Below are 56,632 nucleotides of genomic sequence, written 5' to 3' on the forward strand. Positions count from 1 at the left end.
CACTTCACGGCCGCGGGCACGTTCGAGCACCGGATCGTCGAGCTTGTCGCGCGACACCTTGGCGTTGTACGGAACGATTTCGGCCAGGACCTTTTCCACGTCGATGATCTCGACCAGTTGATCGTCGACCTTGCTGATCGCCGTCAGGTAATGCTGGCGCCCGGCACTGGTCGGCGGTGGCAGGATGGCTTCCCAGTTCATGTTGACGATGCGGTCGACGCCCCCCACCAGGAAGGCCTGCACCGAGCGGTTGTACTCGGTGACGATGATGGTGCTGTTGGGACCTGGCACCAGTGGCCGCATGCCGATCGCCTGGGACAGGTCGATGACCGGCAGCGTCTGCCCCCGCAGGTTGACCACGCCACAGACGAACGGATGGCGCTGGGGCATCAGCGTCAGCTTCGGCAATTGCAGGACTTCCTGCACCTTGAACACGTTGATCGCGAACAACTGTCGCCCGGCCAGACGGAACATGAGGATTTCCAGGCGATTCTCACCCACCAGTTGTGTGCGTTGATCTACCGTGTCGAGAATGCCGGCCATGTAATGACTCCTGGGCTTGTTCTGATGAATTCACTAACGCTGGTTATCGGCGCAATTCGCCGAATCTTGACCCGCATACAAAATGCCATGCAAAGGCATTGATGTCACATTAACATCATGCTTTACTGGCTTCGCGATTTCACCCACTCAACTTCCCCGCCGCGACCTCTATTTCAGCGCTTGGTTCCCCTCTATAAGGGAATCCCCTATCGGCAATCAGGACCAACCTGATATTCGCAATATCCAATAGCCATTAATGTGACGCCATTCTCATTGCATGAATGGAGTCAGGCTTTTGTTTGTGATCGCAGGAAGATGGGCTGGTACCCCTTCGAGCCCCCCCGCCTCCGCTGTCCAAGCGCGGCCGACACACCGTGCTCGGCAGTCTGTCGCCTGCAGACTAAACACCAGCACAGCGTCTTCGTCCATTGAGAACCAATCAGATTCGTCCTATATCCCACGGCATAACCAACGTAATACCTTACAGCCGCTCACAAAACGGACCATTCCATCATCTGACGTGGCGTCGTGGAGACAAGCATGCTGATCGACGATAAAGAGTGGCACCAGTCACCCGACTTTCTGCTTGAGGCAGAAGCACTATTGGCCAAGTCTGTTGAATGCCTGAACCATCTCAACCTGATCAGGAACGATCAGGACGCCATCGATTGCATGTTGTCCACCCTGCTCAAACTGGCCGAGAAAACCGACGCGCTGGCGCTGCGCAGCACCGCCGAGTTCTCGCGCCAGGTTCATGCGTTGCTGGATCACTCCCATCCTCATCCGGACATGAACAAGCAGATCCTCGACACCCTCGAGGAATGCTTCAGCCTGATGGCCTGGCAGCTTGAACTCGTCGATCCGGTGACTGGGCAGTTGAACCTCGATGGCAACGAACAGGCCACCCTCATCGAATCCCTCGCCGTGCAAATCGACCCTCTGCCCGCCCCCCTGTCCTGCCACCAAAATTCGTTCAAAGTTTTTTCGATCGCCAAGAGAAACGCATAGACCCTGTCGTTAATACCTAACTTCAGTCGTTAGATATGTCGTGACATTGACCAGCATCATGTCGTTATCCAATATTTCATGCCTGTTAACGACAGAACCAACTAACACAACTAAATAAAACCAATCCCGAGACTTCAAGTGTTCTGAATCTCGCCTACCCGTTCGCCAAGGCCAGATACAGTCACTGTTTGAGCGGAGCCAGTTAAAACAAGCGAATCGGAACATACGTCCCAAAAGGCAATATTCCTGACCCGCTGGACATATATAGAGGCGCGACCAACGGTAGCTAAGCTGATACTATGCCAGCCACTAAACGATATCCTTAATGGCACTGTGATTTCAGATTGATCTTGTTACACACCTGATCAGTGCAAGGCTTGCTCCCAACGAATAGACCGCGTTAATTGAAGCCGCATACTCAAATAATACCGTTTTCCAAACCGGGGCCCGTCAGTCGACTTGACCGGTCTCCCCGCAGCGAACATTCATTGGCTCCATCCGCTATGTACGCCAGCCTCAAGTCAACTGCCACCAGGCTTCTCTCTCGAATAAACCTGCGCTGGCTCAACCTGTTGCTGTGCTCATGCTCGGCACTTGGAAGTCTGGCCGTCTATTGCCTGTCGACGACCTTTCCCCTCAGCCTGCTGATCCTGAATCTGGCGGCCCTGGCCAGTGTCTGGGCCTATTACGGCGATTCGCGCAAATCGATCAAGTTCCAGCCTCAGGAACTGGCGGATCGCTTGCTGGAAGTCCAGGAAAACGAGCGCCATCGCCTCAGTCGCGAATTACATGATGACATTGGTCAGCTGTTGACTGCCGCCAAGCTGCAAAGCGAATGGCTCAAGCGCCGCCTGCCCGAAGACCTGCAACAGCACTGCACGACGCTTCAAAGCACATTGGAAGAAACCCTGGCCAAGGTGCGCGATGTATCGGCCATTCTTAATCCCCGGCAATTGGCCAGCCTGGGCCTGGAAGCCAGCCTGCGGGCACACTTGCTGAAGACCCTGGAAAACACTTCCGTGCACTGGAGCCTGGAATGCAAGCAACGCCTGGCAGGCATCCCCGAGGAGATGGCGGTGGCCGCCTTTCGCATCACTCAGGAAGCCGTCACCAACATGCTGCGTCACGCCCAGGCGGATAACCTGCTGGTACGCCTGCAACGCCTGCCCGAGGGCCTTTCGCTGTTTATCAGCGATGATGGCTGTGGCTTTTCCCCAGCGGCCAATCCTGGCGCGCAAGGACAACGCGGCATGGCGGGCATGTCGGAAAGAATCGCGCAACTGGGTGGCACCCTGAAGGTTTCCAGCCAGCCCGACCAGGGCACACAAATCGAAGCACTCTTCCCCTGGGCGCCTCGCGCACTCGAACGGGCCAGTACGAATAAGGTTTTACATTGACCTGCAATTTACTTCTGGTGGATGACCACTCGCTCATCAGGGCTGGCGTGCGTGCCCTGGTCATGGACATTCCTGGCTATGCCGTGATCGGCGAAGCCAACGATGGCGCACAAGTACTGGAAATGGTCGAGAGGCTGTCGCCGGACATTATCCTGCTGGATATTTCCATGAAGGATATCGGCGGCCTCGAAGCCCTGAAGAGACTCAAGGTGGTGCATCCGCAGAGCAAAGTACTGATTCTCTCGATGCACACCGATCCGGCGCTGATCATGCAGGCCCTAGAATCCGGCGCTCATGGTTATCTGCTCAAGGACACCACCGCCAACGAGCTCGAGCACGCGCTCGACGCCTTGCGCAACAACGAGCGTTATCTCAGCCCGGCCATTGCCCACACGGTGATCAACCAGGCGCTGATCCGCGTGCAGAAGCCCCATCCGGAACCCGTTGAAACCCATAACCTGACCGCACGCCAGCTGGAGATCCTGCGCCTGATCGTTCGCGGCAAATCGACCCGCGAAATCGCTCATGGGCTTGGCCTGAGCATCAAGACCGTGGAAACCCACCGCTCACAGATCATGAAACGCCTGCAGATCTATGATGTGGCCGGCCTGGTCCTGTTTGCCGTCCGCGAACAGATCATCAGCCTCGACGATTAAGACGCCGAAGCCGCCAACAGCGGGGAGTCTTCCGGCAAATGCACCCGCAATGCCCCTGGGAGCGCTCGAAAACGCAGGTTTTCGCCTTGCAGGGGCTCACCGTCGAGATTGATATCCAGCCCCTCGGACACCTTGATTTCAACCCAGGGCAGGCGCGTGCGCACAAACAGGTTGTCGATCCCCCAGCCGCCGGCCAGCAGGTCCTTCAAGGTGCCCACCAACTCCTGGGGGGCCGGCAGGATACTGACATCCAGCAATCCGTCATCGGCCATCGCCTCTGGGCACAGCAGATGACCACCACCGGCCTGGCGCCCGTTGCCGATCCCCAGGGCCAGCAACTCGCCGCGCCAATGGAAGTCTGGCCCCTGCAGTTCACCGTATGCTGCATGCAGTTCGTTGAAACGAGACAAACCAGTGAACAGATAGGCCGCGCCCCCCAGAATCTTTTTCAGGTCCTCGGAGGTATTGGCCGTCACCTGGCTGCCGAACCCGCCCGTGGCCATGTTGAGAAATACCTGGCCACCGACCTCGCCGAGGTCGATCGCCCGTGCCGGAGCGTCGAGCAGGTTCAATGCCTCATGGGGCAGCAACGACACGCCAGCCGCCCGCGCGAAATCATTGGCCGTCCCCAGCGGCAGCAACACCAGGCTGGCATCGTTGGCCTGCGCCGCCATGGCCTCGGCGATATCACGCAAGGTGCCATCACCGCCTCCCGCGATCAGGCGGGTGTAACCGGCCACGAGGGCTTCATCCACCAGGCGCTGGGCGTCGCCCGCTTCCCAGGTCAGTCGGACCGCCAGCTCCCAACCCTCTTCACGCTTGCACTCGACAGCCTCGCGAACCTCTTCGTTGAGGGCCTGCTTGCCGTGCAGTATCAGCATCGCCTTGCGTTCGCTCATCGCTCATCACTCCTGTCATTCGAGGGCCATTGAAGGATGTTGACCCTCGGTCCATGAGAAAAAGTCCGACCGGGTTGTAATCAACTTGTCCCCATCAGACCGTCTGCTGGCTGACCGGTAACTTTTCTGACCGCAGATTGAGAATCACCTGAATTGACCCGAAACAGACAATCGGAGAATGTTCATGGCAGGCGAACGACGCCTCAAACAGGGAAGCGAAACACATGGATGACAAGAAATGCTTTGAACGCTCGAACTCCGCGCTCACTCGGCTGGAAGGGAGCATCCTGCTCAGTACAGGCAAACACCCGGAACTGAGTGTCCATCAAGTACATACCCGTGACCCCGAGCATAAGCCCGACAGCAAGCTTCATGCCTTGCTCAAGAAGCTCGCGTGGGTGTTGGCCTATGCCGGATTTATATCGGCACTGCTGTCCTGGGGACTTAACAGCCGTTTTGGCTTGCTGATCCTTTTACTCCTGCGTTGATAGGCAGGGCTCTGGAGGATGGACCCGGCGCTGCCGACCAGGTCCGCCTCCCCTGGAGTCAGCCCAGGACTTCACTCAATGGGATGAAGTTGACCCAATCGCCCTCAACCAGCGTTCGCTCTTCCAGTACCTCGACCAGCCCCTCGGCCCAGGCGGCACTGCGCAAGACCCCGGAACTCTGGTTCCGGTAGATGATTGCCCTGCCCTGCTCCAGACGCCCACGCAGATACTCTCGTCGACTCCCCGGTTTCGACCAGGCAAACCCGGCTGGAACCTGGAACTGCAAGGGCTGCAGCTCCTTCACTCCCTGGCGCCGCAAAATATAGGGGCGAGCCAGCAAGGCAAAGGTCACCAGTGTCGAGGCCGGGTTACCCGGCAGGCCGATCACCGGCACGCCGCGGAAATGCCCGAAGGTCAACGGCTTGCCCGGCTTGATCGCCAGCTTCCAGAGCGCAAGCTCGCCCTCTTCTCTTAAGGCGATGCCCAGGAAATCCGCCTCGCCCACCGATACACCACCGGTGGACAGGATCAGGTCCACATCCGCCAGTTCGGCAAGGCGCCGCCGGGTCGTGGGCAGATCGTCGGGCAGGATCCCGCCGTCGACCACTTCACAGCCCAACCGCTGCAACCAACTACACAGCAGGACACGGTTGCTGTTATAGATCTGCCCGGGACCCAGCACTTGCCCGGGTTCTACCAGCTCGTCGCCGGTGGAGAGCACGGCGACCCGCACTCGACGCACCACCTCCAGCTCCGCGCCCCCCAAGGAAGCAGCGAGCCCCAGCTCGATCGGCCCCAGCTGCGTTCCGGCCACCAATACACACTCGCCGACCGTGGTTTCCTGGCCTTGGGGACGAATGTTCTGCCCGGCGCTGAGCGGCTCGGTAAAGGACACCCGCCCATCGGCCTGAACCTCGGCGTTCTCCTGCATTTCCACGCAGTCGGCCCCCGCCGGGACCGGCGCCCCGGTGAAGATGCGTGCGCAGGTACCAGGCGCCAAAGGCTCGGGCGCCTGGCCGGCGAAAATGCGCTGGCTGACCACAAGGGCCTCACCGCTCCAATCCGCGGCACGCAAGGCATAACCGTCCATGGCGCTGTTGGGCCAGGGCGGAAGATCCAGGGTGGAAATCAAATCGTCGGCCAAGACCCGGCCTTGAGCTGCCGCCAGCGGCAGCCGCTCGCGCTCGAGAATGGGAGTAGCCTCGGCCATCTCCAGCAAACGGGCCAATGCGGCCTCGACCGGCATCAAGGCACCGGTCTTGCCCGGCTTACCCACGGGATTCACAAGGCGCCGCCTGTTTCAGGTGCGTGACGAAATTGCACGGCCGGTGCCGCGAGTCCAACTGCTCGGCCAGTATGCCGTCCCAACCGGTACGCACCGCGTTGGTCGAGCCCGGCAGGCAGCACACCAGCGTGCCGTTGGCCAGCCCGGCCAAGGCCCGGGACTGCACGGTGGAAGTGCCGATGTCGGCCACCGAGATCTGACGGAACAACTCGCCAAAACCGTCGACCTGTTTGTCGAGCAGGCAAGACACGGCTTCCGGGGTGCTGTCGCGGCCGGTAAAACCGGTGCCGCCAGTGATCAGCACCACCTGGACCAGGTCGTCGGCGATCCAGGTCGCCACTTGTGCGCGAATCTTGTAGAGATCGTCCTTGAGCAGGACGCGCGCGGCCAGGTTATGGCCTGCAGCGCTCAGACGATCGACGAAGACCTGGCCGGAGGTATCGGTCTCCAGGGTCCGGGTATCACTGACAGTCAGCACCGCGATATTCAAGGGTGCAAAAGGTACATCAGCCTTGGCTTTCATAGGCTCGATCCAGTTGTAGGAGAAACAGCCCGGTGTTATATCACAGCGCTCTCTTTGACCGCCCCTGTGGAGAAGTGCCATGACCCCGCGCACAGATTTGCCACCCTGCTCCATTCTGCTCCTGGCCGGTGGACGCGGCCAACGCATGGGCGGAAGGGACAAGGGGCTGATCGAGTGGCAGGGCCGGCCATTGATCGCCCATTTGCATCGACTGACCCGCGGCCTGAGCGATGACCTGATCATTTCCTGCAACCGCAATCGCCGGCAGTACGCGCCTTATGCCGACCAACTGGTGCAGGACGAAAGCAATGACTTCCCGGGGCCGTTGGCAGGTATTCGTGCCGGATTGGCCGTCGCCCGGCATGCCCGACTGCTGGTGTTGCCTTGCGACGTGCCGCGCATCGATGCGCAACTGATCGACGCCATGCGGCAAAGCGCCGCCCTGCATCCGGACAAACCACTGATGCTGCGCCATGGCGAGCACTGGGAACCCTTGCTGTGTATCATTCCGCGCACGCTGCTCGGCACCTTCGACGGAGCCTGGCAGAACGGTGAGCGCAGCCCCGGACGTATCATGCGCGGGCTGGATGCTCAGGCCCTGCAATGTCCCGCAAACGATCCCCGATTGGCTAATCTGAATACACCAGAGCTGTTAAGCCAGCAGCACGGCGTGTCAGAATGCCCTTAACTCAAGGAACTTGCAGGCGTTGTATACGTCTCAAGCACAGCAACTAAAAGTATTCATCTCGGAGACACATAATGATTCAGCGGACTCTCGCCACTCTCATGCTCGCACTGGGCCTTGCCACTCTCGCCGGTTGCGCATCGCCTACTGTGATCACCCTGAATGACGGTCGCGAAATCCAGGCCGTCGATACGCCGAAATACGATGAGGATTCCGGTTTCTACGAGTTCGAACAACTGGACGGCAAACAAACCCGCATCAACAAGGATCAGGTTCGTACGGTAAAAGAGCTGTAATCCATACCGTTACGCCAGAAACGATAAAGCCCGCTTTCGCGGGCTTTATCGTTTCTGGCAGCAGCAAGCAGTTGCCTGGATTACCACTGCAAGGTGATCCGACTCTCAAACTCGCGCTCCTCCCCTGTCAGCGGGTCGGTAAAACGCAGGCCCTGGGCCAGCAGTTTGAGCGGCTTGGCGTAATCGTCCTCCACATCCTTGAGCGCATCGGGATAAAACGGGTCGTTGCAGATCGCCGCCCCCAGCGCACTCATGTGCACCCGCAACTGGTGCTTTTTGCCGGTCACCGGATACAGCCCATAACGCCAGAGGTCACCGTTCTTTTCCCGGACCTCCAGTGCCGTTTCCGTATTAGGCGTACCAGGCCCTTCCTGCATCCGGAAAAAGGGCTCGCCATCGATCAGGCGGCTTTTATGCACCCGTGGAAACTCAAGACCGGGCAAGGCCGGTGCGATGGCCTCGTAGCGCTTGTCGATCCTGCGCGTCGGGAACAGCGACTGATAGGCCGAGCGGCTTTGCGGATTGGCCGAAAACAACACCAGGCCCGCCGTATGCCGGTCGATGCGATGCAGAGGCACCAGGTGGGGATTGTCCAGGCTGCGGATCAAGCGGCGCAGCAAGGTTTGCTCGACATATTCCCCCGCCGGGGTGACCGGCAGGAAATGCGGCTTGTCCGCCACCACCAGGTGCTCATCGACGTAAAGAATCGACTCCTGCACCGGGATGACCTTTTCGTCGGGCACTTCGCGAAAATAATGAATGCGCAGGCCTTCGCGGTATGCCAGGTCGACACCGATCGGTAGTCCCTGTCCATCGAGCACCCGGCCGCGGGCGATCCGGCTCAGCCACTGCTCACGGCTGATGGTGCTGAAATGGTCACACAGGCAATCCAGTACGGTTGGCCATGAACCGGGGGGCAGGTACAGGGTGCTGGCCTGATGCTGTGCGGCAAAAAAAGGTACGGAAGACATACAAAAGCTCGAGCGGACAATGCAGAGCGACATTATCCAACATGGGTCCCGGGGAGCCTAGGAGAGTTTCCCCCTCCGGAACCTGCGACTAAGCCCGGGCCACGCCGGCTTGCGCGGCGGCATCGGTGAACTCCTTCAGCCAGCGCAGCACATCGACCGCCTCCCAGCGGGCCGGGTCATACAGCGCATACAACAACCCCTGATACCCCACCACGTCCAGTTGCCGGTGATAACCCGCACGCTGGAACAGAGCTTCGATTTCGGCAAAGCAGGTATTGAAATGCAGCTTGTTGAACGGTGTCTTGCCTTCCGTGACCAGGCCGTCCAGGCGCAGTTCGAGTACCGCTTCGCGCACCACATCGGCGGACATGCGGTTCACACTGCTCTTCAATTGTTCGACATTGACCATCATCAGTCCTTCTACCCTCTCATTCATCCACTGAGCACACGCCCTGCGCATCGATATCAGCCACGGCCGACATAACTGACCACCCACAACACCACGCCCCAGATTTGCGCCGAGTCCCGATCGTCCAGGGGGATCGGTGCAATCGAAGGTCGCGCCGCCTTGAGCAGCAGCCCACCCTTGGGATCGGGCGCCAGCAGGCGCACGCCATAGGCGTCTTCGCCATCGAGATGGGCCACCACGTACTGATCCACCGCCGGGGCCGCCGAACGATCGACGATCAGCCGGTCGCCGGGATAGATCCCGAAGCCCAGCAGGCTGTCGTCATCCACCAGCACCGCGCGGATCTGCGGCGCTCCGAGCCCCACGGTACGATCCAGGGAAAAACCGCCTTCGAACGTGAGCCCGGCGGCAAACCCGTCGTGCCCTGCATGCTCGGGCGACAGGTGTTGCAAACGCTCGGCGCGGGCGAGGATTGTGAGAGACATGACGAACCATCCCGATAACTGTACGCATATACAGTAACCGAATAATCGGGATCCCGCCAAGGGATTGCAGCGCAGGCGACAAACGGAAAGGGTCGTGCCAGCGACAGGCCGGCTCAGCGCAGGAAGGCCACCACCTGCTCGGCATCGAACGGCCAGCCCAGCTCGGCGCCGTTGTCCACGCGGCGCAGGACCGGGATACGCAGGCCATACGCCTCGAACAGGGTTTCGTCTTCCGCGATATCCACCAGCTCGACCATCAGCCCGTGCTCCACCAGCGGCATCAACTCCGCCTCGGCGAGTTCGCACAGGTGGCAGCCCAGGGTGCCGAACAGCTGACATTCAGGAGGCATGACATACAGACCGAAAAGAGACAGGCGCTTATTCTAGGCCGGCGGAAAAAAGCCGTCGACCGATGAACGCAGCATCCTGCGGTCAGCAGCAATCATCGACAAGCATTCTGCCAAACAGCTGATGCAGGTCAGCGCCGCCAACTTGCGGTTGAGTGACCCTCGCGGCTTTTTTTGCCTCTACGCTCTGTCATTACAACCCGCCGCCCGGAGATGTCTGTGTTCGCCAATCTGTTGATCATCCTCGCTTCATCCCTGGTGGTGATTGCCCTGTTCCGCCGCTTGCGCCTGCCGCCCGTGCTGGGCTACCTGTGCGTGGGCCTGCTGGTGGGGCCGACCGCCTTCGGCTGGGTCAACGACAACGAAAACCTGCCCGACCTGGCGGAGTTGGGGGTGGTGTTCCTGCTGTTTTCCCTGGGACTGGAGTTTTCCGTATCGAAAATGCTGGCCCTGCGCCAGGTGGTATTCGGCCTGGGCAGCCTGCAAGTGCTGTGCAGCGGCGCCGTCCTTGGCGGCCTGCTGATTCTCGCCGGCGTACCGCTGATCCCGGCTCTGCTGCTTGGTGCGGGCCTGGCGCTGTCCTCCACCGCCATTGTCAGCAAGGAGCTGGGCAGCCTCGGGGAAATCTTCAGCAGCCACGGGCAGAATGCGATCGGCGTGTTGCTGTTCCAGGACGTGGTGGCCGTGCTGTTGCTGACCCTGGTGCCGGTATTCGCCGGCAACACTGAACAGGCCTGGTACTGGGCCCTGCCCCTGACGCTGGGCAAGACCGCCCTGCTGTTCATCGGCCTGGCGCTGGCCAGCCGCTGGCTGCTGCCCCGGCTGTTCCACGAGGTGGCCGCCTCCCATTCCGCCGAGCTGTTCGTGCTGCTGGCCCTGGTCATCGTCCTGCTGACCGCCTGGCTGACCCACCTGCTCGGCCTGTCCCCCGCCCTTGGTGCGTTCCTCGCCGGCATGCTGCTTGGGGAGAGCCGCTACCGGCACCAGATCGAGGCCGATATCCGGCCGTTCCGCGACATTCTGCTGGGGCTGTTTTTCGTCAGCATCGGCATGCTGATCGACCTGCAATTGTTCGCCAGCCATGCCCTGTTGGTCCTCGGCCTGACCCTGGCCCTGATGCTGATCAAGGGTGCCGTGGTGGCACTGTTGCTCAAGCTGCGCGGCAGCGACGGCGAGACGGCCTGGCGCAGTGGCCTGGCCCTGGCCCAGGGCGGCGAGTTCTGTTTTGCGCTGATGGCGCAGATGCAGCAGAGCCAGTTGATGCCGGCCGAGCTGAGCGGCCTGCTGCTGGCCGCGACCTTCTGTTCGATGCTGCTGACGCCCCTGCTGCTGCGCGCCGCCCCGGGCATTGCCGCGCGCCTGCACCGCAAGCCGAACCAGGAGGCCCACCTGGAAGAAATCAGCGCCCTCAACGCCGCATTGCAGGACCATGTGGTGATCTGTGGATATGGCCGTGTCGGCCAGTCGATCGGCCGCTTCCTGCGCCGCGAACAGCAGCGCTTCATTGCCCTGGACGACGACCCGGTGCGGGTCCAGGAAGCCGCGGCCGGCGAAAGCTGCGTGCATTACGGCGACTCCCGCCGCGCCGAGCTGCTGGCGGCGGTCGGCCTCGAACGCGCGCGGCTGCTGGTGATTGCCGTGGACAAGACCGACATCGCCCTCAACGTGCTGAAAAGCGCGCGCCGGATCAACAGCGAAGTGCCGATCCTGGTGCGCACCCGGGACGACAGCCAACTGGCCGAACTGAAAGCCGCCGGTGCCAGCGAAGTGGTGCCGGAGCTACTGGAGTCGAGCCTGATGCTGGCGTCCCATGCGCTGGTGATGCTCGGGCTACCGGAACACCAGGTACAGATCAAGGTCGACGAGGTTCGCCACAACCGCTATCGCCTGCTGCATGGTTTCTACCATGGGGCGCAGACCGACCTGCTGGACAATCGCGGCCAGCCGCGGGTGCTGATGCATGCGGTCAATCTCGGCAGCGCAGCCCACGCCTGCGACCTGGCCCTCGGCGAGCTGGCGCTGGAGCAATTGGGTGTGGATGTGCAAGGCGTGCAGCGCGATGGCCGCGACCTGGAGCTGGCCGCCGGCACCCTGCTGCGAGCCGGCGATACGGTGTTGATGTCCGGCCCGCTGGCGGCCATCGAAGCGTCGGAGGCGCGCCTGCTCGGCGGCCAATGATCAGCGGCAGCGGCCCTGGCCGGGTACTCCAGCCTGGGCCGCATGGGCTCAGTCCTGGCTGACCGCGCCGATCTTGTGCAGCGACAGGTCGGCGCCGTAGTACTCCTGCTCCTGCGTCAGGCGCAGGCCGCAGAGCGCCTTGATCGCGCCGTACACCATAAAGCCGCCGACCAGCGCTACCAGCACGCCCAGGCCGGTACCGATCAACTGGCTGACCAGGCTGACGCCGCCCAGGCCACCCAAGGCGCTCTGGCCGAAGATCCCGCAGGCGATACCGCCCCACACGCCGCACAGCCCGTGCAGTGGCCAGACACCCAGCACATCGTCGATCTTCCAACGGGTCTGGGTGGCGATAAAGCACCAGACGAACAGCGCGCCGGCAATCGCCCCGGTGATCAGCGCGCCCACCGGATGCATCAGGTCGGAGCCGGCGCAGATCGCCACCAGCCCGGCCAGCGGGCCGTTGTGCAGGAAGCCCGGGTCGTTGCGCCCGACGATCAGCGCCGCCACGGTGCCGCCGACCATGGCCATCAGCGAATTCACCGCCACCAGCCCGCTGACCGCCTGCAGGGTCTGCGCGCTCATCACGTTGAAGCCGAACCAGCCGATAATCAGGATCCACGACCCCAAGGCCAGGAACGGGATGCTCGACGGCGCGAACGCCACCAGCTTGCCGTCGCGATAACGACCGTTGCGCGACCCGAGCAACAGCACCGCGGCCAGCGCCAGCCAGCCGCCCATGGCATGCACCACCACCGAGCCGGCGAAATCATGGAAGCTCGCGCCGAAGCTCGCCAGCAACCAGGCTTGCAGGCCATAGTTGCCGTTCCACACCAGGCCTTCGAAGAAGGGATAGATAAAGGCCACGATCAGCGCCGTGGCGCAGAGCTGCGGGACGAACCGCGCACGCTCGGCAATGCCGCCGGAAATGATCGCCGGGATGGCCGCGGCAAACGTCAGCAGGAAGAAGAACTTCACCAGTCCGTAGCCGTGATCGGCGCTGATCACCGCCGCCGGTTGCAGGAAGCTGACGCCGTAGGAGATCCAATAGCCTATAAAGAAATAGGCCAGGGTCGAGACCGCGAAGTCGCTGAGGATCTTCGACAAGGCGTTGACCTGGTTTTTCTGACGCACCGTGCCCACCTCAAGAAAGGCGAAGCCGGCATGCATGGCCAGGACCATGACCGCACCGATAAGGATGAACAGGGTATTGGAACCATGGACCAGAGTGTCCACAGCGCTTTGCAGATTTTCCATGGAATGGGCAGACCTGATATTCAGGAAAAAGCCGCGAGCCGCTCGAACGTTTTTTTGCACCAACTTGGCACCGAAGGTCCTGTCGACCCAGGTATTACGACCCATTTTGGCGCGATGCTTTTGCGAGAGGGATGTATCGCTCGGGGTGTTTCCATAAGTGTTGATTTTTTAGGGTAAGGTTTTAGCTGCCAGGCAGCGCATCCTGCGCGCTTTCGGCGCAACCACCCGTGTTTACGCACCAGGACAAAGCAAAAGCTGTACCAGACAATTGCACTGAACCTTCGCGCAAGGCTCATACTCGAACCCTTCAGAACGCCACTACGGAGATAACCATGGCCAGCAAAACCACCAAGACAGCTCAAGAAACACTGATGGCGGACTTTCAGGCACTGGTCAGTGACACGGAACGTCTGCTGGAACACACCGCCACCCTGGCTGGCGACCAGGCAGACCAATTACGCACGCAGATTCACGACAGCCTGCTGCGCGCCCGCGAGACCCTGCAACTGACCGAACAATCGCTGCGCGAACGCGGCCAGGCGGCGGTCACCGCCACCGAAGACTATGTGCAGAGCAACCCCTGGCAAGCAGTGGGCATCGCGGCGGGCGTGGGCTTCCTGATCGGCCTGCTGGCGACCCGGCGCTGATATGGCTATCGATGAATCCGGCTCCACGGCGGGCCAAGGCTCTTCAACGCGGCGCCTGGGCGCTGCTTTCCTGGGTTTGTTGCACAGCCACGTCGAACTGTTCGGCATCGAGTTGCAGGAACAGAAAGCCAGAACCGTCAGCCTGCTGCTGTTCGCCGGGCTGGCCCTGGTGTTCGCCCTGCTGCTGTTGATAGGCCTGTCGGCGCTGGTGCTGATCCTGTTCTGGGACACCTATCGCCTGACCGCCATCATCGGGCTGTGCGTCTTCTATATGCTGGCGGCGCTGTTCTGCGCCCTGCGCCTGAAGGCGGCGATTTTCGACGAGTCCTCGCCCTTCCACGCCACCCTTGAAGAGCTGGCCAACGACAGGGAGCGCCTGCTGCCATGAGCCTGCCGGACATCCCGCAAACCAACTCCCGGCGCGAGATGCGCAAGGCGCTGATCCGCCTGCGCATGGAAATGCACCGCCAGGAAATCCGCCACGAATCCCATCAACTGCTGCAACCCTTGCAGCGGGTCCGTGGCCTTGGCCAGAGCTGGCAACAGGGCTTGGGCATCAAGCACGCGCCGTTGTGGGGCGTGGCTGCCGTGACCCTGTTGGGGTTTCTCACCGGCAAAGGCGCCAAGAGCGGCAGCGTCAGAAACTTCGCCCGGCTGGTGCGGCTCAGCGCCGGCCTGTTGCCGCTGATCAAGCTGGTCATGCAAGGTTCTTCGAACAAGCACTGAGCCGGCGCCATCTGGCTGCATTCTTGCAATCATTCCCGCAATAGCTGCGCATCCGACCTCTCCCACGAGAGGTCGGGTCGTGCCTGCCTGTTGCGTCGGCGCAGCGCCAGAATCAACAAGATCAACCAAGGAGGCCCCGTGATCGACGGGCAACCGCTTGCCTGCTTTCAACCCTTCATCGACACCGCCACCGGCCGTATTGCCGGCGTCGAAGCCCTGGGCCGCCTGCGCCAACCGAACGGCCAACTGCTGTCGGTCGGCCCATTGTTCAACGATCCCCGGACCTCCTCGAGCGCCCTGCGGCGGCTCGACCGGCTGATTCGCGCCGACGCCCTGGGCCGCCTGCATGAAGCACCCGCCGACTGGTTCCTGAGCATCAACATCTCGCCCCGCTGGATCAGCCGCCTGCGCGCCGGCCAGCCCTTGCCGAGCCTCAGGCAATTGCAGCAACAGGGCGTCGATCCGCGGCGCGTGGTCTTCGAAATCACCGAACTGAGCGGCAACAGCCAGCGCCTGAGCGAAGTGGTGGCGCGCTACCGCGAAGTCGGCGTGCGGATCGCCATCGACGACTTCGGTGCCGGCTACTCCCAGCTCGACCGGGTGCTGGCCCTGCAACCGGACATTCTCAAGCTCGACATGCGCCTGTTCCAGGCCGCGGCCCGTGGCGGGCCCAGCAGCGACGTGGTCAAGGCCCTGGCGCAAATGGCCGAGAAAACCGGCTGCTGGATCATCGCCGAGGGGGTCGAGAGCGAAACCGAACTCAACTTCGCCCTGGAATGCGGTTCGCGGTATGTCCAAGGTTTTCTGTTTGCCCGGGCCGAGCAGGCGTTCTTCGCCAGCGATGCTTTCGTCGCGCCTTTTGCCCGGGTGCGCCAGCGCTATGTGCAACAGAAACTGGCCGAGCACGAACGCCTGATGCAGATGCGCCAGCAACTCGCGGAGCTGATGACCCTGCTGCAGGACTGGGCCCAGGCCCGGGCCCCGATCGAACGGCTGCCCCAGCTGGATGCCTTTCCCTGGTTGCTGCGTTTCTATCAGTGTGATCGCCACGGCACCCAGCTGACGCCGAACCTGGAATGGCGCCACGACCGCTGGCAGGCCGACCACAGCTACGTCGGCCACAACTGGTCGTGGCGCCCGTACTTCTATCACCTGCTGGCCGAAGGCTGGGACGAGCGGCGGCTGACCCTGTCGAACACCTACCGCGACGCCACCAGCAACCAGTACTGCCTGACCGCCGGGCAGTTCTTCGACAATGGCCAGCGCCTGCTGTTGATCGATATCGATGCCGCGGGGCTTTAGGGTCTGTACGAAAAGTCGGCGAGCGAAGGTCAGGCAAGGCAAAAACAGGCGAGGAACGGCCGGGGTCGCGTTCGACTTTAGGGGCCTAAATGAGCATTCCGAGCCTGTTTTTAACGCAGCATGGCCGAGCGCAGCCACTTTTCGTACAGAGCCTAGTGGCGTGCGTGGTCAGCCCCGTTATTCAGCGTGTTCCCCTTGCAGGCGCTGACGCGAACCGGGAAGCTAGCCCATCAGTCATTCGACGGAGAGACCACGCCTTGGATTGGCATACCCTGCTTACCCGCGAACGCCTCGGAAAGCCGCTGCACAGCCCTGAAGAGCTGGGCCGCAGCCCCTTCCACAAGGACCACGACCGCATCATCTTCTCCGGTGCCTTCCGCCGCCTTGGCCGCAAGACCCAGGTGCACCCGGTGTCCAGCAACGACCACATCCACACGCGCCTGACCCACTCCCTGGAAGTCAGCTGTGTCGGTCGCTCCCTGGGCATGCGGGTCGGCGAGACCATTCGCGACGCCCTGCCCGAGTGGTGCGAACCCAGCGACCTGGGGATGGTGGTGCAATCGGCCTGCCTGGCCCACGACATCGGCAACCCGCCGTTCGGCCACTCCGGCGAAGACGCGATCCGCCACTGGTTCCAGCAGGCCGCCGGGCGCGGCTGGCTGGACGCCATGCACGAAAACGAGCGCAACGACTTCCTCAACTTTGAAGGCAATGCCCAGGGGTTCCGGGTGCTGACCCAACTGGAATACCACCAGTTCGACGGCGGCACGCGGCTGACCTACGCCACCCTCGGCACCTACCTGAAGTACCCCTGGACCGCGCGCCACGCCGACTCCCTGGGCTACAAGAAGCACAAGTTCGGCTGCTACCAGAGCGAATTGCCGTTGCTCGAACAGATCGCCACCAAGCTCGGCCTGCCGCAACTCGAGGAGCAACGCTGGGCCCGCCATCCGCTGGTGTACCTGATGGAAGCCGCCGATGACATCTGCTATGCCCTGATCGACCTCGAGGACGGGCTGGAGATGGAGCTGCTCGACTATGCCGAAGTCGAGTCGCTGCTGCTCGGGCTGGTGGGCGACGACCTGCCGGAAACCTATCGCCAGCTCGGCCCGCGGGACTCGCGCCGGCGCAAGCTGGCGATCCTGCGCGGCAAGGCCATCGAGCACCTGACCAACGCCGCCGCCCGGGCCTTCGTCGAACAGCAGGACGCCCTGCTCAGCGGCACCCTGCCGGGCGATCTGGTGGAGCATATGCACGGCCCGGCCAAGCGTTGCGTGCTCAATGCCAAGGACATTGCGCGCAAGAAGATCTTCCAGGACAAGCGCAAGACCCTGCACGAGATCGGCGCCTACACCACCCTGGAAATCCTCCTCAATTCGTTCTGCGGCGCCGCGCTGGAACAGCACGGCGGACGCACGCCGTCGTTCAAGAACCGGCGGATTCTCGACCTGCTGGGCAACAACGCGCCGGATCCGAACGGCTCGCTGCATGCCTCCTTCCTGCGCATGATCGACTTCATCGCCGGCATGACCGACAGCTACGCCAGCGAAATGGCCCGGGAAATGACCGGGCGTTCCAGCCCGCAATGACCCGCCGTCGAGCGGCTACCTCGCGTTATCGAGGTGGCCGTTCGAACGGTTTCTCGTGAGTCGACAACTAAGGGATTCCCCTAGTCTGTTGTAAGGCAGTAACCGGACACCGCCGTTACTTCAACTTTGACATCCCGGCCATTTCACACTGCATTGAGAGTGCCGTTCACTTCCAGCAAGTTCGCCAGGCGCCATCCAGATCGACAATATTCCACGCAACCGCACCCAGCTAGAGCACTTGCTCTATAACTAGCGATATTGGCCGATACATGCCGTCCGACAAGCAAGCCAACTAGGCTGAATTAAACAGATCGTTAACGACACAACCAAACATCCTACCTTTACCTTTCGATACATCTGCCTAGCCTTCAGGCAGAAACCCTTGCAGCACAAGGCCCCTACGGATCCCCCACGATTACAAATTCCGTACAAATCGACTTTATCGTTTCCGCTAGTCTCGAACCGTAATGGGTTAACCAGGATTAATTTCACTCCGCGACAGATCGTTCCCCTTTCATGACCCTGCCCGAATGATCGGTGCAAAAAACAAATAGCAAGCGAACTAAGTACCCACACTAAAACTTCGGCTTCACCTGTTAGTTCAGCAGGCATTTGCAAAATAATTTCACCCCTCGCTGTAACAAAGAGCACGCCCAGGACTCAAGCGTCAAAATGGAAGTGAGTACACGGAATGAATCCGTGTCGATAAGTTGTTCCCGCACTTCCTCATCCGTTTTCCACTATTAAGGATGTCGAGTGCCCTATACGTCCTCAAGTCACCCAAGCTGTCACTCTGGCCTGCGCGGCTGGTTGCTGCTCTCGCTGCTGGCCGGGGCCCTGCCCGTGGCCGCCGCCGATATGCCACAACCGGGTCAGGAAGCCCTGCGCCTGCAGCAACAGCAACAGCGCGACCTGCAACAACTGCAGCTGGAACAGCGCCAGCGCCAGTTGCAGCGCGGCAGCTTCGGTACGCCGGCGGTGACTCCCACCGAAACCGCCCACGGTGGCGAGGATGAACAGTGCTGGGCCCTGAGCGGCACGCGGATCGCCGGTGTCACGCTGTTCAAGAAAGACCGGCTGAACCGCCAGCTCGAACCCTATATCGCGCCCTGCATGGGCGTGAACGGGATCAACCGTCTGTTGGCGCAGATCACCCGGATCTATGTCGAGGCCGGTTACATCGCCAGCCGCCCGTACCTGAGCAGCGCCCCCGCCGCTGGCCATTCGCTGGATATCGTGGTCGACGAAGGGTATGTCGAGGCCGTCGAGCTGGCCGACCAAAGCCTGCCGGTTTCCCTGGCCGGAGCCTTTCCCGGCATGCTCGGCGAACCGCTGAACCTGCGCGACCTGGAACAGGGCCTGGACCAGCTCAATCGCCTGCGCTCCCTCGACCTGACCGCCGATATCGCCCCCGGCAGCCAGCCCGGCGCCTCGCGGATCATCCTGCGCTCGCGCAGCAGCGGCGCTTCGCGCTGGGCCCTGGGGCTGGGTGTGGATAACCTCGGCAGCGCCAGTACCGGGCGCGATCGCAACTCCGTCAACCTGAGCCTCGACAGCCCGCTGCAACTCAACGACGCGCTCAACCTCAACTTCAGCGACACCCTCAATCACGGTCCGCGCTACAGCCGCAGCGCCAGCGTTTTCTACTCGATCCCCTACGGCTACTGGACCTACAGCCTGTTCGCCAGCCATGCCGAGTACCGTGCGCCGTTCAAGCTCAGCAGCGTGACCTTCTACAACAGCGGGCGCACCGACCTGCTCAGCCTGCGTGCCGACCGCGTGCTGTGGCGCGACCAGGGCCACCAGTTGAGCGCCAACCTGCAACTGGCCCACAAGGATGTCGACAGCTACCTGGAGAAGGTCCGCCTGGGCATCCAGAGCCCGACCCTGACCGTGGCCGAAGCCGGGCTCAACCTGTTCTGGCTCGACAGCGCGGTGTGGAACCTCGACGTCAATTATGCCCAGGGCCTGACCTGGTTCGGCGCCGACCGCGACTCGCAACAGGTGCAGAAAAACCTGCCGCAGGCGCAGTTCCGCAAGTACCGCGCCAGCCTCAGCCAATGGCGCAATGGCCGCTTCGGCAGCCAGCCCTGGCAGTGGCAGAGCCAGTTGTCACTGCAGTACAGCCCCGACCCGCTGCCGGCCATCGAACAACTGCTGGGCACCGACGACTCCGCCGTGCGCGGCTATCGAGAAAACAGCGCCTCGGGCGCCATCGGCGGGATCTGGCGCAACACCCTGCACCTGCCGTTGCAGAACGATCTGCCGGTCAAGCTGACCCCGCGCCTGGCCTTCGACCACGGCCGGATCAAGGCGCAAGAGGGAGCCAGCAGCGAGCGCCTGAGCAGCGCCAGCATCGGCCTGAACCTGAGCTGGAAGAACGTGCAAGTCGACGTCGACTACCAGCACAGCCTGGAAACACCCGACCGTTTCCACCATGAATCGCCCACCTGGCTGACCCGCCTGAGTGTGCAGATCTGAGGTTCCGCGAACCGTGCATCAGCCTGAAAAAAACAGCCGAGCCTGAACACCACAGCAGCGTTGCAACGAACAACGCGCACTGCCACTCGGCCCACACATAGAGAGCTTCTTATGCCCGACAACACATCTGTGTTTCACCTGTCCCCCAGGGGCAAACTGCGCCTGGCCATCGCCAGCCTGCTTCTGGTCTCCCATCTGCCGCAGGCGCTGGCCGGCGGCATCACCGTGGCCCCGGGCCCGGGCGGCATCCCGCAGCTGCAGAACCAGAACGGGGTGCCTATCGTCAACATCGTCGCGCCCAATGGCGCCGGGCTCTCCCATAACCAGTTCCTCGACTACAACGTCGATCGCCAGGGCGTGGTGCTGAACAACGCCCTGCAAGCCGGCGCCTCGCAACTGGCCGGGCAGCTGGCTGCCAACCCGCAGTTCCACGGCCAGGACGCCAGCGTGATTCTCAACGAGGTGATCAGCCGCAACGCCTCGGCGCTCAACGGCACCCAGGAGATCTTCGGCCGCGCCGCCGACTATGTGCTGGCCAACCCCAACGGCATCTCGGTCAACGGCGGCAGCTTCATCAATACGCCGAACGCCAGCCTGCTGGTCGGCCGCCCCGAGCTCAACGACGGCAAGCTGCAAGCCCTGAGCACCCGTGACGCCAAGGGCCAGTTGACGGTCGAGGGCCGAGGCCTGAGCAACACCAAGGGCAGCATCAACCTGATCGCCCCACGCATCGACAGCCAGGGCGACCTTACGGCCGGCGACCAGCTCAACCTCACCGTCGGGCGCAACCGCGTGGACCCGGCCAGCGGCAAGGTGCTCAGCACCGACCCGGCCGGTAACACCCAGGAGCAGCGCATCGACGCCAGCCTGTTCGGCGCCATGCAGGCCGGACGCATCAACATTGTCAGCACCGCCGAAGGCGCGGGCGTGCGGGTCGGCGCGGTGCAGGTCAAGGGCGACAACGGGGTGAATATCGCCTCCGCCGGCGACCTGCACATCAGCGGCCAAGCCAGGCCCGACAGCCTCGACGCCACCCGTGCCGGCGTGCACAGCAGCCAGGGCGACGTGCAGTTGCGCAGCGGCCAGGACCTGACCCTCGCCGCCACCGATGTCAGCGCTCGCGACATCAAGCTCGACGCCGGGCGCAACCTCACCCTGAGCGCCATCGAAAGCCGCAAGCTCCAGGAAAAGCGCGAGCAGTGGCACAACAGCACCATCGGCATCACCTGGGAAACCTACGACCGTACCCTGACCGACAGCGACAGCCGTCAACACGGCAACCAACTGACCGCCCGCCGCGATGCCGAGCTCAAGGCCCGCGCCAACACCGAAATCCAGGCCAGCCAGATCAAGGCGGAAAAAAACCTGACGGTCGACAGCGGTGCCGACCTGCGCCTGACCGCCGCCACCGAAACCCACGAACAACGCGATCAGGGCCGGCACCGCAAGCACCTGTGGAAAGCCGACTGGGACAAGTCCAGCAGCGAGCAACGCAGCATCACCAGCCAACTGGAGGCTGGCGACGACCTGCAACTGACCAGCGGCAAGCAACTGCAACTGCAGGGCGCCGAACTGGCTAGCACCAATATCCAGCTGACCGGGCGCCAAGTGGACATCACCAGCGCCAGCCGCACCCAGAGCAACAGCGACAAGTCCTACTCCGGCGACCTGGTCGGGGGCAGCTTCTTCGGCAAGAACGGCGACGGCGACAAGGGCAAGACCCTGAACAAGGGCAGCAAGGTCAATGCCAAGGGCGACCTGATCGTCAAGGCCGACGAAGTCCGCATCAGCGGCAGCCAGGCCCGTGGCGGCAAGCAGGCCAGCGTGATCAGCGAAAACGGCTCGCTGATCATCGACGGCGTGCAGGACCGCTCCCACGACAACAGCTACAGCAAGGACAGCAAGTTCTTCGGCATCACCAAGGACGAAAGCCGGCAGAACCGCAAAGACAGCACCACCGTCACCAGCGACCTGCGCTCGGACAGCAACCTCGAGCTTAAAAGCACCCAGGACATCGCCATCAGCGGCGCCCAGGTGGCCGCGACCGGCGAGCTCAAGGCCGAGGCCAGCGGTGACATCAAGATCGACTCGGCGCAAAACAGCTCGCAGAGCGAAAGCACCACCCACACCCGTGGCTTCGACGCCTACGCCAAGGAAAATGCCCCGGGCACCCGGCAATACCGCGCCGGCGTGCGTTACGAAGACCAGCAGAAAACGGTCAAGACCGACGACACCCAGCAACAGGGTTCGAGCCTCAGCGGCGGCAGCCTGCAAGTCGCAGCGGGGGGCAACCTGAGCGTCAAGGGCGGCAACCTGAAAGCCACCCACGGCGATGCCAGCCTCAGCGGCCAGCAGGTCGAGTTGCTGGCCGATCACGACCAAAAGAGCAGCAGCACCGACACCCGCACCACCGGCGGCGGTTTCTACTACACCGGCGGCCTGGACCGCGCCGGCAACGGTGTGGAGTTCGCCCACAGCAGTACCCAGGACACCCGCGATACCCGCACCGCCAACACCACCGGCATCAATGCCACCGGCAACCTGACCATCAAGGCCGGCAACGCCCTGGTGACCGAGGGGGCCCAGGTCAAGGCCGGCGACAAGCTGCTAGTGAAGGCCGAGCAGGTCGACAACCGCGCGGCGCACGACAGTGAGTCCACCAGCCACAAGGAAAACACCTGGAGCGCCGATATCGGCGCCAACGTCGAATACAAGGGCCTGACCCGCCCGGTGGAAAAAGCCATCGAAGGCGTGGCCCAGCGCAAGTTCCATCAACCGGGCCTGCTCGATGCCCTGGAACAACCCAATGTTGGCCTGGATGTGGAAGTCGGCCACCAGAACAAACAGCGCACCGAGCAAGGCAGCACCGCCGTGGTCAGCCAGTTCACGGGTGGCCAGGTCGAGGTCAAGGTCGCCGGCCAACTGCAGGATGAAGGCAGCCGCTACGAGGCGACTCAAGGCGCGCTGAAGATCGACGCTGGCAGCCAGGTGGCCAAGGCCGCCAGCGATACCCACAGCAGCAGCGAGCAGGCGCTGGACGCCAAGGCCGGCGTGCGGGTCTACACCACCACTGGCGAGGACGTGAACGTGCGTGGCAGCGGCGCCGGCGGCAGCAGCGACAAGCGCAGCGACAGCAGCAAGGCGGTAGTCGGCAGCTATGTGGGCAAACAGGGTGTGGACATCGCGCTGAACGGCGATGGCCAGTACGAAGGCAGCCGGTTCGATGGCGGCGACGCCGGCGTCAAGCTGCACAGCGGCGGCGAACTGGCGCTGAACCAGGCCAATGACCGGCAGAACAGCAGCGACTCCAGTCTGCGCGGCGATGCCTCGCTCACCGTCGGCAGCGCACCGGGCGCCAACGGCAATAACCTCAACCTCGGCGCCGGCGTACAACTGGACCACAAGCGCCTGGATCAGCAGGACAGCCAGGCGCGGGTAGCGACTATCCAGGGCAAAGGCCCGGTCGAATTGACCAGCGGCGGCGACCTGATCCTCCAGGGCACCACCATCGGCAGCAAGACCGCCAAGACCGGCGACATCAACCTGAACGCCGGCGGCAAGCTCGACCTGCAGGCCGCGGTCGATACCCATAGCAGCCAGGGCAGCAACCTCGGTGGCGGCCTGACGGGCGGCGCCAGCAAGACCAGCAGCGAGCAGAGCAGCGGCAAGAGCGCCAACCTGAGCGCCAACTTCAACATCGGCCGGGTCTCGGAACAGGACCAGAACCAGACCGGCGGGCAACTGCACAGCAATGGCCAGGTAACACTCGCCAGCGGCTCCGACAGCACTACCGCGCTGCACCTGCAGGGCACCCAGATCGAGGCCAAGGGTGTCACCCTCAGCGCCGACCAGGGCGGGATCTACCAGGAGTCGGCGCAGTCCACCCAGGCCCACAACAACTGGGGCCTGACCCTGGGCGCCGGCGGCAACGGCGGCAAGACCACCCGGGCCGACGCCGGCGAACACGACTCGCCGAAAACCGATCGCGGTATCCACGCCCGGGCCAAGATCGACGTCGAGCAACTGCACAGCAGCACCCAGCACAACAGCCTGATCAAGGCCGACCAGGTGACGCTCAATAGCAACGGCGACACCCATCTGGCGGGGGCGCGCATCGACGCCAATCAGGTCGATGGGCGGATCGGTGGCGATCTCAAGGTAGAGAGCCGCAAGGACCAGCTCAGCAGCACCACGGTCAACCTCGACGCCCGCCTGGATGCCGAGAAAAACCAGCCTGGCGTGGTCGACAAGCTGACCAAACAGACCGGCCCGCTCAAGGACAAGCTGCAGGCCAAGGCCGAAGGCGGTTTCGACAAGCACCGCGAGAAGCTGGAAAACGTCGTCGACAAAGGCACCGAACGCCTGACTGCGGCCAAGGACAACCTGGTGAACAAGGCCGAAATCGCCAAGGAACGCCTGGGCGAGAAATTCACCCGCAGCGGCAGCTATGACGTCAACCCGGAACCCAAGGGCGCCTTCGGTCGCGGCGTGGACAAAGCCAAGAGCTACCTCGCCGACAAGACCGAAGCCTTGGGCGATCGCTTCTCCAGCCTCAAGGAACGGGTCTGGCCGAAAACCAGCGACAGCTACGCCGTCAGCGAGAAAACCGGCGCTGGCAGCAAGCTGACCAACACCGCGCAAGGCGTGCTGTTCGGCGACAAGAGCGGCAACACCTCCTACACGCCGACCCTGAACCTGAATGTCAGCCGTCAGAGCAAGGACAGCGTGGCAGAGGCTTCTGGCATCAGCGGCAGCCGCGGGGTCAACCTGCAGGTGTCGGGTGAAACCCAGCTGAGCGGCGCGCGGATCGGCGCCAGCGAAGGCAAGGTCGACCTCGGCGGCTCGACCGTCAAGAGCACCGCACTGGCGGGCACGGATTACCGCGCCGACGTCGGGCTCAACCTGTCGAAGTCGCCGGTCAACCTGGTCCTCGGCGCCAAGGATGAGCTGACCCGCAAGCAGGACGACGCCACCCGCAACGACCAGGCGTTCAACCTGGGGCCGCTGCGCGTCGGTGGCCATAGCGACAGCCAGCTACTGCAGGCCGGCATCGATCAGAAAGCGCCCTGAGGCAAGCGCTCCGTGATCGGCTGCCCCCCATGAACGGGGGGCAGCCTTGCCTGGCTCCCTTCTCTTCTCAGCGCCCTTTATTGCCCTGCGAAAAAGTGCACTAAACCTCCAACATCTCCTTACCTTTTACATGGCTGGATACTCATTCCTACTTTCAACTGAAAAACCGCTGTAATCCGAAACCGTCTTTCATGTAAGAACTGCCTTATTGTCCCCAACCCCGCCTTAACCCGCATATATCCACTGTCCTGCCTGCGCTAAGGTCCAGACCTGTATTTATTTCCACGGGTTTGACCATGAGTTCTGTTTTCATCATCGATGACCATCCCGTTATCCGACTGGCTATCCGCATGTTGCTGGAACATGAGGGTTATAAAGTCGTCGGCGAAACCGATAACGGTGTCGATGCCCTGCAAATGGTTCGCGACAGCATGCCGGACCTGATCGTGCTCGATATCAGCATCCCCAAGCTCGACGGGCTGGAACTGCTGCTGCGTTTTGGCGCCCTGGACAAGTCCTTGCGGGTGCTGGTGCTGACGGCGCAATCGCCGGCCCTGTTCGCCGCGCGCTGCATGCAGGCCGGGGCCTGCGGCTATGTGTGCAAGCAGGAAGACCTGAGCGAAGTGCTCAGCGCCATGAAGGCGGTGCTATGTGGTTACAACTACTTTCCGAGTCATGCCCTGCAAACGCCGCGTCAGGATGAAACGGCAAACAACGAACTGAGCCGCTTGATGTTGCTCAGCGATCGGGAATTGATGGTGTTGCAACTTTTTGCCAAGGGCAGCACCAGTACGCAAATAGCCAACAGCATATTCCTCAGTGGCAAGACCGTCAGTACCTATAAAAAAAGAATCATGCACAAACTTCGCGCGACTTCCATGGCGGAACTTATCGAGTTGGCACAACGTCACGAACTGGTGTGAGAAACAGGATGTTCAAACCCATTCTTTATTATTTAACCCTGACGGCCACGGCAGTTTCGCTGTTCCTGTTGTTTGGCCTGGTCGAGGCCGGGCAACCAGAGTCCGCAATGACATCCCTCCCTCAGTGCCCAGACACGGCGCCTTGTCTTGAATCGGCCGCCGCCCCGCCTCTCGATAACGGCCATCGCGGGCTGCTCCTGCTCGCAGGCCTGGGGCTCGGCGTGCCGCTGCTGGCGTCCCTGGGCTGGAATGCCTGGCTGCACCGGCGACTGACCCAGCAGCAACAGGCCACCCAAGACTTCAGGCAGAAGCTTGCATTCATGCAGGCCTGGATCGATGGCGTGCCGCATCCGACTTACGTTCGCGACCGCCAGGGCCTGCTGCAAAGCTGCAATGCCAGCTACCTGGAGCGCTTCGCCGCCCGGCGCGAAGAGGTCATCGGCAAAAGCCTGTTGCAGGGACTTTTGGACGATCCCCAGCAGGCCCGCGAATATCACACCGACTACCAGCGCGTCATGGCGCAAGACGGCCCGCTGCTGCGTGACCGACCACTGCACCTGAACGCAGAGGAACTGACCGTCCAGCACTGGGTCCTGCCCTACCGGGACGCGAACGGCGAGGTCCAGGGCATCATCGGCGGCTGGGTCGATATCAGCGAACGCCATCGGCTCAGCGACAGCCTCAAGGCCGCCCTACAACAGGCCGAAGCGGCCAGCCTGGCGAAAAGCGCTTTCCTGGCCAGCACCAGCCACGAACTGCGCCGCTCCATGAATGCCCTGACCGGTGCGCTGGAACTGCTGCGGCAGCGCTCCGACAGCCAGTCCCAGGATCGTCCGGTCATTGAAATGGCTTATTGCTCGGCCCGGGCGATGCAGGGCCTGGTCGACGACACCCTCGATATCGCCCGCATCGAATCGGGGTGCCTGGACCTGGCGCCCGAATGGCTCGAGCCGCGCGCCCTTGTCGAATCCATCGTCAGGGAATTCGACAGCCAGGCCTGGGAGAAGCACCTCAAGTTGCTACCGACCTTCCACTCCAGCGTCGAGCCGGTCGATGTGCTGCTCGACCCGCTGCGTTTCAAGCAGGTCCTGGGCAACCTGCTGCACAACGCGATCAAGTTCACCGAACAGGGTCAGGTCAAAATCCATCTCGACCTGCAAGCGGCCACGCAGCCGCAACAGGTGCGGCTGATGCTGCAAGTGACGGACAGCGGCATCGGCATCGACGAGCAGGATCAGCACAGGCTATTCGAACCCTTCTTCCAGGCCCAGGCTCGCACCCCATCCAGATCTGACGGCGCAGGGCTGGGCCTGACCATTTGCCGCCACCTCTGCGAGCTCATGCAGGGCACGCTGCAACTGACCAGCCAGCCGGGCATAGGCACGGAAGTCCGGGTCCTGTTGCCGCTGGCCTGTCAGCCAGCGCGAAAACCCGCGCCCCTCGTCGAGCCACTCATTGTCCCTGCCACCCGGGCCTTGAACGTACTGGTGATCGATGACCATGCGACGGACCGCCTGCTGCTGAGCGAACAACTGCACTTTCTCGGGCACCGCTGCCGCACCGCCGAAGACGTCGAGCAAGGCTTCGAGCTCTGGTGCAAGGGGTTCTTCGACCTGCTCATCGTCGATTGCAACATGCCGGGCATGCACGGCTACGACCTGGTCCGCGCCATCCGCGAGCATGAACGCCTGGAGTCCCGCGCGGCTTGCCGGGTATTGGGGGTGACCGCCAGCCCCAGGCCGCAAGAGAGACAGCAGTGCGAACAGGCCGGCATCGATGACTGCCTGTTCAAGCCTGTCGGCCTGGCGACCCTCGGCCATAAACTGGCGGGCCTGCAACCGCGGCCCTGGAATGGCGTGTTCAGCCTGAAGGCGCTGCGCACCCTGTCCCGCGGCAAACCGCAGTTCGCCCTGCGCATCCTTACCGAACTGCTGCATTGCAGCTACCGGGACCGCCAGCAACTGATGGCCCTGCCCTGCGAGCCCCCGCCCCAGGCACTGGCGGAACTGGCCCACAAGATCAAGGGCTCGGCCCTGATGGTGCAGGCAAAAGACCTTGAAACGCAGTGCGAAGCCCTTGAGCAGGCCGTTCTGGAAAACGCGGACAGGCAAACCCTGATGCAGCGCAGAACCGCCCTGGAACAGGCCATGCTCAAGCTCGAACGGGCCCTGCTGTGGCAAATCGATCAACAGCACAGCACGGCCACGACCTGATCCCCATCGCCAGCGCAGCAACTTGTGGTGCGGCTAGTTGCCAGACAAATATCAAAAAGCCACTATCCTGTCAGTCGGCCCCAAAAGCCTCATGGCAATGCAATTCGCAACGCCCCCCGGAGCTGCCTCCCCTGAGCGCAATGCACCTGCCTTAACTATGCTCAAACGTTGAGTTGCGCATCACGCGCCCCCTGGAGAGAGCTGCAATGCCAAGCACGCTGTCGTTCGATAAACGCCGATTTCCTCTCCATGTGCATATCAGCGTGATGTTCACCTGCCTGCTTCTGCTGACCGGCGTGGTGCTGGGCTTTTTCAATTACCAGCAGACCACCCGCATCATCCTTTCCAGCAGTGAAAAACTGTTCCAGCGCATCGAACAGGATGTGCAACTGGACCTGAAAGCGACCTACGAACCGATTCGCCATCTGCTCAGCCTGCTGGTGGGCAACCCGGCCATCCAGGCCGGCGACCTCGAGCAACGCCTGGCGCTGCTTGGGCCTTTCAGCCAATCGCTCAAGGACAACCCCGACCTGGCCTCACTCTATGTGGGTTATGCCGATGGGGATTTTTTCATGGTCCGGCCCTTGCGCACCCAGGCTTTGAAACAAGCTCGCCAGGCCCCTGAAGCCGCGGCCTACGAAGTCTGGAGCATCGAGCCAGACCGCCACACCGGGCAACTGCATTCGCAGTCGCTGTTCTACGACGCCAGCCTCGGCCCCGTCAGCCGCCGCGACAACCCCCAGGAATCCTACGACCCGAGCGCCCGCAACTGGTTTGCGGGCGCCAAGGACGACACCGATCAGATCACCACCGAGCCCTACGTCTTTTTCTCGACCCGCAACGTCGGCACCACCCTCGCCCGCCGCAGCGGCAACCAGGCGGTGATTGGGGCCGACCTGACCCTGGAACAACTCTCGGCGACCCTGGCCAAGCATCGGGTCACGCCCAGCACCGAAATCGCCCTGGTGGATGGCAATGGCCATGCCGTGGCTTATCCGGACAGCCGTCGCCTGATCGCCGAAGAACAGAGCGCCCGGCTGATCCGCGCCAACGACCTGAACCCGGCTCTCGACGCGTTGCTGCAGGGCAAGGCCCTGGGCAACCGCCTGCGGCTCGGGGATCGCCAATGGATAGTTGCCAGCCGGCACCTGCAGGAAGGTGGGCCCGGTGGGTTGCAGCTGGCGCTGCTGGTGCCCGAGGACGAGTTGCTGACGGACGCCTATCGCCTGCGCTGGCAAGGCGCACTCATCACCTTGGGCATTCTGCTGTTGTGCCTGCCGCTCGGCTGGCTGACCTCGCGCGTGCTGGTCAGGCCGCTGCGCGCCCTGGTGCAGGAAGCCGATGCCATCCGCAGCTTCGATTTCGATTACCCGCTGACCCGCCGCTCACCCGTGCTGGAAATCGACCAGTTAAGCGTGTCGATGGCCCGCATGAAGGAAACCCTCGCCAGCTTTTTCGAGATCACCGCCAGCCTTTCCGCGGAAACCCGCTTCGACCCGCTGCTGCAACGGGTGTTGGTTGAAACCATGAAGATCGGCCAGGCCCAGGCCGGGCTGATCTACCTGCGCGAAAACGATGGCATGAACCTCAAGCCCCACGGCCTAATCATCGCCGATGTTGTCCAGGACCTGCAGGCGTTCGATGTACGCAGCCAGGACATCCAGCACGAGGCAAGCCCCGCATGGCTGCGGCAACTGGCGAACGGCGAGAGCCTGGTCACGACCCTGGGGTTCGAGCAGGCGGCCGACCTGCAAGGCGTACTGCTGGCGATGAACTGCCCCAGCGTGCACCTGATCGGTATCCGCCTGCACAATCGCCACAACGAAACCGTCGGCATCCTTGTGCTGCTGCTGGCCGACAGCGGCCAGGAAGCCGACCTGGAAAAACTCGGCCCGGACCGCGTCGCGTTCCTGCAGGCGGTTTCCGGCGCCGCGGCGGTCAGCATCGACAGCCAGCGCCTGCAGAACCGGCAAAGACAATTGCTCGACGCCTTCATCCAGCTGCTGGCCGGGGCGATCGACGCCAAGAGCCCTTACACCGGCGGGCATTGCCAGCGGGTGCCGGCGCTGACGCTGATGCTCGCCCAGGCCGCCGCGGCCAGCCAGCAGCCGGCGTTCAGCGCCTACCAGCCCAGCGAAGATGAGTGGGAGGCCTTGCATATCGCCGCCTGGTTGCACGATTGCGGCAAGATCACCACCCCCGAGTACGTGGTCGACAAGGCCACCAAGCTGGAAACCCTGAACGACCGCATCCATGAAATCCGCACCCGCGTCGAGGTACTCAAGCGCGATGCCTGGATCGACTACTGGCAGGCTCGCGCCCAGGGTGGCGATGAGGTTTCCCTGGCCGCGACCCGCGATGCAAGCCTGGTGGAACTGGACGACGACTTTGCCTTTATCGCCCATTGCAACCTGGGCACCGAAGCCATGGGCGAGGCCGATCTGCAACGGCTGGCGAGGATCGCCCAGCGCACCTGGAGCCGGACGCTGGACGACCGCCTGGGCGTGTCATGGGAAGAAAACCACCGCCAGCAACGCACACCGCCGCCGACCCTGCCGGTCACCGAACAGTTGCTGGCCGACAAGCCCGAGCAACTGATCGAACGCAACCCCGCCGAGCTGATCCCGGCGGACAATCCCTGGGGCTTCAAGCTCGATGTCCCGCCTTACAAATACAACCGTGGCGAGCTGTACAACCTGAGCATTGGCAAAGGCACGCTGACCCGGGAAGAGCGCTACGTGATCAACCATCACATGGTGCAGACCATCCTGATGCTCAACCACCTGCCCTTCCCCAGCCACTTGAGCAGCATTCCCGAGATCGCCGGCGGCCATCACGAGAAAATGGATGGCAGCGGTTATCCCAAGCAGCTGAAACGGGAGCAGATGAGCCTGCCGGCGCGGATGATGGCGATCGCCGATATCTTCGAAGCCCTGACGGCGGCGGACCGTCCCTACAAGAAAGGCAAGACCCTGAGCGAAGCGCTGGGCATCATGGCAACCATGTGCCGCACTGCCCATATCGATCCGGAACTGTTCGAGCTGTTCATCCAGACCGGGATCTACCAGCAGTACGCCGACCGCTTCATGGAACCGCAGCAGATCGACGGGGTAGACCCCGAGGCCGTGCTGGGCAAGGCCGGGCTCAGGGGCTGACGAGGCTCAGCAGTCGGTCAGGCGCAGGAAGATCGCCGCCAGGCGCTCGATGCCGGCCTGGTCCTCAAGGGTGAAACGGGCGATTTTCGGGCTGTCCAGGTCCAGCACGCCGAGCAGCCGCCCTTCTTTGACCAGGGGCACCACCAGCTCACTGTTGGAAGCGCTGTCGCAGGCGATATGCCCGGGGAACGCGTGCACATCCTCGACCCGCTGGGTCTGCAGGCTCGCCGCGGCCGCGCCGCACACACCACGACCGAAGGGAATGCGCACACAGGCGATCTGGCCCTGAAACGGGCCGAGCACCAGTTCCTCGTTGCGATTGAGGTAGAACCCGGCCCAGTTCAAGTCGTCCAGCTGGTTGAATAGAAACGCCGAGAATTGCGCGGCGTTGGCGATGAAATCGCGCTCGTCGGCCAGCAACGATTCCAGCTGGGCGCACAGCAAGGCATAGCCGTCCAGGCCTTTGCCGGTGTTCTGCAGATCGATCATGATTTTTGCTCCAACAACTTCAAACCTACCCAGTAGCGCGCGAACTGATACGCGCAGCGGCCATTGCGATTGCCTCGGCCGGTGGCCCAGCGCACGGCGAGGATGTCCAGGGCTTCGTCACGCTGCCATTGCAGGCCGGCCTTGCCTCCCAACTCGCCGATCCAGTGCTCGACCACGTTCAGGTAGTGCTCCTGGGTGAAGGGGTAGAACGACAACCACAGGCCAAAACGGTCCGACAAGGCAATCTTGTCTTCCACCGCTTCGCTCGGGTGCAGCTCGCCATCGACGCGCTTCCAGTTCTCGTTGTCGCTTTCCTTCTCCGGAACCAGATGCCGGCGGTTGGACGTGGCGTACAGCAGCACATTGTCCGGGGCCTGCTCCAGCGAGCCGTCGAGCACGCTCTTGAGGACCCGGTAGTCGCCCTCGCCCGACTCGAACGACAGGTCGTCGCAGAACAGCACGAAACGCTGCGGCAGCTTGACCAGTTGCTCCACCACCCGCGGCAGGTCGGCCAGGTGATCGCGCTCGATCTCGATCAGGCGCAGGCCATGCCGGGCATGCTCAGCCAGCAGCGCGCGGACCAGCGACGATTTACCGGTGCCGCGCGAGCCCCACAGCAAGGCGTGGTTGGCCGGCAGGCCGTCGAGAAACTGCCGGGTATTGCGCCCCAGCTGGTCGCGCTGGTTATCGACCCCGATCAGGTCGGACAGGCGCATGTCCAGGCTGACCTCCAGCGGCAGCAGGAAACCGCTGCGGCCTTCACGCTGCCAGCGCGCGGCCAGGCATTGGGTCCAGTCGATGGCTTGTCGCGGCGCGGGCAACAGCGGCTCGATACGCGCCAGAACCGCATCGGCGCGCTCAAGAAAAGCATTCAATCGAGATTCCACGACTTCTCCTCGGGCAGGTTCCCAGTAATGATGTGGCACGCAGACGCAACGACCTTGCGCATGCCAGGTCTACCGCAGGCGAACGGCGCCGAGCCCTGCCGGCACACACTGATGATCAGCTATGCTTGCCCAGCGAAGGGAAACGGAAATTGGTTCAACACCCCATGGACATCAAGTTCACCAACCGCCTGTCTTACAAGCAAGCCAGGCTCACTGTGCTGGTCGGTTTTGTCCTGGGGACGGCGCTCAGTCTGCTGCAAATCGGCATCGATTATGCCAGTGAAGATGCCTCCATCAACCGGGAAATCAACGCGCTCCTGGAAATCAGCCACAATCCGGCCTCGCGTATCGCCTACAACATCGACGCCGAGCTCGCCCAGGAGCTGACGCTCGGCCTGCTGCGCTCGCCGGCGATCATCCGCGCCCGGCTGATCGACAACAACGACACTTTGCTGGCCAACGTCACCCGGCCGGCCCAGCAAAGCCCCTACCGGATGCTCAGCGACTTCCTGTTCGGCGCCAAGCGCGAGTTCCAGGACCGCCTTTACCTCGACCACCTGCCCTCGGAATCCCTCGGCGTCCTGCACCTGGAAGTCGACACCTACTCGTTCGGCAGCCGCTTCCTGCGTCGTGCGGAAATCACCCTGATCAACGGTTTCGTGCGCAGCCTGATCCTCACCGGGCTGCTCCTGGCGCTGTTCTACGTGATGCTGACCAAACCCCTGGTCGGCGTCATTCGCGAACTCAGCGGGCGCGATCCGCGCAGCCCCGACCAGACCCGGCTGGACTTCCCGCCCAGCCACGAACAGGACGAGATCGGCGTGCTGGTCAAGGTCGCCAACCAGCAGTTCGACAACATGGCCACCGAGATCCAGCAACGGCGCAATGCCGAAAACCGCCTGACCGACTATCTCGGGCAGCTGGAAAACATCGTCTCGGCACGCACCACCGAGCTCAAGGCGATCAACGACCGGCTGAGCCAGTCCAACGAAGAACTGGAAGTCGCCCGTAGCACCGCCCTCGACATGGCCCAGGCGCGTGCCGCCTTCCTGGCCAACATGAGCCATGAAATCCGCACGCCGCTCAACGGCCTGCTGGGCATGATCGCCCTGTCGCTGGACAGCCCGCTGAACGCCGAACAACGCCAGCAACTGTCGATCGCCCACGACTCCGGCAAAGTGTTGGTGGAGCTGCTCAACGATATTCTCGACATGTCCAAGTTCGACGCCGGCCAGCTGGAGCTGGAGCGCATCCCCTTCGACCTCGGGGTACTGGTGGAAGACACCGCCAACCTGCTGTCGCAGAACGCCGCGCCGAGCGTCGAGCTGGCCTGCCTGATCGAGCCGGAGTTTCCGGCCCTGGTCCTCGGCGACCCCACGCGCGTGCGGCAGATCGTCAGCAACCTACTGTCCAACGCCCTCAAGTTCACCCGCTTCGGCCGTGTCGATGTGCGCCTGCGTACGTTCGAGGACGGGGTCAGGATCGAAGTCTGCGACACCGGCATCGGGATCGCCCGCGAGGCCCAAGTGAAGATCTTCCAGCCCTATACCCAGGCCGGTGCCGGGATCACCCGGCAATACGGCGGCACCGGCCTGGGCCTGGCCCTGACCTACAACCTCTGCGAAGCCATGCAGGGGCGCCTGAGCATCAGCTCGGAGGTGGGTTTCGGCAGCCAGTTCTGTGCCGACCTGCCGCTGCCCTGCCACACGCCAGCCAGCCCACCGCCGCCGCTGCACGGCCAGGTACTGGCCATTACCTCCGAAGGCAGTGGCCTGGCCGAACTGTTGAGCGTGCAGTTGCCGTTCTGGGGGCTGGAGTATCGGCGCTGCGATCTCGACGAGTCACTGCTCGGGCAGAAGCCGGACCTGTTGATCACCGACTGCCCGGAATGCCTGTTCGGCCTGCGCCCGACCATCGGCGCACCGATTCTGCTGGTCACCGCCTACGGCAGTTTCCTGCCCAGCGAAGAAGCCAGCGCCCTGGCGCCGTTGCAGCAACAGGCGCGGCCATTGGCGCGCAACGCCCTGTATCAGACCCTGCGCCGGGCCCTGCTGGCCGAAACCGCGGTGATCAATGAAACCCAGCTGGAAACCCTGGCGCCCCTGCGCCGCGCCTTCATCCTGCTGGTGGAGGACAACCCGGTGAACCAACTGGTGGCCAAAGGCATGCTGAGCAAGCTCGGCTGCGAAGTGACAGTCGCCTCTCAGGGCGCCGAAGCCCTGGACGTGCTGGAGCACCAGCATTTCGACCTGGTGCTGATGGACTGCAACATGCCGGTGATGGATGGCTACGAGGCCAGTCGGCAGATCCGCCGCAGCGGCCGCTGGCCGGACCTGCCAATCGTCGCCCTGACCGCCAATGCCATGCCCGAAGAGCGCGAGCGCTGCCGGGCCGCGGGCATGAGCGACTACCTGTCCAAGCCCTTCCGCCGTGAAGAGCTGATTGCCCTGCTGGACCTCTGGGTGCCGACTACGACAGCGCTTTGACCTGGGCCAGCAGACGGTCCAGGCCATGGCGCAATTCGCTCAGGCTGTCGAGGTCGACCCCGCTGTCGCATAACAGCGCCGCCTTGAGCGGCGGCACCTGATCGCGCAGCGCCAGGCCGGCCGCGCTCAGGCTCAGGTGCACCTCGCGCTCGTCGCGGGACGATCGCTGGCGCTGCACCAGTTGCAGCTGTTCAAGGCGCTTGAGCAACGGCGTCAGGGTCCCGGAATCCAGCGCCAGGCGCTCCCCCAGCGCCTTGACCGTCGGCAGCTCGGGGGGCGTGGCCTGCCACTCCCAGAGCACCAGCATCACCAGGTACTGCGGGTAGGTCAGCCCCAACTGGTCGAGCATCGGCTTATAGCCCCGCACCACGGCCCGCGAGGCGGCGTACAGCTTGAAGCACAGCTGGCTGTCGAGTTTCAGCGAATCGGCGAACAGGTCGGTCATTTGAGCAGGGCTTCGATCTCGCCGGTCAGGTCCTGGGGCTTGGTGGCCGGGGCGAAACGCTTGACCAGCGCACCGTCCTTGCCGATCAGGAACTTGGTGAAGTTCCACTTGATGCCCTGGGAACCCAATACCCCCGGCGCGCGTTTTTTCAACTGCACGAACAGCGGATGCGCCTCGGCGCCATTGACGTCGATCTTCTTGAACAGCGGAAAGCTGACGCCGTAGTTCAGCTCGCAGAACTCGGAAATGGCCCCTTCGTTGCCCGGCTCCTGCTTGCCGAACTGGTTGCAGGGAAAGCCCAGCACCACCAGGCCCCGGTCCTTGTAGGTCTGCCACAGTTCTTCCAGGCCCTTGTACTGCGGGGTGAAACCGCACTTGCTCGCAGTGTTGACCACCAGCACGGCCTTGCCGGCGAAGTCGGCCAGGGTCTTTTGCTCGCCCTTGATGGTGGTGCACGGGATGTTCAGCAATGTGTCACTCATGGTGCGGACTCCAGAAATGAAAGGTCCGATAAAAGTAGTACTCAATTAAATTGTGCGCAATTTAATAAATCGAAAAGCGATTCCGAAAAATCGCCTTGGCCGCTCGCTCCGGTCAGCGTGGAACCAGGTCCAGGCACACCGAGTTGATGCAGTAGCGCAGGCCGGTCGGCGGCGGACCGTCCGGGAACACATGCCCCAGGTGCGCATCGCATTTGGCGCAGACCACTTCGGTACGGATCATGCCGTGGCTCAGGTCACGGATCTCGACCATGGCGCTCTCGCCGATCGGCTCGTAGAAGCTCGGCCAGCCGCAACCGGAGTCGAATTTGGCCTTGGAGTCGAATAACGGCGCATTGCAGCAGATGCAGTGATACACACCGTCGGTCTTGGTGGCGTTGTACTTGCCCGAGAACGGCCGCTCGGTGCCTTTGAGGCGGCAGACGTTGTACTGCTCCGGATCGAGCATGGCACGCCATTCTTCAAGGGTTTTTTCCAGCTTTTCCATGGTCCTTCCTCTGCAACTGAAAAAGCCCGATCTGTATCTTTTCCACGGATCGGGCGGCACGTATGATTGCGCCTCGTTAGACGCCAGTCTGGCAGCCGTGTTACACGGGTTCAAACGGATTTTGCCGCCGCGAACCCAGGCTTCAGGCCTGTGTGCAAACGCAGGATTCCCAGTACGGTAGCCCACTCACCGTCTGGATCGTTCATTTTCGGGAACACATCGCCATGCAGGTCAGCAAATCGAACAAGCTCGCCAACGTCTGTTATGACATTCGCGGCCCAGTGCTCAAGCACGCCAAACGCCTGGAAGAGGAAGGCCATCGCATCCTCAAGCTGAACATCGGCAACCCGGCGCCTTTTGGTTTCGAAGCGCCGGACGAAATCCTCCAGGACGTGATCCGCAACCTGCCGACCGCACAGGGCTACAGCGACTCCAAGGGCCTGTTCAGCGCGCGCAAGGCCGTCATGCAGTACTACCAGCAAAAGCAGGTGGAAGGCGTCGGCATCGAAGACATCTACCTGGGCAACGGCGTTTCCGAACTGATCGTCATGGCCATGCAGGCCCTGCTCAACAATGGTGACGAAGTGCTGGTCCCGGCCCCGGACTATCCGCTGTGGACCGCGGCCGTGAGCCTGGCCGGCGGCAACCCGGTGCACTACCTGTGCGACGAGCAGGCCAACTGGTGGCCGGACATCGCCGACATCAAGGCCAAGATCACCCCGAACACCAAGGCCCTGGTGATCATCAACCCGAACAACCCGACCGGCGCGGTGTACCCCAAGGCAGTGTTGCTGGACATGCTAGAGCTGGCACGCCAGCACAACCTGGTGGTGTTCTCCGACGAGATCTACGACAAGATCCTCTACGATGATGCCGTGCACGTCTGCACCGCCTCCCTGGCGCCTGACCTGCTGTGCCTGACCTTCAACGGCCTGTCCAAGTCCTACCGGGTGGCCGGTTTCCGTTCCGGCTGGGTGGCCATTTCCGGTCCCAAGCACCATGCCCAGAGCTACATCGAAGGCATCGACATGCTGGCCAACATGCGCCTGTGCGCCAACGTGCCGAGCCAGCACGCCATCCAAACGGCGCTGGGCGGTTATCAGAGCATCAACGACCTGGTGCTGCCCCCAGGCCGCTTGCTGGAACAGCGCAACCGCACCTGGGAACTGCTCAACGACATCCCCGGCGTCAGTTGCGTCAAGCCCATGGGCGCGCTGTACGCCTTCCCGAAAATCGACCCGAAAGTCTGCCCGATCCACAACGACGAGAAGTTCGTCCTGGACCTGCTGCTCTCGGAGAAACTGCTGGTGGTTCAGGGCACCGCCTTCAACTGGCCATGGCCGGACCACTTCCGCGTCGTGACCCTGCCACGGGTCGATGACCTGGAACAGGCGATCGGCCGTATCGGCAGCTTCCTCAAGTCGTATCGCCAGTAAGCCTTGCAACGCAGTGCGGCCGCCCCGGTCGCACTGCGATTAATTCAGCAACACTTCTGTACTCCCTGCTACGCCTACCCTTCTGTATCTTTGCCTTGCGCCTTGTACCCAGTGGTTGCATGCCTCTGAAGTGCTGCTCGGCTTCCGGTGGCTGCCCAACTGCGACAGAAAGCTCATGCAAGCGTCTAAAATCAGCCTGCAGGACACAGTTTGAAATAGTCACCCGGTTGAATAGGCCGGTGCCGCACCTTATATACCCCGCAGAACGCTACATCTTTAGCATGAGGAGATTTCTACAACCATGATGCGCATCCTGCTGTTCTTGGCCACTAACCTGGCGGTCGTGCTGATTGCCAGCATCACCCTGAGCCTTTTCGGCTTCAACGGGTTCATGGCGGCCAATGGGGTTGATCTCAACCTCAATCAGCTGCTGGTTTTCTGTGCGGTCTTTGGTTTCGCCGGTTCCCTGTTCTCGCTGTTCATCTCCAAGTGGATGGCGAAAATGAGCACCAGCACCCAGATCATTACCCAGCCTCGTACTCGTCATGAGCAATGGCTGCTGCAAACCGTCGAGCAACTGTCCCGCGAAGCCGGGATCAAGATGCCCGAAGTCGGTATTTTCCCGGCCTACGAGGCCAACGCCTTCGCCACCGGCTGGAACAAGAACGACGCGCTGGTTGCGGTCAGCCAGGGCCTGCTCGAGCGTTTCTCGCCCGATGAAGTGAAAGCCGTGCTGGCCCACGAGATCGGTCACGTGGCCAACGGCGACATGGTCACCCTGGCGCTGATCCAGGGCGTGGTGAACACCTTCGTGATGTTCTTCGCGCGCATCATCGGCAACTTCGTCGACAAGGTGATCTTCAAGAACGAAGAAGGCCAGGGTATCGCCTACTACATCGCGACCATCTTCGCCGAACTGGTCCTGGGCATCCTGGCCAGCGCCATCGTCATGTGGTTCTCGCGCAAGCGCGAATTCCGTGCCGACGAAGCCGGCGCACAACTGGCCGGTACCGCGGCAATGATCGGTGCCCTGCAACGCCTGCGCTCGGAACAGGGCCTGCCGGTGCACATGCCCGACACCCTGAATGCCTTCGGCATCAACGGTGGCCTCAAACAAGGCTTGGCTCGCATGTTCATGAGCCACCCTCCGCTGGAAGAACGTATCGACGCCCTGAGCCGTCGTCGCGGCTGATAACGCTGGCAAACACAAAAAAGGGCGACGCAAGTCGCCCTTTTTCATGGCCTGGAAAAAGACCGGGGCTCAGCGCGCCAGCAAGCGATAGACCCGTTCTTCGAGGCGGGTCACGCCGCCCTGGAGAAACTTCCAGCTCTCGCCAAGAATGTCCCGCACCTCCTCGACCTGCAGCTGCCAGCGCTTACCGAGCAAGGCCTTGACCTCGTCATCGAGCACGGCGAAAGGCGGCCCCGCCATCAACTCCTGGTCGTAATCCAGGGTGATCAACAGCCCCTGGCAGCCCTGAGGCAGGACCGATTGCAGATGCGCCGTATACCGCTCACGCATCTGCGGCGGCAAGGCGATCAACGCTGCGCGGTCGTACAACGCCTGGCAGTCGGTGACATCCGTGGCCTGCAGGGCAAAAAAGTCGCCGCACCAGAGCTGGATCGGGCCGTACTCATAGACTTTGAATCCGCCTCGAAGCTCAACCTGCGGCTGCACCTGCTGCTCACTGAAAAAGTCCTGGATGGCCTTCTCCGACAACTCGATACCCAGCACCTGATGGCCCTGGCTGGCCAGCCAGCTCAGGTCCAGGCTCTTGCCGCACAGCGGCACCAGTACCCGCGAACCCGGCGCCAGCTCCAGCTGGGGCCAGTAGCGTTGCAGGTAAGGATTAACCTCGGACAAATGGAAGCCGATCTGATTTTGTTCCCACCGTTTGTGCCAAAACTCCGGCTGCATAAATCACCCTGAAATTCGATCAAAAACCACAAAAACTTATATTAGATTCAGATCAATGATCTGATTGAAGATGGTGCATCTTAACGCTCAGGACCTCATTCATGCTCCCTAGCCTGTTCATCTCCCACGGATCACCGATGCTCGCTCTGGAACCCGGCGCCAGCGGCCCGGCCCTCGCCCGCCTGGCCGCCGAGCTGCCGCGCCCCAAGGCCATAGTGGTGGTGTCGGCCCACTGGGAAAGCCAGGACCTGCGGGTCAGCAGCAATCCGCAACCGCAAACCTGGCATGACTTCGGTGGCTTCCCCGCAGCGCTGTTCGCCGTGCAATACCCCGCCCCCGGCCAGCCTGAACTGGCGGAACAGGTGGCGCAGTTGCTCAGGGCCGACGGCCTGCCGGCGCAGCTCGACGACCAGCGCCCGTTCGACCATGGGGTCTGGGTGCCGCTGTCGCTGATGTACCCACAGGCGGATATTCCGGTGGTCCAGGTTTCCCTACCCAGCCGAATGGGCCCGGCCTTGCAGACCCAGGTCGGCCATGCTCTGTCCAGCCTGCGGCAACAAGGGGTGCTATTGATCGGCTCGGGCAGCATTACCCACAACCTGCGCGAACTGGATTGGCACGCCGGCCCGGAAAGCATCGAGCCGTGGGCCAGGGCGTTCCGCGACTGGATGATCGAGAAACTCGCCGCCAACGATGAAGCCGCGTTGCACGACTACCGTCGCCAGGCGCCGAATGCCGTGCGCAGCCACCCCAGCGATGAACACCTGCTGCCGCTGTACTTCGCCAGAGGCGCCGGTGGCGACTTCAGCATCGCCCATCAAGGCTTCACCATGGGCGCGCTGGGCATGGATATCTATCGTTTCGGTTGATGCCCTTGCCGGGCCCGGAGCATCACGATGCGACAACTGATCCAACCCCCAGGCAAAAAAAATCCCCGCACCAGGCGGGGATTTTTTCGTTCAACCAATCAGCTCAGTACTGATCAGTCTTCGCGATAGCGACGCAGCTTCAACTGCTTGCCGGCCACGCGAGTGTCCTTCAGCTTGGTCAGCAGACGCTCCAGACCTTCCTCCGGCAGCTCGACCAGGCTGAAGCTGTCACGCACCTGGATGCGACCGATGGCTTCGCGGGCCAGGCCGCCTTCGTTGAGGATGGCGCCCAGCAGGTTCTTGGCCGCGATACCGTCACGCGCGCCCAGCGCGGTACGGCAACGGGCACGACCTTCAGCCAGAGGCATCGGCGCGCGACGCTCACGCTCACCGCGATCAGGACGATCGCCGGAACGCTCAGGACGGTCGCCACGTGGCGCGCTGTTCGGCACCAGTGGGCGTTCCTTCTCGATCGCTGCCAGGTTCAGCGCCTGACCGTTGGTGGCCTTGCGCAGCAGGGCCGCGGCCAGGGCACGCGGGCTGCAACCGATATCGGCGGTCAGGCGATCCAGCAGATCACCGTGGGTCGATTCAGCGTCAGCGACCAGCGGCGACAGGCTGTTGGTCAGCTTCTTGATGCGCGCGTCGAGAACGGCTTGAGCGTCCGGCAGGCGAACCTCGGCAACCTTCTGACCGGTTACACGCTCGATCACTTGCAGCATGCGGCGCTCGCGTGGAGTCACCAGCAGCAGCGCACGACCTTCGCGACCGGCACGGCCAGTACGGCCGATACGGTGCACGTAGGATTCCGGGTCGTACGGCATGTCCACGTTGAATACGTGGGTGATGCGCGGTACGTCCAGGCCACGGGCCGCAACGTCGGTCGCCACAACGATGTCCAGGCGGCCATCCTTGAGGGAGTCGATCACACGCTCACGCTGGTTCTGGGCGATGTCGCCGTTCAGCGCAGCGGCCTTGTAGCCTTTGGCTTCCAGGGCACTGGCCAGGTCCAGGGTCGCTTGCTTGGTGCGCACGAACATGATCAGGGCGTCGAAATCTTCCACTTCCAGCAGACTGAGAACGGCAGAAGTCTTCTGGTCAGCGTGAACCAACAGGTGGGCCTGCTCGATCGCGGTGACGGTCTGAGTCTTGCTCTGGATCTTGACGTGTTTCGGGTCCTTCAGGTGACGCTCGGCGATCGCACGGATCGACTGCGGCAGGGTGGCCGAGAACAGTACGGTCTGACGGGTTTCCGGCATGGCCTTGAAGATGACTTCCAGGTCATCCATGAAGCCCAGCTTCAGCATTTCGTCGGCTTCGTCGAGAACCAGATGGTTCACGGTAGCCAGGACTTTTTCGTCGCGACGCAGGTGGTCGCACAGACGGCCCGGAGTGGCGACAACGATCTGTGCGCCATTACGGATTGCTTTCAGTTGTGGGCCCATCGGCGCGCCGCCGTAGACAGCCACAACAGTTACGCCCGGCATTTGCTTGGCGTAGGTTTCGAAAGCGGTTGCAACTTGCAGCGCCAACTCACGGGTTGGGGCCAGGATCAGAGCTTGCGGCTCGCGCTTGGACGGATCAATGCGGTGCAGGATAGGCAGGGCGAACGCGGCGGTCTTACCGGTACCGGTTTGCGCCTGACCAATCATATCGTGACCGGCGAGGATGATCGGGATCGACTGCTGCTGAATGGCCGAAGGCTCTTCATAGCCGGTAGCGACTACTGCAGCGACAATATTGGGATGAAGTTCAAGAGCGGCGAAGCCGCCGATTTCCTGGGTCATGGGTCTGCCTCTAAGTGCATCCGCAAAGACCCATGCTCCAAAGCTGCGCATGCCGTGTAAGACTCAAGAGTCACCCTGGCAGCTTTGTCGGCGGGGATTTGCGAAAACGATTGAAAGAAATGAACGTCAAGGATAGTCCGCGCAGCGGACAAGCAGCCGAAGCTGACTTCGGGGAATTGCATCACCTAAACGAGGCCCGGTTAAAGGCCGGCGCGCACTATACCGGAATTACTCAAAAAAGGGAGTTTTTTTTATCGGAAAAACCCGCTGAATACCTAGTTGTCACAGGCTTTGCGGATAATTCGGCAAAGGTCTATTTTGCACAGGCCCACGCCTGTCGGGGGATGACGCTTAAACGGTTCATCTTGCCGGCCGATACCGTCGGTCCGAGACACTCTTTACCGTCCGAGGAAATGCCCCATGAGCCAGCCCAGTTGCAGTCGCGTCAGCCGTGAACAACGTGGTCATCTCTTCCTCATCGGCCTGGACCGGGTCGCCAAGCGCAATGCCTTCGACCTGCAGCTGCTCGATCAACTCAGCCTGGCCTACGGCGAGTTCGAGGCCAGCAGCGAGGCCCGGGTCGCCGTGGTGTTCGGCCATGGCGAGCACTTCACCGCGGGGCTGGACCTGGCCAACGTCGGGGCGAAACTCGCCGAAGGCTGGCAGGCACCGGCCGGCGGTTGCGATCCCTGGGGTGTCTTTGCCGGGCCGCGGGTCAGCAAACCGGTGATAGTCGCGGTGCAGGGCTACTGCCTGACCATCGGCATCGAGCTGATGCTGGCGGCGGATATCAACCTGTGCGCCAGCAATACCCGCTTCGCCCAGTTGGAAGTGCAACGCGGCATCTTTCCGTTCGGCGGCGCCACCCTGCGCCTGCATCAGATCGCCGGCTGGGGCAACGCCATGCGCTGGTTGCTCACCGGCGACGAATTCGACGCCCATGAAGCTCTGCGCCTGGGGCTGGTGCAGGAGGTAATGGCCAGCGAAGACCTGTTGCCCCGCGCCCTGGCCCTCGCCGAACGGATCGCCTGTCAGGCGCCGCTGGGGGTTCAGGCCACCCTGATGTCGGCCCGACAAGCGCGGCTCGAAGGAGAAAGCGCGGCAGCGCAGGGGCTACCGCCGCTGGTGAAGGCGCTGTTGAACAGCGAGGACGCCAAGGAAGGTGTGCGAGCAATGGTCGAGAAGCGCCCGGGGGTGTTCAAGGGGTGTTGAGCGGCCTGAACCCGTGGTGAATGTGAGGGCCTATCGCGGGCAAGCCTCGCTCCTACAGATGCGCTCGGCCAGCAAACTCAGGTCGCCGGACGGATGCACTTGATCAACGACTGCAACGAATAGCCCAGGCGTGGCGCCAGCGCCTCGGCCCGGGCGCTCAGGCCGTCCATGTCCAGCCCCTGCTCCAGGTCGGACGGCACGATCAGAATCACGTTGCCCTCCTTCACCGGCAGCTCCCAGTAGTGCCGATGGTAAAGCCCGCGCAGCAAGGCTGCACCGAGCGGCTTACCATCGTCGGTGGCCCACTGGTTGATCACCAGCCAGCCGCCCGGGTTGAGGCGCTTCTGGCAGTTTTCCAGGAACCCCCAGGCCAAGTGTCCGACGCCCGGCCCGACGTCGGTGTACAGGTCGACGAAAATCAGGTCCGCCGACTCGGCGCTGTCCAGCAGTTCGAGCGCATCGCCGACCCGGATATACAGACGCGGATCGTCATCCAGCCCCAGGTACTCGATAGCCAGGCGCGGCACGTCGGGGCGCAGCTCGATGGCCTCGACATCGTCCAGCGGCAGGAACTTGAGGCAGGCCTGAGTCAGGGTGCCGGCGCCCAGGCCGAGAAACAGCGCGCTCTCGGGCTGCTCATGGCACAGCGCACCGATCAGCATGGCGCGGGTGTAGTCGTACTCCAGCCAGCTCGGGTCGGCGGTAAACACACAGCTCTGCTCGATGGCATCGCCAAATTCGAGGAAGCGGTAATCCGCCACTTCCAGTACCCGAATCATGCCGAACTCATCGTGCACTTCGGCGAGCAGGCGCTCGACGCGCTCCTCAGTCATCTCTTCTCCTAGCCGCGACGGGGCTCAACCTCGCCGTCGCGATAAACCGGCCGCTCGGCGCCGAGCGGGAAAGGCGCGATTGTCCGCGAACCGGCGGGAACAGGTCACGCACTAATTGCTGATAACATGCCTGTCCGACCTTAAAAACACCCGAGTCCGTGATGAGCCAACCCTGGAGCCCTGACAGCTGGCGCGCCCTGCCGATCCAGCAACAACCCGTCTACCCCGACGCCGCACACCTGTTGCAGGTCGAGCAGACCCTGGCCAGCTACCCGCCGCTGGTATTTGCCGGCGAAGCCCGGGAGTTGCGCCGCCAGTTTGCCGAAGTGACCCAGGGCCGAGCCTTTCTGCTGCAGGGTGGCGATTGCGCCGAGAGCTTCGCCGAGTTCTCGGCGGCGAAGATCCGTGACACCTTCAAGGTCCTGCTGCAGATGGCGATTGTCATGACCTTCGCCGCCGGTTGCCCGGTGGTCAAGGTCGGGCGCATGGCCGGCCAGTTCGCCAAGCCGCGCTCGGCCAATGACGAAACCATCAATGGCGTGACCCTGCCGGCCTACCGCGGCGACATCGTCAACGGCATAGGTTTCGATGCGAAAAGCCGGGTGCCGGACCCGGACCGCCTGCTGCAGTCCTATCACCAGGCCACCGCCACCCTGAACCTGCTGCGCGCCTTTGCCCAGGGCGGTTTTGCTGACCTGCACCAGGTGCACAAATGGAACCTGGACTTCATCGCCAACTCCGCCCTGGCCGAGAAGTACAGCCAGCTGGCCGACCGCATCGACGAAACCCTGGCCTTCATGCGCGCCTGCGGCATGGACAGCTCGCCGCAGCTGCGCGAGACCAGCTTCTTCACCGCCCACGAGGCGCTGCTGCTGAACTATGAGGAAGCCTTCGTCCGTCGCGACAGCCTGACCAACGACTATTACGACTGCTCGGCGCACATGTTGTGGATCGGCGATCGCACCCGCCAGCTCGACGGCGCCCACGTCGAATTCCTGCGCGGGGTGAATAACCCGATCGGGGTCAAGGTGGGCCCGAGCATGAACACTGAGGAGCTGATCCGCCTGATCGACATCCTCAACCCGGACAACGATCCAGGCCGCCTGAATCTGATCGTGCGCATGGGCGTGAACAAGGTCGGCGACCACCTGCCGCAGCTGATCCGCGCGGTGGAAGGCGAAGGCAAGAAGGTGCTGTGGAGTTCCGACCCGATGCATGGCAACACCATCAAGGCCAGCAGCGGTTACAAGACCCGCGATTTCGCGCAGATTCTCAATGAGGTGAAGCAGTTCTTCCAGGTCCACGAAGCCGAGGGCAGTTATGCCGGCGGTATCCACATCGAGATGACCGGGCAGAACGTCACCGAGTGCATCGGTGGTGCGCGGCCGATTACCGAAGATGCTTTGTCGGATCGCTACCACACCCATTGCGACCCACGGATGAACGCCGATCAGTCGCTGGAGCTGGCGTTCCTGATTGCCGAGACCTTGAAACAGGTCAAGCGTTGAACCCCTAGCATTCGATCATCCAGGGCACGGTGCTGGATGATCGATGCTGGTCAAAGAAACGCGCGCAAGCGCTGGGCGCTGTCCCTTGGGCAATTGAGCTGGACGTTGGCCAGCCCCAGCCAGTCGGCCATGCTCCGCAAGCTGCTCGCCAGCGCCTGCATCCCCTGCTCGTCCAACCCCAGATCCTCCTCATGCACGGCATGCACCGCCAGGCGCCCCTGCGCCCTTTCTGCCCGCAGGTCGACCCGCGCGGCGATCCGTTCGTGGTGCAGAAACGGCAGCACGTAATAGCCGTACACCCGCTTATGCTGTGGGGTGTAGATCTCCAGGCGATAGCGGAAATCGAACAGGCGCTCGGTGCGACTGCGTTCCCAGATCAGCGAATCGAAGGGAGAAAGCAAGGCGCTGGCCGGCACACTGCGCGGCACCTTGGCCTCTGGCAGGCAATACGCCGCTTGCTTCCAGCCTGCCACCTCGCAGGCCAGCAGTTCGCCGCCCTCCAGCAATTCCGCCAGGCGCGCCCGGCTGTCTGCCGACTCCAGGCGAAAATAGTCGCGCAGATCCTTCTCGGTGGCCACGCCCAGGGCGCTGGCGGCATGCAGCAGCAAACCGCGCTGGGCGTCGGCCTCGCTGAGCGGCGAATGCTGCAAGATGCTCGAAGGAATCACCCGCTCCGGCAAATCGTACAAACGCTCGAACCCACGCCGGCCGGCGACCGTTACCTCACCGGCGGCGAACAGCCATTCCAGCGCATGCTTCTCCGCACTCCAGTCCCACCAGGGACCGGCGCGTTCCTCGCGGGTCGACAGGCTGCCCGCCCCGAGGGCACCCTGTTCCTCGACCGCGGCCAGCACCCGGCGAATAGTCGCCTGCTGCTCCTGGCCAAAACGCGCCAACTGCTGGTAGATCCCCTGCCCCTGGCTGGCCCGCTGCATGCGCCAACGCATCAGCGGGTACAGCGACAGCGGCAGCAACGAGGCTTCGTGGCCCCAGTATTCGAACAGCGTGCGTTGCCGGCCCTGACTCCAGGCAGCCTGGTCCAGCAGTTGCGCGGGATAGTCACCAAGGCGGGAAAACAGCGGCAGGTAGTGCGAGCGCACCAGGGCGTTGACCGAATCGATCTGCAGGATACCCAGACGCGCGATCAGGCGATTGAGCTGTGCGGGCCTGATCGTCGCAGGCAGTGGCCGCCCGGAAAAACCCTGGGCGGCCAGCGCCAGACGCCGAGCCTGCTTGAGGGAAAAGGACAGTTCTGCGGGCATGGCAATCTCCTTGTCTGCCCGCAAACTACCTCAGTGAGAAGTGGCTTGTGTAGCGCTTTGACATTCACTTGTGCATCGGATCGTCCCAGAACGGCCGCACGGTCTCCCGCTCCACATCCGCGCGACTGAGGCCAATATCCTTCAGCGCCTCATCACTCATGCCGGCCAGCATGTTGCGTTCACGGTGCAGCTCACGCCAGCGGACAATCCTCTGCAGCAGGTGCCGCAAGGAAACGCCATGCCATGCAAACCGGTGAGCCAGTACAAAACCTTTTTGACCTTTCATCGTCTTGCCCTCCAGTGGGGATGGCTCAAGTCTCCACCCAGGGCTAAGATCAATCCAACGAATGTTTCTTATGCAATACATCTCGGAGTTTGATGAATTGTCCAGCTACCCAAGCATTGATACCGAGGTCCTGCGCACCTTCGTCGCCATCGCCGACCAGGGCGGTTTCACCAAGGCCGGGGAGCAGGTCAATCGCACCCAGTCCGCGGTGAGCATGCAGATGAAGCGGCTCGAGGAAGATGTGCTGCAACGCCAATTGTTCCAGCGGGAGGGCCGGCAGGTACGCCTGACCGCCGAAGGCCAGGTGCTGCTGGGTTACGCACGGCGCATCCTGAAACTGCACAGCGAGGTGTTCAACACTCTGCGCGAGCCGCACATGGTCGGCACCGTGCGCATCGGTACGCCGGACGATTACGTGATGCGCTTTCTACCGGGGATCCTGTCGCGTTTTGCCCAGGCCTATCCCTTGATCCAGATCGAGGTGCATTGCGAGTCGTCCAAGCAATTGTTGCTGCGCCAAGACCTGGACCTGTCCATCGTCACCCGCGAGCCGGGCAGCGAAATCGGCCAGTTGCTGCGCAAGGAGCGTTTCGTCTGGGCCGAGGCCCAGGGGTTCTGCCCCCACGAACAGACGCCGCTGCCCCTGGCGATGTTCAACAGTGATTGCTTCTGCAGGCAGTGGGCCTGCAATGCGCTGGACGCCACCGGGCGCGACTATCGCATCGCCTATAACAGCTCCAGCCTGTCGGCACTGATGGCCGTGGTCAGCGCCGGCCTGGCGATCACCGCGCAGCTGGAAAGCCTGATCACCCCGGACATGCGCATCCTGGGCGCCGCCGAAGATCTGCCCCTGCTGCCCGAGGCCAGCATCATGCTGGTGCGCAACCTCAACACACCTTCGCCCATCACCGAATGCCTGGCCGAGCACATAGTCGAAGGCTTCAAACTTTAAAGGCGAGCATCACCGCGCAGACCACCAGGAAGCCGCAGAACAGCCCGCGCAGCATTCGCTCGGGCAGCGCATGGGCGATTTTCACGCCCCAACTGATGCTCAACAACCCACCCGCCGCCAGCGGCAGGCCGATCATCCAGTCCACTTCCTGATGCACCCCGTAGGTCACCAGGGTCACCCCGGTGCTGGGCAGGGCCAGGGCCAGCGACAGCCCCTGGGCGACCACCTGGGTGGTGCCGAACACGCTGGTCAGCACCGGGGTGGCAACCACCGCGCCGCCGACGCCGAACAGCCCGCCCATGGCCCCGGAAGCCGCACCCAGCACACCGAGCCACGGCCAGGGATAGCGCATCTGCGCCGAAGCCGGGGCATTGGCCAGGAACATGCGCAACAGGTTGTAGGCCGACAAGGCCACCAGGAACGCGACGAAGCCGATCCGCATGACTTGGGCATCGATGCCCACCGCCCAGATCGAACCGAGCCAGGCAAAACTGAAGCCCATCAGGGCCAACGGCAACGCCTGGCGCGCCTCGATCCGGTTGCGCTGGTGATAACGCCACAGCGCGAGCATCACGTTCGGCACCACCATCACCAACGCCGTGCCCTGGGCGATCTGCTGGTCCAGCCCGAACAGCACGCCCAGCACCGGAATCGCAATCAGCCCTCCACCGATCCCGAACAAGCCGCCCACCGTGCCCAGCGCCGCGCCCAATACCACATACATCGCTAAATCGATCACCGCTGCTCTCCTCACTCAGGCCTTGCATGCTACGCAGTCGGCTCTGGTGCGGAAACGCACAGCAACGCACAATGGCTTTGCCAAATTCGCACAAGCAAATACCCACCATGAACCCCAACGCCCTCACCGACCAGCTCGGCCTGTTCCTCGATGTGCTGGAAGCCGGGAGTTTTTCCGCCGCCGCGCGCCGGCATCCCTTGACCCCTTCGGCGGTGGCCCGGCGTATCGACAGTCTGGAAAGCGCGGTCGGCAGCAAGCTGTTCATGCGCACCACCCACGCGGTGGTGGCGACGGCGGCTGGCCAGGCCTTTGCCGAACGCGCCCGGCGCATCGTCGCCGAACTGCAACTGGCGCGGGCAGAAGCCGTGTCCTTGAGCCACGCGCCGGAAGGCCTGATCCGCATCGACGCTCCCGCGGCGTTCGGCCGGCGACACCTGGCGCCAGCGATCGCCGATTTCCTGATGCTCTATCCGGGGCTGGATGTGCAGTTGCACCTGATCGACAGCTTCGTCGACATGCAGGGTTCGCACCTGGGCAAGGTCGATCTGGTGCTGCGCGCCGGGCAAAGGGTCGATACCCGGATGGTGGCGACCTCGCTGGCAAGCATCGTGCGCATCGCCTGCGCCAGCCCGGCCTACCTCAAGCTGCGCGGCACCCCGGTGCATCCCGCCGAACTGAGCCAGCACGACGGCCTGGACTGGGACGGCCTGGCTCCACTGTTCGCCTGGCGCTTCGAACTGGATGGGCAGTTGCAGACTCATCGCCCACAACGCATCCGCATGAGTGCCAACAATGCCGAGGCCCTGCTATCCGGAGCCCTGGCCGGGCTGGGCATCGCCCACCTACCGACCTGGCTGGCCAGCGAATACCTGCTGCGTGGGGAACTGTTGCCGCTGTTCTGCGAAACCGGCCTGCCCAAACCGGAAAGCGCCGGTATCTATGCCTTGCGCCTGGAACAGCACACCAACGCTCGCAGCCGCCTGTTGCTGGAATACCTGAAGACTCGCTTCAGTCCGATTCCGCCCTGGGATCTGGCCCTGCAGAGCGCCATGGGCTGAGCGCTCGTGAGAATTATCTGGCGCATTAAAGATTCGCCCGCTAGATTCAGGGCGAGTATCGATCAAGGCCCGACCATGAACACCAAAGGCTCCACCCCGGAAAAATGTGACGATCTGCTGCTGGATAACCAGCTGTGTTTCGCCCTTCACTCGACGTCGTTGCTGATGACCAAAGTCTATAAACCACTGCTGCAGGAGCTGGGCCTGACGTATCCCCAGTACCTGGCAATGATGGTGCTCTGGGAGCAGGACGGACTGACCGTCGGCGAGATCAGCAGTCGCCTGCTGACCGATCCTGGTTCATTGACGCCCTTGCTCAAGCGCCTGGAAGCCGAGGGATTGCTGAGCCGGACCCGCAGCCGCGAAGACGAACGGGTGGTGATCATCGAGCTGACCGAGCAAGGCCGGACCCTGTATGACCGGGCGCGCGGCGTTCCCCAATGCATCCTCGGCGCCAGCGGCCTGACCCTGGAGCAACTGCGCAAACTGCAGGCCGATCTGCTGAACCTGCGCGGCCATCTGCAAGACAGCCTTTAACGGCGCGCTCGCGAGCACGCCCTGCCCTTCTGCAGGAGCGCTTGCTCGCGATTCTCTCTGTTTCGATGTCGCTAACAGCGTATCGACGAAAAAATTTCTCGATAAAAATATTATTTAAATCATTCACTTAGCCAAAAAATATGGACTGCTGGCAAGCATTTTCGAGTTTTTTTCAAAAATTTATATTGCGCACTAAATATTTGAGCGATACATTTACTTCGCACTTACTTAGCGCGCAAATATTTAGCGCAAAAATTCGAAACCCAAGAGGCTCACACCATGCAAACTCTCTATACCGCAGTCGCAACCGCAACCGGTGGCCGTGATGGTCGCGCCGTCTCCAGCGACAACATCCTCGACGTCAAACTCTCCACCCCCAAAGAACTCGGTGGTGCCGGCGGCCAGGCGACCAACCCTGAGCAACTCTTCGCCGCCGGCTACTCCGCCTGCTTTATCGGCGCCCTGAAATTCGTCGCCAGCCAAAGCAAGCGCAAGATCCCGGACAACGCGTCGATCACTGCGCACGTCGGCATCGGCCAGATTCCTGGCGGCTTCGGCCTGGACATCGACCTGCATATCAGCCTGCCAGGTCTTGAACAGAGCGACGCGCAGTCCCTGGTCGAAGCGGCTCACCAGGTCTGCCCTTACTCCAACGCCACCCGCGGCAACGTCGACGTACGTCTGCACGTGACTGTCTAACCCAGCTGCGCGCCAGCGCCCGCACCGCCCAGGAGACGAACATGAACACTTTCAGCAAGGTCTTGACCGGTAGCCTTCTCGCCCTGTCCATCAACACGGCGTTCGCCGAAGGCGGGGTCGAACACAACACCCAGGCGTTCCTCGACACCTTGAACGCCGGCAGCGGCAAGCCGATGGAACAGATGACACCCAAAGAGGCCCGGGCCGTGCTGGTCGGCGCCCAGGCCGGGGTCAAGCTGACACTGCCCAAGGCGGATGTCAGCCAGAAGACCATCGACGTCGACGGCCAGGCCATCAGCCTGACCATCGTCAGGCCGGCCGGGGTGAAAGGCACGTTGCCGGTGTTCATGTTCTTCCACGGCGGCGGCTGGGTGCTGGGAGACTTCCCGACCCACGAACGGCTGGTGCGGGACCTGGTGGTGGGCTCCGGGGCGGCGGCGGTATTCGTCAATTACACACCGTCCCCGGAAGCGCATTACCCGGTGGCGATCAATCAGGCTTACGCGGCGACCCAATGGGTGGCCGAGCATGGCCGGGAAATCAACGTCGACGGCAAGCGCCTGGCGGTTGCCGGCAACAGCGTCGGCGGCAACATGGCAGCAGTGGTCAGCCTGATGGCCAAGGACAAGGGCACGCCGGCGATCCGGTTCCAGCTGTTGTTGTGGCCGGTAACCGACGCGAATTTCGAGACGGCGTCGTACAACCAGTATGCCGAGGGACACTTCCTCAGCAAAAACATGATGAAGTGGTTCTGGGACAACTACACCACCGATGCCCGGCAGCGTAACGAGATCTACGCCTCACCGCTGCGCGCCACCAGCGCCCAGCTCAAGGGCCTGCCACCCGCGCTGATCCAGACGGCCGGTGCCGACGTACTGCGCGACGAAGGCGAAGCCTATGCCCGCAAGCTGGACGAAGCCGGCGTGACCGTGACCTCGGTGCGCTACAACGGGATGATCCATGACTACGGTCTGCTCAACGTGGTCAGCCAGGTACCCGCGGTGCGTTCAGCACTGCTGCAAGCATCCGATGAGCTCAAGCAACATCTGAAGTAAGTTTGCCACCCAGGCCTTCGGCCACAAAAAAGCCCGACTCGATGGTCGGGCTTTTTCGTGGCTATGGATTCAAGCAGGGGCTTAAACCTTGGCGCGGCCTTTGTAGGAACCGCCTTCGCGAGTATCGATCTCGATCATGTCGCCGATTTCGATGAAGTCCGCAACCGACAGCTCGGTACCGTTCTTCAGTTTGGCAGGCTTCATCACCTTGCCCGAAGTGTCGCCGCGAGCGGAACCTTCGGTGTAGTCAACCTGGCGCACGATGGTGGTCGGCAGGTCAACGGAAACCAGACGGTCTTCGAAGAACACGGCTTCGCAAACGTCGGTCATGCCTTCTTCGATGAACGGCAGAACGGCTTCGATGTCTTCGGCGTTCAGCTCGTACATGGTGTAGTCGGTGGTGTCCATGAACGTGTAGGTGTCGCCGCTGATGAACGACAGGGTCGCTTCTTTGCGATCCAGGATCACGTCGTCCAGTTTGTCGTCCGCACCGTAAACGGTTTCGGTCTTGTAACCGGTCAGCAGGTTCTTCAGCTTGGTCTTCATGATCGCGCTGTTACGACCGGACTTGGTGAATTCAGCTTTCTGAACCAGCCAAGGATCGTTGTCGATACGGATCACGGTACCGGGTTTGAGTTCTTTACCAGTTTTCATTGCGAATATCCGAATTTGGATGGGATTTACAAAAATCTAGGCCGCGTATCATATCCAATTTAGGTAAAACTGCACCAGCGCCGCAGCAAGATCGGGCTGCGAGCCCTGTTCCAGACACCACTTTTCGGCGTGAGCAGCCACTTCCGGCCAGTGTTCGAGCAGCTTTTTCCAGCCTTGCGCCATCTCGCCTCCGGCATTCCAGGCCCGCCACAGGTCGATCAACACCGCCTTGGCCTCTGGTGACAGCCCCTGCGTATAAAGCTCGAGAAAGGCGTCGAGCTTGTCCAGGTGAATGTCTTCGTCCTGTTGATAAATGTGCCAAAGCATCGGCCGGCCGGCCCACTGCGCGCGCACGAACGAATCCTCGCCGCGTACCGAGTTGAAATCGCAGGACCACAGGAGCTGGTCGTATTCCTCCTGTCGGACGAACGGCAGCACCTGCACCGTCAAGGCCCCTCGGACCTGCACCGCACCCGCCGTCAGCGCCTCGACACCCAGCCAGTGTTGTACGTCACCGAGGATCCGCCCCTCGGGAACCAGCAGATGGGTAGCTCGCGAGTCGGCAGACAGCGCTTGCAGCCAACTGGCCAGGCCGGCGTTCTCATAGGCGAACAGCGACATCAATCGCGCGCCAGGTGCTGCAAATACGTCGAGCCCTTCCAGGAAGCGTTGCCGGGCCAGGGGGTCCTGCTGAAACGCCCTGCGCCGCTCCAGCAATCCAGCCTCGCGTAGCAGCCCACCGGTGCCGGCTTGGAAGCCGGGGAAAAAGAAGTACTTCTGCACGCCCTTGAACTTCACCGAGGGCAGACCGTGACAGCCGGTCACCCAGGCCTCGGCGCTGAGGTAATCGAGGTTTAGCCACAAAGGGGTATGTTCACGCTCGGCCATCGCCTCCATATAAGCCGCTGGCAACTGGCAGGCAAAGGCCGCGATCACCACATCGGCAGCCGCCACCGGCGACCACTCGGTTGGCCAGTGACGCACATCGACGCCTTCCTGCCATTGCTGAGGCAAGGCGATATCGATGGGCGGGCACAAACGCTCGAAGGCCCGCAGGTCATCCACCCACAGCCGCACCGCGCACTGATGTTCGGCCACCAATTGCCGGGCCAGCCGCCAGGTCACGCCGATATCGCCGTAGTTGTCGACGACGCTGCAGAAAATATCCCAGGAGGCTTTCATTCCGGGCTCCATTTGGCAAAGGCGCCGATTGTCCGCATAAATGGCTACTGACAGAAGAGCCAACGCCGATAATCTTCGTGCGACAATCGCAGCTTGCCGACACCGCCTGCCAGGAGGCTGCCATGCCCTATCGCCCGACGCCCCGTCGATCATTACGTATCAGCGTAAACGCACTTCAACTCAGCGGCAGTATTGCCCTGGGATTGTGGCTGGGTTTTCTGGCGATCGCCCTGACCTGCTGGCTGGCCTGGCGTTTTCTGTTCGACCAGCAATTGGCGCCCGTCGCCCAGGCCGTGCAACAGCTGGCAAAACCGCCCAGTGCGGAATCGGCGGCGTCCAACCGCATGTTCGAGCAGTACCAGGAAAACCTGCGTAAAAACGAACAGCAGCAGTCCCTGGATAATGCGCGCAGCAACCTGCGCAACCAGTCCAACCCGAAATGCCAGTTCTGGTTGCAACAGGACCAGACGGCGCCAAGCGAAAAGAGCCGGGCCAACGTCCTGCAATTCTGCGATTGATCATGAACAAACCTACGGTCCACCAACTGATTCTCGACAAACTCCGTGGCGATCTGGAGATCGCCCAGCGTGCGGCGCAGACCGCCTATGAAGCGGCGACCCACGAAGAGAACATTGCCGAAAACAAATACGACACCCTGGGGCTCGAGGCCTCCTATCTCGCCGCCGGCCAGGCCAGGCGCGTCGAGGAAATCCGGCAGGCGCTGGCGCTCTGCCAGAACCTGACCCTGCGCCCGTACGACGAGCAAGTTGGTATCCAGATCGGCGCGCTGCTGGGCCTCGAAGACGAAAACGGCCACGAACAATGGCTGTTCCTGGCGCCGGATGGGGCGGGACTGAAGGTAGAGGTGGTGGGGCAACCGGTGACCGTCATCACCCCTCGTTCACCGTTGGGCAAAGGCCTGCTGGGCAAGTTCGAGGGGGATGAACTGGAGATCGTCGTCGCCGGCGCTCGGCAACAGTTCGCTGTCACCGAGGTCAAGTAAGCCCGACTTAGTGGACAGGCAGTTCGACACCGTCGAACAGCTCTTCGAGTTCCTGCTTGTTGTGGCACTGAATGGCCTTGGCCATCACTTCGCGTGTCAGGTGCGGCGCGAACTTCTCGATGAAGTCGCACATGAAGCCACGCAGGAAAGTGCCGCGACGGAACCCGATCTTGGTGATGCTCGACTCGAACAGTTCGCTGGCATCCAGTACCACCAGGTCGCTATCAAGCTTGGTATCGACCGCCATCTTGGCAACGATGCCCACACCCAGGCCCAGGCGTACGTAAGTCTTGATCACGTCGGCGTCGGCGGCGGTGAACACCACCTTCGGCGTCAGGCCGCGATGGCTGAAGGCTTCGTCGAGCTTGGAGCGGCCGGTAAAACCGAACACGTAAGTCACGATCGGGTATTCGGCGAGGGTTTCCAGGGTCAGCTTCGGCAGCTTGGTCAGCGGGTGGCCCTGCGGTACCACTACGCAACGGTTCCAGCGGTAGCACGGCATCATCACCAGATCGCCGAACAGCTCCAGCGCTTCGGTGGCGATGGCGAAGTCGACGGTACCATCGGCAGCCATTTCGGCGATCTGCATCGGCGAGCCCTGATGCATGTGCAACGCCACATCCGGGTACTGCTTGATAAAGCTGCTGATCACCGGCGGCAAGGCATAACGGGCCTGGGTATGGGTGGTGGCGATCGACAGGGTGCCTTTCTTCTCGTTGGAGAATTCCTGGGCGATCTGCTTGATGCTTTCGACCTTGCGCAGGATCTCGCCAGCGGTGGTGATGATGCGTTCGCCAGCCGGGGTGACGCGAGTC

At 62.5% G+C, this 56,632-nt stretch carries 53 protein-coding genes and 1 pseudogene (2 of these 54 cut by a window edge); 31 read left to right on the forward strand and 23 right to left on the reverse strand.

The genetic code is table 11. The features are described from left to right. Window positions 1-543 carry the 5' portion of a chemotaxis protein CheV gene (locus C4K27_RS21695; protein ID WP_009044919.1) on the reverse strand. It extends 393 nt beyond the left edge of the window, so the window shows 543 of its 936 coding nt (coding positions 1-543); it begins with the start codon at window positions 541-543; its stop codon lies off the left edge, out of view. A 540-nt stretch (window positions 544-1,083) separates the two neighbouring features. Here C4K27_RS21695 and C4K27_RS21700 point away from each other — a divergent pair. The 3 genes from C4K27_RS21700 to C4K27_RS21710 all read left to right on the forward strand — a co-directional run bounded on the left by C4K27_RS21700 (window position 1,084) and on the right by C4K27_RS21710 (window position 3,604). Beyond that, complete coding sequence (locus tag C4K27_RS21700; protein WP_053262135.1) at window positions 1,084-1,551, forward strand: hypothetical protein; 468 nt, start codon at window positions 1,084-1,086, stop codon at window positions 1,549-1,551. A gap of 503 nt (window positions 1,552-2,054) precedes the next feature. Further along, window positions 2,055-2,948, forward strand: a complete 894-nt coding sequence (locus C4K27_RS21705; protein ID WP_053262136.1) for a sensor histidine kinase — start codon at window positions 2,055-2,057, stop codon at window positions 2,946-2,948. Then, window positions 2,945-3,604, forward strand: coding sequence for a response regulator (locus tag C4K27_RS21710; RefSeq protein WP_009044922.1), 660 nt, complete (start codon window positions 2,945-2,947; stop codon window positions 3,602-3,604). The genes C4K27_RS21705 and C4K27_RS21710 overlap by 4 nt, the downstream gene beginning before the upstream one ends. Here the strand turns inward: C4K27_RS21710 and yegS are convergent. Then, entirely contained in the window at window positions 3,601-4,503 is a 903-nt protein-coding gene (gene yegS / locus C4K27_RS21715) for a lipid kinase YegS (RefSeq protein ID WP_053262137.1), read from the reverse strand. The two genes, C4K27_RS21710 and yegS, sit on opposite strands and share 4 nt — an antisense overlap. Window positions 4,504-4,727: 224 nt before the next feature. On the opposite strand from yegS, the gene C4K27_RS21720 reads away from it, so the two are divergent. Then, window positions 4,728-4,991: a hypothetical protein gene (locus C4K27_RS21720; protein ID WP_009044924.1), complete on the forward strand. Its 264-nt coding sequence runs from the start codon at window positions 4,728-4,730 to the stop codon at window positions 4,989-4,991. Window positions 4,992-5,049: 58 nt separating this feature from the next. On the opposite strand, the gene C4K27_RS21725 is transcribed toward C4K27_RS21720, so the two are convergent. After that, window positions 5,050-6,237 (reverse strand): molybdopterin molybdotransferase MoeA, encoded by a 1,188-nt coding sequence (locus C4K27_RS21725; protein ID WP_162235139.1) that lies wholly within the window; start codon window positions 6,235-6,237, stop codon window positions 5,050-5,052. 22 nt (window positions 6,238-6,259) lie between these two features. After that, the gene (moaB, locus tag C4K27_RS21730; protein ID WP_007923271.1) at window positions 6,260-6,799 is read right to left on the reverse strand and encodes a molybdenum cofactor biosynthesis protein B; all 540 of its coding nucleotides are present in this window, start codon (window positions 6,797-6,799) and stop codon (window positions 6,260-6,262) included. 79 nt (window positions 6,800-6,878) lie between these two features. Between moaB and mobA the strand changes: the two genes are divergently transcribed. Beyond that, a complete protein-coding gene (mobA, locus tag C4K27_RS21735; RefSeq protein WP_053262139.1) occupies window positions 6,879-7,487 on the forward strand; it encodes a molybdenum cofactor guanylyltransferase MobA in 609 nt (202 codons plus the stop codon). 71 nt (window positions 7,488-7,558) lie between these two features. Then, window positions 7,559-7,780, forward strand: coding sequence for a YgdI/YgdR family lipoprotein (locus C4K27_RS21740; protein ID WP_007923269.1), 222 nt, complete (start codon window positions 7,559-7,561; stop codon window positions 7,778-7,780). Between the two features lie 80 nt (window positions 7,781-7,860). Here the strand turns inward: C4K27_RS21740 and C4K27_RS21745 are convergent, their stop codons facing one another. The 4 genes from C4K27_RS21745 to C4K27_RS21760 form a co-directional block, all read right to left on the reverse strand. Further along, complete coding sequence (locus C4K27_RS21745) at window positions 7,861-8,751, reverse strand: pseudouridine synthase (RefSeq protein WP_053262140.1); 891 nt, start codon at window positions 8,749-8,751, stop codon at window positions 7,861-7,863. Between the two features lie 88 nt (window positions 8,752-8,839). Further along, on the reverse strand, window positions 8,840-9,160 hold the full coding sequence (locus tag C4K27_RS21750; protein WP_007923266.1) for a hypothetical protein: 321 nt from the start codon (window positions 9,158-9,160) through the stop codon (window positions 8,840-8,842). Window positions 9,161-9,216: 56 nt separating this feature from the next. Further along, window positions 9,217-9,645 carry a S24 family peptidase gene (locus C4K27_RS21755; protein ID WP_007923264.1) on the reverse strand — a complete coding sequence of 143 codons (429 nt, stop codon included), beginning with the start codon at window positions 9,643-9,645 and terminating at the stop codon, window positions 9,217-9,219. A 113-nt stretch (window positions 9,646-9,758) separates the two neighbouring features. Beyond that, complete coding sequence (locus C4K27_RS21760; RefSeq protein WP_053262141.1) at window positions 9,759-9,995, reverse strand: glutaredoxin family protein; 237 nt, start codon at window positions 9,993-9,995, stop codon at window positions 9,759-9,761. A gap of 216 nt (window positions 9,996-10,211) precedes the next feature. Between C4K27_RS21760 and C4K27_RS21765 the strand changes: the two genes are divergently transcribed. Beyond that, window positions 10,212-12,170, forward strand: coding sequence for a cation:proton antiporter (locus C4K27_RS21765; RefSeq protein ID WP_053262142.1), 1,959 nt, complete (start codon window positions 10,212-10,214; stop codon window positions 12,168-12,170). Between the two features lie 48 nt (window positions 12,171-12,218). Here C4K27_RS21765 and C4K27_RS21770 read toward each other — a convergent pair whose 3' ends face one another. Further along, window positions 12,219-13,427 (reverse strand): ammonium transporter, encoded by a 1,209-nt coding sequence (locus C4K27_RS21770; RefSeq protein ID WP_053262143.1) that lies wholly within the window; start codon window positions 13,425-13,427, stop codon window positions 12,219-12,221. 332 nt (window positions 13,428-13,759) lie between these two features. Between C4K27_RS21770 and C4K27_RS21775 the strand changes: the two genes are divergently transcribed. From C4K27_RS21775 to C4K27_RS21825, 10 genes are all read left to right on the forward strand, one after another. Further along, the gene (locus tag C4K27_RS21775) at window positions 13,760-14,074 is read left to right on the forward strand and encodes an ElaB/YgaM/YqjD family protein (RefSeq protein ID WP_007923257.1); all 315 of its coding nucleotides are present in this window, start codon (window positions 13,760-13,762) and stop codon (window positions 14,072-14,074) included. 1 nt (window position 14,075) lies between these two features. Continuing rightward, complete coding sequence (locus C4K27_RS21780; protein ID WP_053262144.1) at window positions 14,076-14,462, forward strand: phage holin family protein; 387 nt, start codon at window positions 14,076-14,078, stop codon at window positions 14,460-14,462. Then, on the forward strand, window positions 14,459-14,800 hold the full coding sequence (locus C4K27_RS21785; RefSeq protein ID WP_053262145.1) for a hypothetical protein: 342 nt from the start codon (window positions 14,459-14,461) through the stop codon (window positions 14,798-14,800). The genes C4K27_RS21780 and C4K27_RS21785 overlap by 4 nt, the downstream gene beginning before the upstream one ends. Before the next feature lie 138 nt (window positions 14,801-14,938). Then, a complete protein-coding gene (locus C4K27_RS21790; protein ID WP_053262146.1) occupies window positions 14,939-16,102 on the forward strand; it encodes an EAL domain-containing protein in 1,164 nt (387 codons plus the stop codon). Between the two features lie 257 nt (window positions 16,103-16,359). Next, the gene (locus C4K27_RS21800) at window positions 16,360-17,691 is read left to right on the forward strand and encodes a deoxyguanosinetriphosphate triphosphohydrolase (protein WP_007923253.1); all 1,332 of its coding nucleotides are present in this window, start codon (window positions 16,360-16,362) and stop codon (window positions 17,689-17,691) included. A gap of 858 nt (window positions 17,692-18,549) precedes the next feature. Then, a complete protein-coding gene (locus C4K27_RS21805; RefSeq protein WP_238437642.1) occupies window positions 18,550-20,172 on the forward strand; it encodes a ShlB/FhaC/HecB family hemolysin secretion/activation protein in 1,623 nt (540 codons plus the stop codon). A 111-nt stretch (window positions 20,173-20,283) separates the two neighbouring features. Beyond that, window positions 20,284-25,242 carry a hemagglutinin repeat-containing protein gene (locus C4K27_RS21810; RefSeq protein ID WP_053262148.1) on the forward strand — a complete coding sequence of 1,653 codons (4,959 nt, stop codon included), beginning with the start codon at window positions 20,284-20,286 and terminating at the stop codon, window positions 25,240-25,242. Window positions 25,243-25,538: 296 nt separating this feature from the next. After that, complete coding sequence (locus C4K27_RS21815; protein WP_007931447.1) at window positions 25,539-26,165, forward strand: response regulator transcription factor; 627 nt, start codon at window positions 25,539-25,541, stop codon at window positions 26,163-26,165. Window positions 26,166-26,272: 107 nt separating this feature from the next. After that, window positions 26,273-28,378, forward strand: coding sequence for an ATP-binding protein (locus C4K27_RS21820; RefSeq protein WP_238437639.1), 2,106 nt, complete (start codon window positions 26,273-26,275; stop codon window positions 28,376-28,378). 206 nt (window positions 28,379-28,584) lie between these two features. Further along, on the forward strand, window positions 28,585-31,533 hold the full coding sequence (locus C4K27_RS21825) for an HD domain-containing phosphohydrolase (RefSeq protein ID WP_053262150.1): 2,949 nt from the start codon (window positions 28,585-28,587) through the stop codon (window positions 31,531-31,533). A gap of 6 nt (window positions 31,534-31,539) precedes the next feature. Here the strand turns inward: C4K27_RS21825 and C4K27_RS21830 are convergent, their stop codons facing one another. Next, window positions 31,540-32,022, reverse strand: coding sequence for a GAF domain-containing protein (locus tag C4K27_RS21830; protein WP_053262151.1), 483 nt, complete (start codon window positions 32,020-32,022; stop codon window positions 31,540-31,542). Further along, window positions 32,019-32,909, reverse strand: coding sequence for an ATP-binding protein (locus C4K27_RS21835; protein ID WP_053262152.1), 891 nt, complete (start codon window positions 32,907-32,909; stop codon window positions 32,019-32,021). The genes C4K27_RS21830 and C4K27_RS21835 overlap by 4 nt, the downstream gene beginning before the upstream one ends. A 164-nt stretch (window positions 32,910-33,073) precedes the next feature. Between C4K27_RS21835 and C4K27_RS21840 the strand changes: the two genes are divergently transcribed. Next, window positions 33,074-35,395, forward strand: coding sequence for a hybrid sensor histidine kinase/response regulator (locus C4K27_RS21840; protein WP_053262153.1), 2,322 nt, complete (start codon window positions 33,074-33,076; stop codon window positions 35,393-35,395). On the opposite strand, the gene C4K27_RS21845 is transcribed toward C4K27_RS21840, so the two are convergent. The 3 genes from C4K27_RS21845 to msrB all read right to left on the reverse strand — a co-directional run bounded on the left by C4K27_RS21845 (window position 35,379) and on the right by msrB (window position 36,827). Beyond that, window positions 35,379-35,840, reverse strand: coding sequence for a MarR family winged helix-turn-helix transcriptional regulator (locus C4K27_RS21845; RefSeq protein WP_007931441.1), 462 nt, complete (start codon window positions 35,838-35,840; stop codon window positions 35,379-35,381). The genes C4K27_RS21840 and C4K27_RS21845 overlap by 17 nt on opposite strands. Then, on the reverse strand, window positions 35,837-36,322 hold the full coding sequence (locus C4K27_RS21850; RefSeq protein WP_007931440.1) for a glutathione peroxidase: 486 nt from the start codon (window positions 36,320-36,322) through the stop codon (window positions 35,837-35,839). Before C4K27_RS21850 ends, C4K27_RS21845 begins: the two co-directional genes overlap by 4 nt. A 112-nt stretch (window positions 36,323-36,434) precedes the next feature. Beyond that, window positions 36,435-36,827 (reverse strand): peptide-methionine (R)-S-oxide reductase MsrB, encoded by a 393-nt coding sequence (msrB, locus tag C4K27_RS21855; protein WP_009050114.1) that lies wholly within the window; start codon window positions 36,825-36,827, stop codon window positions 36,435-36,437. Between the two features lie 224 nt (window positions 36,828-37,051). Between msrB and C4K27_RS21860 the strand changes: the two genes are divergently transcribed. After that, complete coding sequence (locus C4K27_RS21860) at window positions 37,052-38,263, forward strand: pyridoxal phosphate-dependent aminotransferase (protein ID WP_007931438.1); 1,212 nt, start codon at window positions 37,052-37,054, stop codon at window positions 38,261-38,263. Between the two features lie 301 nt (window positions 38,264-38,564). Beyond that, entirely contained in the window at window positions 38,565-39,455 is an 891-nt protein-coding gene (gene htpX, locus C4K27_RS21865) for a protease HtpX (RefSeq protein ID WP_007931437.1), read from the forward strand. Window positions 39,456-39,524: 69 nt separating this feature from the next. On the opposite strand, the gene C4K27_RS21870 is transcribed toward htpX, so the two are convergent. Next, window positions 39,525-40,181, reverse strand: a complete 657-nt coding sequence (locus C4K27_RS21870; protein ID WP_053262154.1) for a thiopurine S-methyltransferase — start codon at window positions 40,179-40,181, stop codon at window positions 39,525-39,527. Window positions 40,182-40,282: 101 nt separating this feature from the next. On the opposite strand from C4K27_RS21870, the gene C4K27_RS21875 reads away from it, so the two are divergent. After that, a complete protein-coding gene (locus C4K27_RS21875) occupies window positions 40,283-41,050 on the forward strand; it encodes a DODA-type extradiol aromatic ring-opening family dioxygenase (RefSeq protein ID WP_053262155.1) in 768 nt (255 codons plus the stop codon). 113 nt (window positions 41,051-41,163) lie between these two features. Here the strand turns inward: C4K27_RS21875 and C4K27_RS21880 are convergent. Next, window positions 41,164-42,871: pseudogene (locus C4K27_RS21880) on the reverse strand (DEAD/DEAH box helicase). A gap of 85 nt (window positions 42,872-42,956) precedes the next feature. On the opposite strand from C4K27_RS21880, the gene C4K27_RS31295 reads away from it, so the two are divergent. Both C4K27_RS31295 and C4K27_RS21890 read left to right on the forward strand, forming a co-directional pair. Beyond that, window positions 42,957-43,292 (forward strand): hypothetical protein, encoded by a 336-nt coding sequence (locus tag C4K27_RS31295; RefSeq protein ID WP_164523770.1) that lies wholly within the window; start codon window positions 42,957-42,959, stop codon window positions 43,290-43,292. Further along, on the forward strand, window positions 43,258-44,049 hold the full coding sequence (locus C4K27_RS21890; protein ID WP_009044947.1) for a crotonase/enoyl-CoA hydratase family protein: 792 nt from the start codon (window positions 43,258-43,260) through the stop codon (window positions 44,047-44,049). Before C4K27_RS31295 ends, C4K27_RS21890 begins: the two co-directional genes overlap by 35 nt. Window positions 44,050-44,126: 77 nt before the next feature. Here the strand turns inward: C4K27_RS21890 and C4K27_RS21895 are convergent, their stop codons facing one another. Beyond that, window positions 44,127-44,882, reverse strand: a complete 756-nt coding sequence (locus tag C4K27_RS21895; protein WP_007931432.1) for a spermidine synthase — start codon at window positions 44,880-44,882, stop codon at window positions 44,127-44,129. A 161-nt stretch (window positions 44,883-45,043) separates the two neighbouring features. Between C4K27_RS21895 and C4K27_RS21900 the strand changes: the two genes are divergently transcribed. Next, complete coding sequence (locus C4K27_RS21900; RefSeq protein WP_007931431.1) at window positions 45,044-46,390, forward strand: class II 3-deoxy-7-phosphoheptulonate synthase; 1,347 nt, start codon at window positions 45,044-45,046, stop codon at window positions 46,388-46,390. 50 nt (window positions 46,391-46,440) lie between these two features. Here the strand turns inward: C4K27_RS21900 and C4K27_RS21905 are convergent, their stop codons facing one another. After that, on the reverse strand, window positions 46,441-47,652 hold the full coding sequence (locus C4K27_RS21905) for a winged helix-turn-helix domain-containing protein (protein WP_053262156.1): 1,212 nt from the start codon (window positions 47,650-47,652) through the stop codon (window positions 46,441-46,443). A gap of 64 nt (window positions 47,653-47,716) precedes the next feature. Further along, window positions 47,717-47,938 (reverse strand): DUF1127 domain-containing protein, encoded by a 222-nt coding sequence (locus C4K27_RS21910; RefSeq protein ID WP_053262157.1) that lies wholly within the window; start codon window positions 47,936-47,938, stop codon window positions 47,717-47,719. 97 nt (window positions 47,939-48,035) lie between these two features. On the opposite strand from C4K27_RS21910, the gene C4K27_RS21915 reads away from it, so the two are divergent. Next, on the forward strand, window positions 48,036-48,890 hold the full coding sequence (locus tag C4K27_RS21915) for a LysR substrate-binding domain-containing protein (RefSeq protein ID WP_162235140.1): 855 nt from the start codon (window positions 48,036-48,038) through the stop codon (window positions 48,888-48,890). On the opposite strand, the gene C4K27_RS21920 is transcribed toward C4K27_RS21915, so the two are convergent. Next, window positions 48,880-49,629, reverse strand: a complete 750-nt coding sequence (locus C4K27_RS21920; protein ID WP_053262159.1) for a sulfite exporter TauE/SafE family protein — start codon at window positions 49,627-49,629, stop codon at window positions 48,880-48,882. The genes C4K27_RS21915 and C4K27_RS21920 overlap by 11 nt on opposite strands. A 107-nt stretch (window positions 49,630-49,736) precedes the next feature. Here C4K27_RS21920 and C4K27_RS21925 point away from each other — a divergent pair, with 107 nt between their 5' ends. The 4 genes from C4K27_RS21925 (at window position 49,737) to C4K27_RS21940 (ending at window position 52,978) form a co-directional block, all read left to right on the forward strand. After that, window positions 49,737-50,687, forward strand: coding sequence for a LysR family transcriptional regulator (locus tag C4K27_RS21925; protein WP_053262160.1), 951 nt, complete (start codon window positions 49,737-49,739; stop codon window positions 50,685-50,687). A 75-nt stretch (window positions 50,688-50,762) separates the two neighbouring features. Then, a complete protein-coding gene (locus C4K27_RS21930; protein WP_053262161.1) occupies window positions 50,763-51,224 on the forward strand; it encodes a MarR family winged helix-turn-helix transcriptional regulator in 462 nt (153 codons plus the stop codon). A 279-nt stretch (window positions 51,225-51,503) separates the two neighbouring features. Further along, window positions 51,504-51,923 carry an organic hydroperoxide resistance protein gene (locus tag C4K27_RS21935; RefSeq protein ID WP_009044954.1) on the forward strand — a complete coding sequence of 140 codons (420 nt, stop codon included), beginning with the start codon at window positions 51,504-51,506 and terminating at the stop codon, window positions 51,921-51,923. A 41-nt stretch (window positions 51,924-51,964) separates the two neighbouring features. Further along, on the forward strand, window positions 51,965-52,978 hold the full coding sequence (locus C4K27_RS21940) for an alpha/beta hydrolase (RefSeq protein ID WP_053262162.1): 1,014 nt from the start codon (window positions 51,965-51,967) through the stop codon (window positions 52,976-52,978). Between the two features lie 81 nt (window positions 52,979-53,059). Here the strand turns inward: C4K27_RS21940 and C4K27_RS21945 are convergent, their stop codons facing one another. Then, window positions 53,060-53,632 (reverse strand): elongation factor P, encoded by a 573-nt coding sequence (locus C4K27_RS21945; protein WP_007931398.1) that lies wholly within the window; start codon window positions 53,630-53,632, stop codon window positions 53,060-53,062. A gap of 48 nt (window positions 53,633-53,680) precedes the next feature. After that, window positions 53,681-54,814, reverse strand: coding sequence for an elongation factor P maturation arginine rhamnosyltransferase EarP (gene earP / locus C4K27_RS21950; RefSeq protein ID WP_053262163.1), 1,134 nt, complete (start codon window positions 54,812-54,814; stop codon window positions 53,681-53,683). A gap of 122 nt (window positions 54,815-54,936) precedes the next feature. Between earP and C4K27_RS21955 the strand changes: the two genes are divergently transcribed. Together C4K27_RS21955 and C4K27_RS21960 are read left to right on the forward strand one after the other, a co-directional pair. Then, window positions 54,937-55,332 carry a hypothetical protein gene (locus C4K27_RS21955; protein WP_053262164.1) on the forward strand — a complete coding sequence of 132 codons (396 nt, stop codon included), beginning with the start codon at window positions 54,937-54,939 and terminating at the stop codon, window positions 55,330-55,332. A 2-nt stretch (window positions 55,333-55,334) separates the two neighbouring features. After that, on the forward strand, window positions 55,335-55,817 hold the full coding sequence (locus tag C4K27_RS21960; RefSeq protein WP_053262165.1) for a GreA/GreB family elongation factor: 483 nt from the start codon (window positions 55,335-55,337) through the stop codon (window positions 55,815-55,817). 7 nt (window positions 55,818-55,824) lie between these two features. Here C4K27_RS21960 and cysB read toward each other — a convergent pair whose 3' ends face one another. Further along, a protein-coding gene (gene cysB / locus C4K27_RS21965; RefSeq protein WP_007931387.1) for an HTH-type transcriptional regulator CysB crosses the window boundary here: on the reverse strand, window positions 55,825-56,632 show its 3' portion. Its footprint extends 167 nt past the window's final position; only the last 808 of its 975 coding nucleotides appear in the window; its start codon lies beyond the right edge, outside the window; the stop codon is at window positions 55,825-55,827.

Origin of the sequence: Pseudomonas chlororaphis subsp. chlororaphis (genome assembly GCF_003945765.1) — a bacterium.
GTDB classification, from domain to species: Bacteria; Pseudomonadota; Gammaproteobacteria; order Pseudomonadales; family Pseudomonadaceae; genus Aquipseudomonas; species Aquipseudomonas chlororaphis.

Coding starts and splice junctions, on each gene's coding strand:
- C4K27_RS21945 (WP_007931398.1), bottom strand. CDS start 53,632: ATGAAAACTGGTAAAGAACTCAAACCCGGTACCGTGATCCGTATCGAC.
- C4K27_RS21770 (WP_053262143.1), bottom strand. CDS start 13,427: ATGGAAAATCTGCAAAGCGCTGTGGACACTCTGGTCCATGGTTCCAAT.
- C4K27_RS21940 (WP_053262162.1), top strand. CDS start 51,965: ATGAACACTTTCAGCAAGGTCTTGACCGGTAGCCTTCTCGCCCTGTCC.
- C4K27_RS21905 (WP_053262156.1), bottom strand. CDS start 47,652: ATGCCCGCAGAACTGTCCTTTTCCCTCAAGCAGGCTCGGCGTCTGGCG.
- C4K27_RS21955 (WP_053262164.1), top strand. CDS start 54,937: ATGCCCTATCGCCCGACGCCCCGTCGATCATTACGTATCAGCGTAAAC.
- C4K27_RS21815 (WP_007931447.1), top strand. CDS start 25,539: ATGAGTTCTGTTTTCATCATCGATGACCATCCCGTTATCCGACTGGCT.
- C4K27_RS21820 (WP_238437639.1), top strand. CDS start 26,273: ATGACATCCCTCCCTCAGTGCCCAGACACGGCGCCTTGTCTTGAATCG.
- C4K27_RS21935 (WP_009044954.1), top strand. CDS start 51,504: ATGCAAACTCTCTATACCGCAGTCGCAACCGCAACCGGTGGCCGTGAT.
- C4K27_RS21725 (WP_162235139.1), bottom strand. CDS start 6,237: ATGCCGGTCGAGGCCGCATTGGCCCGTTTGCTGGAGATGGCCGAGGCT.
- C4K27_RS21890 (WP_009044947.1), top strand. CDS start 43,258: ATGAGCCAGCCCAGTTGCAGTCGCGTCAGCCGTGAACAACGTGGTCAT.
- C4K27_RS21870 (WP_053262154.1), bottom strand. CDS start 40,181: ATGCAGCCGGAGTTTTGGCACAAACGGTGGGAACAAAATCAGATCGGC.
- C4K27_RS21925 (WP_053262160.1), top strand. CDS start 49,737: ATGAACCCCAACGCCCTCACCGACCAGCTCGGCCTGTTCCTCGATGTG.
- C4K27_RS21875 (WP_053262155.1), top strand. CDS start 40,283: ATGCTCCCTAGCCTGTTCATCTCCCACGGATCACCGATGCTCGCTCTG.
- C4K27_RS21805 (WP_238437642.1), top strand. CDS start 18,550: ATGCCACAACCGGGTCAGGAAGCCCTGCGCCTGCAGCAACAGCAACAG.
- C4K27_RS21930 (WP_053262161.1), top strand. CDS start 50,763: ATGAACACCAAAGGCTCCACCCCGGAAAAATGTGACGATCTGCTGCTG.
- C4K27_RS21850 (WP_007931440.1), bottom strand. CDS start 36,322: ATGAGTGACACATTGCTGAACATCCCGTGCACCACCATCAAGGGCGAG.
- C4K27_RS21740 (WP_007923269.1), top strand. CDS start 7,559: ATGATTCAGCGGACTCTCGCCACTCTCATGCTCGCACTGGGCCTTGCC.
- C4K27_RS21910 (WP_053262157.1), bottom strand. CDS start 47,938: ATGAAAGGTCAAAAAGGTTTTGTACTGGCTCACCGGTTTGCATGGCAT.
- C4K27_RS21700 (WP_053262135.1), top strand. CDS start 1,084: ATGCTGATCGACGATAAAGAGTGGCACCAGTCACCCGACTTTCTGCTT.
- C4K27_RS21785 (WP_053262145.1), top strand. CDS start 14,459: ATGAGCCTGCCGGACATCCCGCAAACCAACTCCCGGCGCGAGATGCGC.
- C4K27_RS21830 (WP_053262151.1), bottom strand. CDS start 32,022: ATGATCGATCTGCAGAACACCGGCAAAGGCCTGGACGGCTATGCCTTG.
- C4K27_RS21775 (WP_007923257.1), top strand. CDS start 13,760: ATGGCCAGCAAAACCACCAAGACAGCTCAAGAAACACTGATGGCGGAC.
- C4K27_RS21780 (WP_053262144.1), top strand. CDS start 14,076: ATGGCTATCGATGAATCCGGCTCCACGGCGGGCCAAGGCTCTTCAACG.
- C4K27_RS31295 (WP_164523770.1), top strand. CDS start 42,957: ATGAACGTCAAGGATAGTCCGCGCAGCGGACAAGCAGCCGAAGCTGAC.
- moaB (WP_007923271.1), bottom strand. CDS start 6,799: ATGAAAGCCAAGGCTGATGTACCTTTTGCACCCTTGAATATCGCGGTG.
- C4K27_RS21720 (WP_009044924.1), top strand. CDS start 4,728: ATGGATGACAAGAAATGCTTTGAACGCTCGAACTCCGCGCTCACTCGG.
- C4K27_RS21750 (WP_007923266.1), bottom strand. CDS start 9,160: ATGGTCAATGTCGAACAATTGAAGAGCAGTGTGAACCGCATGTCCGCC.
- C4K27_RS21895 (WP_007931432.1), bottom strand. CDS start 44,882: ATGACTGAGGAGCGCGTCGAGCGCCTGCTCGCCGAAGTGCACGATGAG.
- C4K27_RS21845 (WP_007931441.1), bottom strand. CDS start 35,840: ATGACCGACCTGTTCGCCGATTCGCTGAAACTCGACAGCCAGCTGTGC.
- C4K27_RS21900 (WP_007931431.1), top strand. CDS start 45,044: ATGAGCCAACCCTGGAGCCCTGACAGCTGGCGCGCCCTGCCGATCCAG.
- C4K27_RS21840 (WP_053262153.1), top strand. CDS start 33,074: ATGGACATCAAGTTCACCAACCGCCTGTCTTACAAGCAAGCCAGGCTC.
- C4K27_RS21755 (WP_007923264.1), bottom strand. CDS start 9,645: ATGTCTCTCACAATCCTCGCCCGCGCCGAGCGTTTGCAACACCTGTCG.
- yegS (WP_053262137.1), bottom strand. CDS start 4,503: ATGAGCGAACGCAAGGCGATGCTGATACTGCACGGCAAGCAGGCCCTC.
- C4K27_RS21960 (WP_053262165.1), top strand. CDS start 55,335: ATGAACAAACCTACGGTCCACCAACTGATTCTCGACAAACTCCGTGGC.
- mobA (WP_053262139.1), top strand. CDS start 6,879: ATGACCCCGCGCACAGATTTGCCACCCTGCTCCATTCTGCTCCTGGCC.
- msrB (WP_009050114.1), bottom strand. CDS start 36,827: ATGGAAAAGCTGGAAAAAACCCTTGAAGAATGGCGTGCCATGCTCGAT.
- C4K27_RS21745 (WP_053262140.1), bottom strand. CDS start 8,751: ATGTCTTCCGTACCTTTTTTTGCCGCACAGCATCAGGCCAGCACCCTG.
- C4K27_RS21810 (WP_053262148.1), top strand. CDS start 20,284: ATGCCCGACAACACATCTGTGTTTCACCTGTCCCCCAGGGGCAAACTG.
- C4K27_RS21860 (WP_007931438.1), top strand. CDS start 37,052: ATGCAGGTCAGCAAATCGAACAAGCTCGCCAACGTCTGTTATGACATT.
- C4K27_RS21705 (WP_053262136.1), top strand. CDS start 2,055: ATGTACGCCAGCCTCAAGTCAACTGCCACCAGGCTTCTCTCTCGAATA.
- C4K27_RS21760 (WP_053262141.1), bottom strand. CDS start 9,995: ATGCCTCCTGAATGTCAGCTGTTCGGCACCCTGGGCTGCCACCTGTGC.
- C4K27_RS21825 (WP_053262150.1), top strand. CDS start 28,585: ATGCCAAGCACGCTGTCGTTCGATAAACGCCGATTTCCTCTCCATGTG.
- earP (WP_053262163.1), bottom strand. CDS start 54,814: ATGAAAGCCTCCTGGGATATTTTCTGCAGCGTCGTCGACAACTACGGC.
- htpX (WP_007931437.1), top strand. CDS start 38,565: ATGATGCGCATCCTGCTGTTCTTGGCCACTAACCTGGCGGTCGTGCTG.